The sequence below is a fragment of the Phenylobacterium sp. genome (assembly GCF_036502675.1).
GTDB lineage: Bacteria > Pseudomonadota > Alphaproteobacteria > Caulobacterales > Caulobacteraceae > Phenylobacterium.
Map to the genome: position 1 here is coordinate 1 of NZ_DASXYF010000109.1, position 56343 is coordinate 56343.

General features: G+C 71.5%; 50 protein-coding genes (1 of these 50 only partly in view). 29 read left to right on the plus strand and 21 right to left on the minus strand.

Annotation, left to right across the window (positions count from 1 at the left end; all coding sequences use genetic code 11):
• From VGL30_RS14230 to VGL30_RS14240, 3 genes are all read left to right on the plus strand, one after another.
• Positions 1 to 678: SDR family NAD(P)-dependent oxidoreductase (locus VGL30_RS14230; protein WP_331540668.1), on the plus strand; the 678-nt coding region annotated here is incomplete at its 5' end.
• A gap of 4 nt (positions 679 to 682) precedes the next feature.
• Positions 683 to 1207, plus strand: coding sequence for a nuclear transport factor 2 family protein (locus VGL30_RS14235; protein WP_331540669.1), 525 nt, complete (start codon positions 683 to 685; stop codon positions 1205 to 1207).
• Positions 1197 to 1628 carry a hypothetical protein gene (locus VGL30_RS14240; RefSeq protein WP_331540670.1) on the plus strand — a complete coding sequence of 144 codons (432 nt, stop codon included), beginning with the start codon at positions 1197 to 1199 and terminating at the stop codon, positions 1626 to 1628. The genes VGL30_RS14235 and VGL30_RS14240 overlap by 11 nt, the downstream gene beginning before the upstream one ends.
• Before the next feature lie 15 nt (positions 1629 to 1643).
• On the opposite strand, the gene VGL30_RS14245 is transcribed toward VGL30_RS14240, so the two are convergent.
• The 5 genes from VGL30_RS14245 to VGL30_RS14265 all read right to left on the minus strand — a co-directional run bounded on the left by VGL30_RS14245 (position 1644) and on the right by VGL30_RS14265 (position 7062).
• Positions 1644 to 2510, minus strand: coding sequence for an isocitrate lyase/PEP mutase family protein (locus tag VGL30_RS14245; protein ID WP_331540671.1), 867 nt, complete (start codon positions 2508 to 2510; stop codon positions 1644 to 1646).
• A gap of 15 nt (positions 2511 to 2525) precedes the next feature.
• Positions 2526 to 3386, minus strand: coding sequence for a hypothetical protein (locus VGL30_RS14250; protein WP_331540672.1), 861 nt, complete (start codon positions 3384 to 3386; stop codon positions 2526 to 2528).
• Positions 3387 to 3406: 20 nt separating this feature from the next.
• Positions 3407 to 4189: a class II aldolase/adducin family protein gene (locus tag VGL30_RS14255; protein ID WP_331540673.1), complete on the minus strand. Its 783-nt coding sequence runs from the start codon at positions 4187 to 4189 to the stop codon at positions 3407 to 3409.
• A 137-nt stretch (positions 4190 to 4326) separates the two neighbouring features.
• Positions 4327 to 6174, minus strand: a complete 1848-nt coding sequence (locus tag VGL30_RS14260) for an acyclic terpene utilization AtuA family protein (protein WP_331540674.1) — start codon at positions 6172 to 6174, stop codon at positions 4327 to 4329.
• Positions 6175 to 6219: 45 nt separating this feature from the next.
• On the minus strand, positions 6220 to 7062 hold the full coding sequence (locus tag VGL30_RS14265; protein WP_331540675.1) for a Coq4 family protein: 843 nt from the start codon (positions 7060 to 7062) through the stop codon (positions 6220 to 6222).
• Positions 7063 to 7302: 240 nt separating this feature from the next.
• Between VGL30_RS14265 and VGL30_RS14270 the strand changes: the two genes are divergently transcribed.
• Genes VGL30_RS14270 through VGL30_RS14285 form a run of 4 tightly spaced genes read left to right on the plus strand, consistent with a single transcriptional unit; the run spans position 7303 to position 11754 of the window.
• Positions 7303 to 8256 (plus strand): LysR family transcriptional regulator, encoded by a 954-nt coding sequence (locus VGL30_RS14270; RefSeq protein WP_331540676.1) that lies wholly within the window; start codon positions 7303 to 7305, stop codon positions 8254 to 8256.
• Positions 8253 to 9368, plus strand: a complete 1116-nt coding sequence (locus tag VGL30_RS14275; RefSeq protein ID WP_331540677.1) for an acyl-CoA dehydrogenase family protein — start codon at positions 8253 to 8255, stop codon at positions 9366 to 9368. Before VGL30_RS14270 ends, VGL30_RS14275 begins: the two co-directional genes overlap by 4 nt.
• A 14-nt stretch (positions 9369 to 9382) precedes the next feature.
• Positions 9383 to 10609 carry an acyl-CoA dehydrogenase family protein gene (locus tag VGL30_RS14280; RefSeq protein ID WP_331540678.1) on the plus strand — a complete coding sequence of 409 codons (1227 nt, stop codon included), beginning with the start codon at positions 9383 to 9385 and terminating at the stop codon, positions 10607 to 10609.
• Positions 10610 to 10635: 26 nt separating this feature from the next.
• The gene (locus VGL30_RS14285) at positions 10636 to 11754 is read left to right on the plus strand and encodes a CaiB/BaiF CoA-transferase family protein (protein ID WP_331540679.1); all 1119 of its coding nucleotides are present in this window, start codon (positions 10636 to 10638) and stop codon (positions 11752 to 11754) included.
• Between the two features lie 181 nt (positions 11755 to 11935).
• Here VGL30_RS14285 and VGL30_RS14290 read toward each other — a convergent pair whose 3' ends face one another.
• The 6 genes from VGL30_RS14290 to VGL30_RS14315 all read right to left on the minus strand — a co-directional run bounded on the left by VGL30_RS14290 (position 11936) and on the right by VGL30_RS14315 (position 18716).
• Positions 11936 to 12805 carry a CoA ester lyase gene (locus VGL30_RS14290; RefSeq protein WP_331540680.1) on the minus strand — a complete coding sequence of 290 codons (870 nt, stop codon included), beginning with the start codon at positions 12803 to 12805 and terminating at the stop codon, positions 11936 to 11938.
• A 94-nt stretch (positions 12806 to 12899) separates the two neighbouring features.
• Positions 12900 to 14099, minus strand: coding sequence for a cytochrome P450 (locus VGL30_RS14295; RefSeq protein ID WP_331540681.1), 1200 nt, complete (start codon positions 14097 to 14099; stop codon positions 12900 to 12902).
• A gap of 84 nt (positions 14100 to 14183) precedes the next feature.
• Positions 14184 to 15791, minus strand: a complete 1608-nt coding sequence (locus VGL30_RS14300) for a GMC family oxidoreductase (RefSeq protein WP_331540682.1) — start codon at positions 15789 to 15791, stop codon at positions 14184 to 14186.
• 8 nt (positions 15792 to 15799) lie between these two features.
• Positions 15800 to 16336, minus strand: coding sequence for a VOC family protein (locus tag VGL30_RS14305; RefSeq protein ID WP_331540683.1), 537 nt, complete (start codon positions 16334 to 16336; stop codon positions 15800 to 15802).
• The gene (locus tag VGL30_RS14310; protein ID WP_331540684.1) at positions 16330 to 17493 is read right to left on the minus strand and encodes an acyl-CoA dehydrogenase; all 1164 of its coding nucleotides are present in this window, start codon (positions 17491 to 17493) and stop codon (positions 16330 to 16332) included. The genes VGL30_RS14305 and VGL30_RS14310 overlap by 7 nt, the downstream gene beginning before the upstream one ends.
• 11 nt (positions 17494 to 17504) lie before the next feature.
• Positions 17505 to 18716, minus strand: coding sequence for an acyl-CoA dehydrogenase family protein (locus VGL30_RS14315; protein ID WP_331540685.1), 1212 nt, complete (start codon positions 18714 to 18716; stop codon positions 17505 to 17507).
• Between the two features lie 266 nt (positions 18717 to 18982).
• Between VGL30_RS14315 and VGL30_RS14320 the strand changes: the two genes are divergently transcribed.
• The 10 genes from VGL30_RS14320 (at position 18983) to VGL30_RS14365 (ending at position 29997) form a co-directional block, all read left to right on the plus strand.
• On the plus strand, positions 18983 to 19864 hold the full coding sequence (locus VGL30_RS14320; RefSeq protein WP_331540686.1) for a FadR/GntR family transcriptional regulator: 882 nt from the start codon (positions 18983 to 18985) through the stop codon (positions 19862 to 19864).
• Positions 19865 to 19872: 8 nt separating this feature from the next.
• A complete protein-coding gene (locus tag VGL30_RS14325; protein WP_331540687.1) occupies positions 19873 to 20730 on the plus strand; it encodes a phosphatidylglycerol lysyltransferase domain-containing protein in 858 nt (285 codons plus the stop codon).
• Positions 20731 to 20798: 68 nt separating this feature from the next.
• Entirely contained in the window at positions 20799 to 21278 is a 480-nt protein-coding gene (locus tag VGL30_RS14330; RefSeq protein WP_331540688.1) for a nuclear transport factor 2 family protein, read from the plus strand.
• A gap of 190 nt (positions 21279 to 21468) precedes the next feature.
• On the plus strand, positions 21469 to 22248 hold the full coding sequence (locus VGL30_RS14335) for a TIGR03084 family metal-binding protein (RefSeq protein WP_331540689.1): 780 nt from the start codon (positions 21469 to 21471) through the stop codon (positions 22246 to 22248).
• A 4-nt stretch (positions 22249 to 22252) separates the two neighbouring features.
• Entirely contained in the window at positions 22253 to 23281 is a 1029-nt protein-coding gene (locus VGL30_RS14340; RefSeq protein ID WP_331540690.1) for an aldo/keto reductase, read from the plus strand.
• Positions 23282 to 23285: 4 nt separating this feature from the next.
• Positions 23286 to 24893, plus strand: coding sequence for an AMP-binding protein (locus VGL30_RS14345; protein WP_331540691.1), 1608 nt, complete (start codon positions 23286 to 23288; stop codon positions 24891 to 24893).
• Positions 24890 to 25702, plus strand: coding sequence for an enoyl-CoA hydratase-related protein (locus VGL30_RS14350; protein ID WP_331540692.1), 813 nt, complete (start codon positions 24890 to 24892; stop codon positions 25700 to 25702). The genes VGL30_RS14345 and VGL30_RS14350 overlap by 4 nt, the downstream gene beginning before the upstream one ends.
• Positions 25703 to 25767: 65 nt before the next feature.
• Positions 25768 to 27000 carry an FAS1-like dehydratase domain-containing protein gene (locus tag VGL30_RS14355; protein WP_331540693.1) on the plus strand — a complete coding sequence of 411 codons (1233 nt, stop codon included), beginning with the start codon at positions 25768 to 25770 and terminating at the stop codon, positions 26998 to 27000.
• Between the two features lie 40 nt (positions 27001 to 27040).
• Positions 27041 to 28609, plus strand: coding sequence for an acetolactate synthase large subunit (locus tag VGL30_RS14360; RefSeq protein ID WP_331540694.1), 1569 nt, complete (start codon positions 27041 to 27043; stop codon positions 28607 to 28609).
• Positions 28606 to 29997 (plus strand): FAD-binding oxidoreductase, encoded by a 1392-nt coding sequence (locus VGL30_RS14365; protein ID WP_331540695.1) that lies wholly within the window; start codon positions 28606 to 28608, stop codon positions 29995 to 29997. Before VGL30_RS14360 ends, VGL30_RS14365 begins: the two co-directional genes overlap by 4 nt.
• 1 nt (position 29998) lies before the next feature.
• On the opposite strand, the gene VGL30_RS14370 is transcribed toward VGL30_RS14365, so the two are convergent.
• The gene (locus VGL30_RS14370) at positions 29999 to 31111 is read right to left on the minus strand and encodes an NAD(P)/FAD-dependent oxidoreductase (protein WP_331540696.1); all 1113 of its coding nucleotides are present in this window, start codon (positions 31109 to 31111) and stop codon (positions 29999 to 30001) included.
• Positions 31112 to 31276: 165 nt separating this feature from the next.
• Between VGL30_RS14370 and VGL30_RS14375 the strand changes: the two genes are divergently transcribed.
• Positions 31277 to 31933 carry a hypothetical protein gene (locus VGL30_RS14375; protein WP_331540697.1) on the plus strand — a complete coding sequence of 219 codons (657 nt, stop codon included), beginning with the start codon at positions 31277 to 31279 and terminating at the stop codon, positions 31931 to 31933.
• A 187-nt stretch (positions 31934 to 32120) separates the two neighbouring features.
• Complete coding sequence (locus VGL30_RS14380; protein WP_331540698.1) at positions 32121 to 32867, plus strand: YwqG family protein; 747 nt, start codon at positions 32121 to 32123, stop codon at positions 32865 to 32867.
• 10 nt (positions 32868 to 32877) lie between these two features.
• Here VGL30_RS14380 and VGL30_RS14385 read toward each other — a convergent pair whose 3' ends face one another.
• Positions 32878 to 36318 carry an indolepyruvate ferredoxin oxidoreductase family protein gene (locus VGL30_RS14385; protein ID WP_331540699.1) on the minus strand — a complete coding sequence of 1147 codons (3441 nt, stop codon included), beginning with the start codon at positions 36316 to 36318 and terminating at the stop codon, positions 32878 to 32880.
• A 141-nt stretch (positions 36319 to 36459) separates the two neighbouring features.
• On the opposite strand from VGL30_RS14385, the gene VGL30_RS14390 reads away from it, so the two are divergent.
• The 4 genes from VGL30_RS14390 to VGL30_RS14405 all read left to right on the plus strand — a co-directional run bounded on the left by VGL30_RS14390 (position 36460) and on the right by VGL30_RS14405 (position 39568).
• The gene (locus tag VGL30_RS14390) at positions 36460 to 36957 is read left to right on the plus strand and encodes an Lrp/AsnC family transcriptional regulator (RefSeq protein WP_331540700.1); all 498 of its coding nucleotides are present in this window, start codon (positions 36460 to 36462) and stop codon (positions 36955 to 36957) included.
• A 27-nt stretch (positions 36958 to 36984) separates the two neighbouring features.
• Complete coding sequence (locus VGL30_RS14395; protein ID WP_331540701.1) at positions 36985 to 37875, plus strand: pirin family protein; 891 nt, start codon at positions 36985 to 36987, stop codon at positions 37873 to 37875.
• 194 nt (positions 37876 to 38069) lie between these two features.
• On the plus strand, positions 38070 to 38237 hold the full coding sequence (locus tag VGL30_RS14400; RefSeq protein ID WP_331540702.1) for a hypothetical protein: 168 nt from the start codon (positions 38070 to 38072) through the stop codon (positions 38235 to 38237).
• 59 nt (positions 38238 to 38296) lie between these two features.
• Positions 38297 to 39568 (plus strand): serine hydrolase domain-containing protein, encoded by a 1272-nt coding sequence (locus VGL30_RS14405; protein WP_331540703.1) that lies wholly within the window; start codon positions 38297 to 38299, stop codon positions 39566 to 39568.
• 50 nt (positions 39569 to 39618) lie between these two features.
• On the opposite strand, the gene pgsA is transcribed toward VGL30_RS14405, so the two are convergent.
• Together pgsA and uvrC are read right to left on the minus strand one after the other, a co-directional pair.
• Positions 39619 to 40236 (minus strand): CDP-diacylglycerol--glycerol-3-phosphate 3-phosphatidyltransferase, encoded by a 618-nt coding sequence (gene pgsA, locus VGL30_RS14410; protein ID WP_331540704.1) that lies wholly within the window; start codon positions 40234 to 40236, stop codon positions 39619 to 39621.
• Positions 40237 to 40341: 105 nt separating this feature from the next.
• Positions 40342 to 42204, minus strand: a complete 1863-nt coding sequence (uvrC, locus tag VGL30_RS14415; RefSeq protein WP_331540705.1) for an excinuclease ABC subunit UvrC — start codon at positions 42202 to 42204, stop codon at positions 40342 to 40344.
• Positions 42205 to 42338: 134 nt separating this feature from the next.
• Here uvrC and VGL30_RS14420 point away from each other — a divergent pair, with 134 nt between their 5' ends.
• Entirely contained in the window at positions 42339 to 44561 is a 2223-nt protein-coding gene (locus VGL30_RS14420) for a hybrid sensor histidine kinase/response regulator (RefSeq protein WP_331540706.1), read from the plus strand.
• Between the two features lie 73 nt (positions 44562 to 44634).
• A complete protein-coding gene (locus VGL30_RS14425; RefSeq protein ID WP_331540707.1) occupies positions 44635 to 45426 on the plus strand; it encodes a hypothetical protein in 792 nt (263 codons plus the stop codon).
• A gap of 21 nt (positions 45427 to 45447) precedes the next feature.
• Here the strand turns inward: VGL30_RS14425 and VGL30_RS14430 are convergent, their stop codons facing one another.
• The 6 genes from VGL30_RS14430 to VGL30_RS14455 form a co-directional block, all read right to left on the minus strand.
• Positions 45448 to 46308, minus strand: coding sequence for an RDD family protein (locus tag VGL30_RS14430; protein ID WP_331540708.1), 861 nt, complete (start codon positions 46306 to 46308; stop codon positions 45448 to 45450).
• Positions 46305 to 47306: a stage II sporulation protein M gene (locus VGL30_RS14435; RefSeq protein WP_331540709.1), complete on the minus strand. Its 1002-nt coding sequence runs from the start codon at positions 47304 to 47306 to the stop codon at positions 46305 to 46307. The genes VGL30_RS14430 and VGL30_RS14435 overlap by 4 nt, the downstream gene beginning before the upstream one ends.
• A gap of 12 nt (positions 47307 to 47318) precedes the next feature.
• Positions 47319 to 48632: a DUF58 domain-containing protein gene (locus VGL30_RS14440; RefSeq protein ID WP_331540710.1), complete on the minus strand. Its 1314-nt coding sequence runs from the start codon at positions 48630 to 48632 to the stop codon at positions 47319 to 47321.
• 181 nt (positions 48633 to 48813) lie between these two features.
• The gene (locus VGL30_RS14445; protein WP_331540711.1) at positions 48814 to 49770 is read right to left on the minus strand and encodes a MoxR family ATPase; all 957 of its coding nucleotides are present in this window, start codon (positions 49768 to 49770) and stop codon (positions 48814 to 48816) included.
• Complete coding sequence (locus VGL30_RS14450; protein WP_331540712.1) at positions 49757 to 51028, minus strand: DUF4350 domain-containing protein; 1272 nt, start codon at positions 51026 to 51028, stop codon at positions 49757 to 49759. Before VGL30_RS14450 ends, VGL30_RS14445 begins: the two co-directional genes overlap by 14 nt.
• A complete protein-coding gene (locus VGL30_RS14455) occupies positions 51025 to 51663 on the minus strand; it encodes a hypothetical protein (protein WP_331540713.1) in 639 nt (212 codons plus the stop codon). Before VGL30_RS14455 ends, VGL30_RS14450 begins: the two co-directional genes overlap by 4 nt.
• A gap of 226 nt (positions 51664 to 51889) precedes the next feature.
• On the opposite strand from VGL30_RS14455, the gene cpaB reads away from it, so the two are divergent.
• The 4 genes in view from cpaB to VGL30_RS14475 are tightly spaced (at most 12 nt apart) and all read left to right on the plus strand, a layout consistent with a single transcriptional unit that may run on beyond the window.
• The gene (gene cpaB, locus VGL30_RS14460) at positions 51890 to 52741 is read left to right on the plus strand and encodes a Flp pilus assembly protein CpaB (protein ID WP_331540714.1); all 852 of its coding nucleotides are present in this window, start codon (positions 51890 to 51892) and stop codon (positions 52739 to 52741) included.
• A 12-nt stretch (positions 52742 to 52753) separates the two neighbouring features.
• On the plus strand, positions 52754 to 54097 hold the full coding sequence (locus VGL30_RS14465; RefSeq protein ID WP_331540715.1) for a type II and III secretion system protein family protein: 1344 nt from the start codon (positions 52754 to 52756) through the stop codon (positions 54095 to 54097).
• The gene (locus tag VGL30_RS14470; RefSeq protein WP_331540716.1) at positions 54094 to 55284 is read left to right on the plus strand and encodes a hypothetical protein; all 1191 of its coding nucleotides are present in this window, start codon (positions 54094 to 54096) and stop codon (positions 55282 to 55284) included. Before VGL30_RS14465 ends, VGL30_RS14470 begins: the two co-directional genes overlap by 4 nt.
• Positions 55284 to 56343, plus strand: partial view of a CpaF family protein gene (locus tag VGL30_RS14475; protein ID WP_331540717.1) — the 5' portion only. The gene runs 356 nt beyond the window's last position; 1060 of the gene's 1416 nt are visible here — the first part of the coding sequence; the start codon lies at positions 55284 to 55286; its stop codon lies off the right edge, out of view. Before VGL30_RS14470 ends, VGL30_RS14475 begins: the two co-directional genes overlap by 1 nt.

Genomic DNA, 56343 nt, shown 5'->3' on the forward strand with positions numbered 1-56343 from the left:
GCCACCGCCAAGGCCGTGCGCGACGCCGGCGGCAAGGCGATCGGGATCGGGGCCGACATCGCCTCCGAGGCCGGGGTGAAGGCGATGATCGCCACCACCGTCGAGGCGTTCGGCGGCCTGGATGTGCTGGTCAACAACGCCAACGCCACCGACCCCAAGGTGGGCCGCGGCGACTCCATCGGCCTCGTCAACCTCACCGCCGAGGTGTGGGACGCCTACATGGCGGTTAACGCCCGGGGCGCGATGTTCTGCTGCAAGCACGCCATCCCGGAACTGCTCAAGCGCGGCGGCGGCTCGATCGTCAACATCGTCTCGGTGGCGGGCATGAAGGGCGGCTTCGCGCTGGCGGCCTACGGCGCCTCGAAGGCGGCGCTGGCCTCGCTGACCCGCCACATCGCCGTCGCCTACGGCAAGCAGAACATCCGCTGCAACGCCATCGCGCCCGGCACCACCGTGCACGAGCGCCTGAGGGCCAAGTCGGCCGCCTCGGTGTTCGACACCTCGACCGTGCTGATCAACCGGATGGGCGAGCCCGACGACATCGCCTACGCCGTGGCCTACCTGGCCTCGGACGAGGCCGGCAACATCACCGGCCAGGTGCTGGCGGTGGACGGCGGCGGCACCGTCGGCAAGATCACCGCCCCGCTGCTGCAGGTCGATCAGCAGGCGGCGGAGTAGGATGATGGCCGCCTCGCCCGATCCCGCCGCCCCGGCGGCCGCGCAGAAGCCCTCCCGCATCGACCTGGTGAACGCCTGGTTCAAGGCCCACCTCGATTCCGAGGCGGGCGTGGCCTGCGTCACCGAGGACATGGTCTTCAACATGCCGCCGTCCTGCGGGCGCGCCCTGACCATGGGCCTGCCCTGGGCGGGCCGCGACAGCCTTCGGCGCCTGGGGATCCTGGACCGGGCGCTCTATGAGACCTACGGCCAGGCCAGCACCATGAACCTGCACTTCACCATCGAAGAGGGCGACTATGTGATGATGCAGTTCGACTCCAGGTTCGGCGCCTGGAACGGCCGCCAGTACCACAACTACTACGTCATGACGATCCGCTTCGAGGGCGACGAGATCGCCGAGGTCTGGGACGTGACCGACACCGCCTACCTCGAGGAGACCATCCTCGACACCCCCGAGTCGCGCGCCGGCTACGACGAACGCGTCGCCCGCATGCGCGCCGAGATGAAGGCGCCGTCCGATGTCTGGTGACGCGACGCCCTCCACCCGCGACCTCGCCCGCCGCTGGCTCGCCGCCGTGCGCCGCGGCGGCTGCGCGGGCGCCGAGGCCCTGGCCCTGACGGGACCGGACTTCCGCCTGCACCTGCCCCGCGCCCTGTCGCCGGTGGTGGCCGGCGCCGGCCTCGACATCCCCCGCGAGCGCCTCGCCGGGATCGACACCGCCGTCCGCGGCGTCTTCGACGTCGACCGCTGCCAGGTGGCGCGCAAGAGCTACGACATCTTCCAGGGCGACAAGGGCGGGATGCAGGCCGAGCTCGCCCTGCGCACCCCGGGCGGCAAGGCCTTCGAGATCGTCCTCGCCATCACCTTCGCCCGGGCCGGCGACACGCTCTCCGCCGTCTGGGTGCACGCCGACACCGCCGAGGTCATGCACCGGCTGGCGGCGGCCTGAAGCTCCTTCCAGACCCTACCCCTTGCGCGCCTCGGCCCACATTTCGGCGATCCGCAGGTAGTCGGCGTCGCGGATCAGTTCGTCCATCAGCCCCTGGCCGCCCCGGCGCGGCATGCCGAGGAACTCGCCGCCCGTCCAGTCGACCTTGCCGGTCTCCTTCAGCTCCTGCAGCATCTCCCAGGTCTTCATCAGCACCCCGCGCAGCACCATGCCGGCGCTGACGTTGATCTTCAGCCTGGTGGTCTCATAGACCGCCCGCGGATGGTTCATGTCCATCACCGGGACGGGGATCTCCCCGCAGATGCGCGCCAGGTCCTCGCGCGGCATGCGGCAGACGAACACGGCGTCGGCGCCGGCCTCGGCATAGGCGATCCCGCGCGCGATGGTTTCCTCCACCGGGCCCTTGTTGAAGGCGTTGTCGGTGCGGGCGATGATCACGAAATCCGCGTCCCGCCGCGCGTCCGCCGCCGCCTTCAGCCGGCCCTGCATCTCCTTCACCGGAACCAGCCGGTCGTCCTGGTAGAGGTGCTTGGGGTTGCGGGTGTCCTCGATGTGGATCGCCGCGGCGCCGGCGCGCTCGAAGTCGCGCACCGTGCGGTAGGTGTTGAGCGCCGTCTCGCCGCCCTGGTCGGCGTCGCAGATCAGCGGGATCTCCACCACGTCGCAGATCCGCCGGGCGTGCTCGGCCATCTCCGTCGGATAGATCAGCCCATGGTCCGGTATGGCGCTGTGCATGACGCCCATGGCGTGGCCGCCGATATAGACCGCCTCGAAGCCGGCCACCTCGGCCATGCGCGCCAGGCCGGCGCTGAGCGCCTCGGGCGCGAGGATCTGCTCCGGTCCGGCGAGAAGCTCGCGGAACCGGCGGCGGGCTGCGGACACGGGCGTCTCCTCGGGTCAGGCGTTGATCGCGGCGCGCGGCGGCGCCTCGTCCAGCGCCTCCGCCCAGAAGGCCGAGGCCGCGCCGGTGTCGATGTCCTCGGCCGCCGCCAGGCCCAGCCGCGTGCGCGCCATCTCCGGCGAGAGCTTCAGCACGTCCTCGTACTTCAGCGAGAAGATCGGCCCCGAGGCGATCCCGAACCTGCGCGCCCGGGTGAGGCTCTGCAGCAGGGTCATGGTCACCTGCGGATAGTGCAGGACGGTGCGCGGCATGTAGCGCAGGGCCGCCAGCATGTGGAACACCGCCAGTTCCCCGGCCAGGTCCGCCCCCAGGTGCTCGAACAGGTTGGCCAGGCGGACGAAGTGGGTGGTCGACTCGCCGAAGTGGTCGAAGCTCGCCCCGGCGACGATGTGCTCCAGCCAGCGGGTCTGGGCGCGGCGCAGCAGCACGTAGTCGTAAGGGCCCTTCGCCTCCCGCGCCGGGACCAGCTTCGCGCCATGGGCGCCGGCGGCGATCCGGCTCCCCAGGACCCTGCCCACCGAGCCCGCGGGGCAGGCCGCCAGGTCGTCCAGGGTGAAGGTCGAGACGAAGCCTTCGGACATCCAGGCGTCGAAGGCCGCATTGGTCCTGCGCTCCTCGGCGATCAGCCCCTCGATCCTCCCGCGGCTCTGCACCCGGCCCAGGATCCGCGCCAGGTCGACCGTCTCGGTCTCGGGCGGGTCGTCGGCGCCGTTGCGGCGCAGCATGATGTAGGCCGTCCAGTCGCGCAGCTCGGCGTCGTTCAGGTATTCCGACGAGCTGATCAGCACGCTGGAGTCGGTGACCATCCGGGTGACGCCCCGCATCAGGTAGGGGACGTCGTCTTCCGCTTCATCCATGGCCGGTCCTGGCGCATTCGTCAGACGTCATAGCCGGGCAGGGTCCGGTTCAGCCGGCGCAGGTAGGCCGGCCAGGCCAGTTCCGTGCCTTCCCGGCCCATCTTCCCGCCCTTGAACTGCTCGCGCCTCATGTCGATGGCGGCCTGGGGCACGTTGCGCACCCCGCCGCGGCCGACGCTCAGCGCCATGATCTGCTGGCGGCAGGCCGTCTCCAGGATCACCATCCGCGACCAGGCCTCGGCCGGCGTCGGGCCCACGGCCAGGGCGCCGTGGTGGCGCAGCAGCATCACCGTCTTGTCGCCCAGGTCGGCCACCAGCCGCTCCCGCTCGCCCAGGTTCAGGGCCACGCCCTCGAAGTCGTGGTAGGCCAGCCGCTCAAGGCTGATCGCCCCGAACTGGGTGATCGGCAGCAGCCCCTCGGTCTGCGAGGCGACCGCGACGCCTGCGTCCGTGTGCAGATGGATGACGCAGGCGGCGTCCGGCCGCGACATGTGGATCGCCGAGTGGATCACGAAGCGGGCGGGGTTCACCTTGTATGGCGTCTCGCGCACGATGTCGCCGTCGAGGTCGATCTTCACCAGCGACGAGGCGGTGATCTCCTCGAAGAACCAGCCGAAGGGGTTGATCAGGAAGTGGTGCTCCGGCCCGGGCGCGCGCACCGAGATGTGGGTGGCCACGCCGGAATCCCACCCGTTCAGGGCCGTCAGCCGGTAGAGCGCCGCCAGGTCGACCCGCAGGCGCCACTCCTCGTCGCTCACCAGCCCCTTCAGGGAAGCGGCCGCCAACTGCCCGCCGTCCGCCATGAACATCCTCCGGGGCGATGCTTCCGGCATGGTCGCGCCGGCGGACGAGGGCGTCAATCTCGCAGGGAACCGGCCAGCTTTGCTGTTCCGCAGCTCCCACACCCCTCGACGTCCTGGCCGGGCCTGTCCCGGCCACCTCAGGCCACCCCTTCGTAGGCCCGGGCCGCCTCGATCTCGCGGACGCGCGCCTCCACCTCGCGGGCGATGGCGGGCGAGACGGGGATCATCCGGCTGAGCAGCTGCTGGCCCAGGCCCTTGCCGGGGGAGTCGAAGCGCAGGTTGGAGGCCAAGCCGCCGCCCATGGCCTCGCGCACGACGAAGTTCAGCGCGTTGATCCCCGGGGCGTACTGCCGCTCCACCTGCCGCCCGGCGCCCTCGTTGAAGACGTGGCCGTACTGCTCGGCCACCGCCTCCGGCGTCAGCGCCGCGGCGATATAGGGCAGGTACTCCGGCTTGCGGGCGATCACCGCCACGTTGAACAGGTCGCCCTTGTCGCCGCTGCGCGCCCAGGCCAGGCCGATCAGCGGCACCGGCGTCCGGGCGTCGGCGGGCGCCGGCGGCACGGGCGGGTCGGGGACCAGCTCAGGGCGGAAGCCGCCGTCGGTGGGCGCCGTCGCGGGCTTGCGGCCCTCGGGCGTCACCACCTCCAGCGGCGCCTTGGACTTCTCCAGCAGGAAGCAGGCCAGGCGCTGCATCGGCACGGCCGCCTGCTGCATGGGCATGGTGGCGCCCACCAGCGTGGTGATCAGGGTCGCGCACTCCTCGGCGAAGATGTCCACCGCCGCCTTCTCGCGATGTTCGCCGGCCACGCGGCAGACCACCTCGCGCGCCTGGCGCGAGGCCGCGGCGGCCTTGTCGCCATAGGCCGCCTCCGAGCCCACGATCTCGATCCGGGTGCGCGTCCAGTCGCCCAGGTTGCGCTGGCGGAACAGCTCCCGGGTGCGGTTGACCAGGGCGGCGGCCAGCCGCTCGGCCTTGGCCGCCGCCTCCAGCCCCACCACCGGATAGGCGGTCACCGCCTTCCAGCCCAGGTCGTAGGTCATGCAGACCTTGTAGGTGGAGGTCCTGGGCAGGCCGCGCGCGCCCGACAGCGACACCCGGTCGGGCCCGACCTGGGCGATCTTCACCTGCGAGAAGTCGCAGACCACGTCGGGCACGAAATAGGCGCCAGGGTTCGACACCTCGTAGAGCAGTTGCTCGGAGACGGTGCCCACCGACACCAGCCCGCCGCTGTTCTCCGGCTTGCCGAACACCATGGAGCCGTCGGCCTTGCAGGCCCCGATCGGGAAGCCGAGGTTCGCCCAGTCCGACACGTCGCGCCAGTCGGTGAAGGCGCCGCCCGAGACCTGGGTCGAGCACTCCAGCAGGTGGCCGGCCAGCGTGCCCGCGGCCAGCAGGTCGTAGTCGTCGGGGCCCCAGCCGAACTCGTGGATCAGGGCCCCCAGGGTCGGGGCGCTGTCCACCGCCCGGCCGCAGACCACGATGTCGGCGCCGTCGTCCAGCGCCTGGGCGATGGGGAAGCCGCCGGTGTAGGCGGTGATGCTCAGCACCGTGTCGGCCTCGGCCATCAGGTCGGCGATCGGCTTTGCGGAGTACATCTCCTTCAGGCCCAGGCCCTTCAGCTCCTCGGCCCGCGCCGTCAGGTTGTCGCCCTCGACGGCGGCCACCTTCAGCGACAGCCCCAGTTGCTTCACCTTGGCCCGCAGCGCCTCGGCGCATGTCCCGGGCGCCAGGCCGCCGGCGTTGGTGACGATCCTGATTCCCCGCTCGGCGATCTCCTTCAGGTAGGGCCCCACCTGCAGGTCCACGAAGCGCCTGGCCCAGCCGGCCTGCGGATCGGCGCGCATTTGACGCGAAAGGCCGCCCATCACCGATTCCGAAAGGCTGTCGAACACCAGGTAGTCGAGCCCGTCCCTCGCGCCCAGCAGCTGCGGCACGCTGTGCGCGCTGTCGCCGAAGAAGGCCGCCGCGCCGCCGATCCGCACCGTCCGATCCGTGATGCCGGCCTCCCTTGTCCCGCCCCCGGCGCGTCAGCCCGGCGCGATCCCGTCGAAGATCCGCGAGGTCGCGGCCGTGTCCACGTCCTCCGCGCCGACGACGCCCAGCGCCTTGCGCGCCTCGTCCAGCGGCAGGTGGAAGGCGCTTTCGAAGTCGGCCATCAGCAGGCACCCGGAGTTCAGCCCGATGCTGAACCCGCGCTGCATCAGGTCCAGCACCGTCAGCCAGGTGGCCGGATAGTGCAGCGCCGAACGGAACGCCATGCGCAGGCCGCCGAACACGTGGACGGGGAACAGCTCCGAGGCCAGCTCCTGCGACATGTGCGCGTGCAGGTTGCTCATCCGCAGGAAGAACGGCAGCAGCTCGCCCAGGGTGTCGAAGCCGCCGCCGGTGAGGATGTGGTCGAAGTCGTGGATCTGGCCCGACCGGAACAGCATATATTCCCGGTCGTCGCCCATGTCCGGGAACGTCCAGCCGAGGTTCAGCTGGAAGCCGTTGTCCACGACATGGCGGTGATAGACGCCACCGAGGGTCCCGGGCGCGTACCGGGCGAAATCCTCCAAGGTGTGGCGGCAGATCGGCTTGCGCTCCAGCCAGGCGCGGAACTTGTCGTTCGTCGCCTTCTCCGCGGCGATCAGCCGGTCGAGCCTGTCGTCGTCGCGGATCTTCGCCAACGCCGGGATCAGTCCGTTGGACGTGTCGCTGGCGCTGGGCAGGTCGGGCCCGTTCCTGCGCAGGAACTGGGTGGCGATCCACTCGCGGATCGCCGGCTCGTTCAGGTACTTCGACGAGGAGACCAGCACGCTGGAGTCGGTCTGCACCGGGCGGACGCCACCCAGGAAGTACGAGAAGTCCTGCAGGGTCGCGTCGCTCATGCCGTCCTCCACCCCACGGCGCCACGCTTCTGCGGGTCGCGGCCGAAAGCTACCGCGCAATGGCGCAGGGCGCCAACGCCTGCCGGCCCACGGCGGCGTTTACCCGCGCCGGGCTTGCGCCTAGGCTTGCAGCCCACAGCGCACGGAACGTGCAGCGGGGAGGAGGCCGCCATGGCCGATATCGTCGACGCCGCCGGCCGCCGGCCCGGCCTCAGCGCCGTGCACACGGCCGGCGCGTAGATGGACGACGCGGGCCGCCCGGCCGACGAGGGGCGCACCGGCGGCGGGACGCCGGGGCTGCACCGGCGCAACGCCATCATCCGCCACCTGCCCTACTTCTTGGCGGTCGCCGAGCAGGAGCACTTCCAGCGCGCCGCCGAGCGCCTCAACATGACCCAGCCGGCGCTGTCCCGGCGGATCCAGGATATGGAGGCCGAGCTGGGGGTGGCGCTGTTCGAGCGCCAGCGCCGCGGGGTGCGCCTGACCACCGCCGGCCGCATGCTGCGCGAGGACGCCGCCCGGATCATGAACGCCATGGACGGAGCCATCCACCGGCTGCACGCGCTCAGCCGCACGGGGCGGCTGCACCTGCGCCTGGCGTTCAACGACTCCGCCCTGCGCAACGCCGTCATCACCGAGGCCGTGGAGCACCTCCGCCAGGACTATCCGCAGATCGAGCTCGAGTTGATGCCGATGCTCACCGAGGCCCAGCTCGCCGCCCTGCAGCGGCGCGAGCTCGACGCCTGCTTCCTCTACGACTTCGGCTTCCCCCACCTCGGCCTCAACGTGCTGCGCATCGCCGCCGAGACCCTGGTGCTGGCCGTGGCCGAGAACCACCGCCTCGCGCGCCTGCCGGAGGTGCGCCTGCGCGACCTGGCCGACGAGCCGATGAGCTGGCCGTCGCGCACCGCCGGCGCGCGCCTGCACGAGCGGATGGCCGCCGCCTGGGCTGCGGCCGGCGTCACCCCGCACATCATGATGGAGGTGCTGACCGCGGAGACCACGCTCAACCTCGCCGCCAACAACATGGCGGTGGGCTTCACCTCCAGCGCCGTGCAGCCGCCCCCCGGCGTCGTGCTGCTGCCGGTCGCGGACTTCAACGTCGAGCTGGACCTCAGCCTCGTCTGGCACCCCGACAACGACCAGCCCGCCTTCCGCCGGCTGGTCGAGCTGATCCGCCGCAGCGCGCCATGAACTTCGACTATTCCGACGACCAGAAGGCGCTGAAGGACGAGGCGCGCCGCTTCCTGGCCGCCCGCTCGCCGGTCTCCGTGGTGCGCGGCGTGCTCGACGATCCCGCCAGGTCCTGCGACGAGGCCCTCTGGAAGGCGGTGGCCGGCCAGGGCTGGTGCGGCGCGGCGATCCCGGAGCGATACGGCGGCCTGGGGATCGGCCACATCGAGCTCTGCGCCCTGGCCGAGGAGCTCGGCCGGGCGCTGGCCCCGATCCCCTTCGCCTCCACCGTCTATGTCCTGGCCGAAGCCCTGATGCTGGCGGGCTCGGAGGCGCAGAAGGCCGAGCGCCTGCCGGCCGTCGCCGCGGGCGGGCTGATCGGCGCCCTGGCGGTCTCCGAGGGCCCCGGCCGCCTGGAGCCGGGCGGCGTCAAGGCGACCGTCGCGGCCGGCCGGCTGACGGGCGAGAAGCTGCCGGTCACCGACGGCGACGTGGCCGACCTCGCCGTCGTGCTGGCGGAGGAGGACGGCGAACCCGGCCTGTTCCTGGTGGACCTGAGAACCCCGGAGGTGGTCCGCGAGACCGTCTCCACCCTCGACCCGACCCGCAGCGCCGCCCGGGTGATCTTCACCGGCGCACGGTGCGAGCGCCTGGGCGAGCCCGGCCGGGGCTTCGCGCTGCTGGAGCGGATACTCGACCGCGCCGCCGTCCTGCTGGCCTTCGAGCAGCTGGGCGGCGCCGACCGCTGCCTGGAGATGGCCCGCGACTACGCCCTGCAGCGCTACGCCTTCGGCCGCCCGATCGGCTCCTACCAGGCGATCAAGCACAAGCTGGCCGACGTCTATGTGAAGAACGAGGCCGCCCGCGCCAACGCCTACTACGGCGCCTGGGCGCTGCAGGCCGATGCGCCAGAACTGCCGGTGGCCGCCGCCGCCGCCCGCATCGCCGCGTCGGACGCCTACTGGCTCGCCTCGAAGGAGAACATCCAGACCCACGGCGGCGTCGGCTTCACCTGGGCGGCCGACTGCCACCTGTTCTACCGCCGCTCGCGCCAGCTTTCGCTGGTGGCCGGCGCCCCCCGCATCTGGAAGGCGCGCCTCGCCGAGCGCCTCGAGCGCCGCAGCGCCGCCTGAAGACGGAGCGCACGATGGACTTCGAAGACACGCCCGAAGAGGGCAAGTACCGCGCCCAGGTCCGCGCCTGGATCGCCGCCAACGCGCCGGACGTCGACGCCATCCCCCCGGGCGAGCGCCGCTACGGCGAGCCGCGGCACAAGGCCACGGCCCGCGCGTGGCAGGCCGCCAAGGCCGCCGCCGGCTACGCCTGCATTGACTGGCCCGAGGCCTGGGGCGGCCTGGGCGGCACGCCGATCCAGCAGGCGATCTTCAACCAGGAGGAGGTCCGCGCCGGCGCCTCGTTCTCCTACTTCATGACCGGCCTCAACATGCTGCTGCCGGCGCTGCTGCAGTTCGCCGACAAGCAGACCACCGACCGCCTGGTCCCCCCCGCCATGCGAGGCGAGGAGATCTGGTGCCAGTTGTTCTCCGAGCCCTCCAACGGCTCCGACGCCGCCGCCGCCCGCTGCCGCGCGGTGAGGGACGGCGGCGACTGGGTAATCGACGGCCAGAAGGTGTGGAACAGCGCCGCCCACTACGCCGACTACGGCCTCTTGCTCGCCCGCACCGACCCGGACGCGCCCAAGCACAAGGGGCTGACCATGTTCTGGCTGCGCATGGATACGCCCGGCGTCGAGGTGCGTCCGATCCACCAGATGTCCGGCGGCGCGGACTTCAACGAGGTGTTCCTCACCGACGTGCGCATCCCCGACAGCCAGCGCGTCGGTGACGTGGGCCAGGGCTGGAAGGTCACCGTCAACACCCTGATGAACGAGCGCGCGGCGCTGGGCGGCGGCTCCGGCCTGTCCTGGCGCGACATCGAGAGGGTGGCCCGCGCCACCCCCGGCGTCGACCGGGCGGTCCTGCGGGACCCGGCCTTCCGCGAGCGCCTGGCCGACTGGTACGTCACCGCTGAGGCCATCCGCCTGCTCTCCCTGCGCACCCTGACCACCCTCTCCAAGGGCGGCGTGCCGGGCCCGGAAAGCTCCGCCGGCAAGCTCCTGTGGTCCAGCCAGACCCAGGACCTCTCCAACCAGGCGGTGGAGATCCAGGACGAGTTCGGCGTCGTCGACGACCCGGCCTACGCCCTGGACGGCGCGGCCTTCCAGCACCGGCTGCTGTTCTCGCCGGGCCTGCGCCTGGGCGGCGGGACCGACGAGATCCTGCGCAACATCATCGCCGAGCGCGTCCTGGGCCTGCCCGGCGACGTGCGCCTCGACAAGGACGTCCCCTTCCGCGACGTGCCCACGGGACGGTGAACACCGCGGTGCAAAGGAACAGCGATATGACCCTCAAGCCGCTGTCGGGCGTCCGGGTTCTGGACTTCACCGCCTTTCCGCCCGGCGGGTACTGCACGATCATGTTGGCGGACCTGGGCGCGGAGATCATCCGGGTGGAGCCTCCGGCCCGGCGCGGGACCCCCAGCCTGGTGGTCGGGCAGGTGGCGCTGAGCCGGGGCAAGCGGTCCATGACGCTCGACATGCGCCACCCGGCCGCCGCCGGGATCCTGAAGCGGCTCGCGCCCGCGATCGACGTGGTGGTGGAGAACGCCAAGCCGGGCGCCATGGAGGCGCGGGGCTTCGGCTACAGCCAGGCGCGAGCCGAAAACCCCAGGATCATCTGGTGCGCCATCACCGGATTCGGCCAGTCGGGGCCCTATGCCGACCAGCCGGGCCACGATCTCTCCTACATGGCGCACTCCGGGCTGCTCGCGGCGCTCGCGCCTGACCTGCCCTGGCACCCCGGCGTCCAGATCGCCGTGCCGAACGGCGCGGTCATGGCGGTGGTGGGCGTCCAGGCGGCGCTCCTGCAGCGGGCCCGCTCCGGCGAAGGCTGCCTGGTCGACATCAGCCTTTCGGAATGCGCGACCTGGACGCTGTCGGGCGGGATCAATCCGCTGTCGGAAAAGCCGATGGTCATCGCCGCCTCGCCGGACCGCAGGCTCTACGCCTGCTCGGACGGACGCCATGTCGCCGTCGCCTCGGCGGAGCCGCGCACCTGGGCGGCGCTGTGCGAGGCCCTGGAGACGCCGCAGATCGCGGCGAAGCTGCATGACCGGGCCGAAGCCGCGTCCACCACCGAGACGTTGGCGAAGATATTCCTGACGCGCCCTGCCGCAGAGTGGGTCGAACGCCTCGGGCCGAGCGGCGCGGCGGTCACGCTGGTGAACCATGCGAAGTGGTTGCTCGACGACCCCCACATCCAGGCCCGCGGCTCGATCGTCGAATCCGCGGGCGTTCCTGTGCCGGCCAACCCGATCCGGCTCGCCACCCCTGACGGAAGCCGGACCGCCACCGCCGCCGCCGCGCCCCACCTCGTGGGCGAGGACACCGAAGACGTGCTGGCCTCCGCGGGCTTTTCCCAGGCGGAGATCGAGGACCTACGGGGCGCCGGCGTCGTTTGAACCAGCCGGGCGACCCATGAACACCAGATGGCGCAGGAAGGTCCGCGGAGGGGGCCCGGACAAACCCGGCCGTGACGTCGTCTGTTGAATCAATAGGTTGATCGAGCGCCGACTCTACCGTTCCGGGAAAACCGGCGGCATGCCTCGGCGGGCACGCGCGGGTTGAGGACCGCTCGGCGGACTACTGGCCCTCGGCCTGGGCGAGGAGCCGGCGGGCCAGCTTCAGGTGGGGAGCGTCGAGCATCTTGCCGTCGAGGGCCAGCGTGCCGGCCCCGGGATTGGCCGCGAACAGGTCGACCACCGCCTGCGCGTGGGCCAGCTCGGCGCCGGACGGGGTGAACACCTCGTTGATCACCGCCACCTGGGCCGGATGGATGGCCATCATGCCGGTGAAGCCTTCCTGCCGCCCACGAACGGCGTAGGCGCGCAGGCCCTCGAGGTCGCGGAAGGCCGGATAGACCGTCTCGATCGGCGCCACCTCGGCCGCCGCCGCGCCCGCCAGGCAGACGGTGCGGGCGAAGCGGCAGAGGTCGGTGTAGCCGCCGTCCGCCCAGCGGCTGGTCGCGGCGCCCACCGCGGCCGGCAGATCCTCCGCCCCCCAGGTCAGGCCGGCGAGGCGGGAGCTGGAGCCCGCGTAGGAGCCCAGCGCGAACACCGACTTCGGCGTCTCGGTGGCGATGGGCAGGATGGCGATGGGCCGGCCCGACAGTCCGGCCGCCGCCTCCAGGGCGCCGAGGTAGTGGTCGAGCCGGGCGACGTCGGCGGCGGAGTCCGGCTTGGGCAGCAGGACCCCGTCGGGCGCGGCCGCCACCACCGCGACCAGGTCGTCGAGCGCGGCGGGGGTGTTCAGCGGGTTGATCCGCACCCACAGGGCCGGGCTGCGCGGGCGCGGGCGCCGCTGCAGGAAGGCGGCGGTGAGCCGGCGGGCCTCGGGCCTGTTGGTCTCGGCGACGGAGTCCTCCAGGTCGAGGATCACCGCGTCGGCGCCGGACCCCGCGGCCTTCTCCATCTTGGACGGCGAGTCGCCCGGGGCGAACAGCAGGCTGCGCATGATCAGAGGGCCTCGTGAAGCAAAGTGGTGCGGTGCAGGCGGTGGACGACGGCCTCGCCTGCCGCGAACCGGTCGCAGGCGCGTCCCGCCACGCTCAACCCCGCCTGCGGAAGGTGAGCGGCAGGGTCTCGACGCCGGCGATGACGCCGGTGGGCTTCATCTCGATGGGGCCGTCGACGGCCACGTCGGCGAGCCGGTCGGTCAGCAGCTTCAGCGCCACCTCCATCTCGGTGCGCGCCAGCATGTGGCCCAGGCAATGGTGGTTGCCGAAGCCGAAGAACACGGTCTGCTGCGGGTCGCGGCCGATGATGAACCGGTCGGGATCCTGGAACTTCCTCGGGTCGCGGCCGGCGGCGCTCATGTTGGGCACGATCACGTCGTCGGACTGGAACCGGTGGCCGCCCATCTCGAAGGGCTCCAGCGCCACCTTCACCTGGCGCGGGGTGGCCGGATAGAGCCGCATGGCCTCGTTGACCGCCGGTGCGATCAGCGCGTTGTCCTGATGCACCCGCTCCCAGTCGCCGGCCTCGATCACCGCGCGGACCAGGCCGGTGGTCTGGTAGCGGGTGGTGTCGTGGCCGGCCAGCAGCACATTGGCCACCGACCAGGTAAGCTCCAGCGGCGTCAGCGCGCCGTCCTCGTCGCTGGCCCGGATCAGGTCGGAGATGTAGTCCTCGCCGGGGCGGGCGCGCTTCTCGGCGATCAGCTTCTCGCCGTAGGCCTTCAGGGTGGCGAGCGCCGCGTCGAGCCGGGGCAGCCAGGGGGTGAGCGGCGCCTGGCCCAACAGCCTCAGCTCCACCGTCGCCTGGTCGAAGGTCAGCACGTCTTCCGGCGCGATGCCCACGAAGCAGGAGACCGCGCGAATGGTGAACTGGTGCGAGAAGTCGGCCACCAGGTTGCAGCGTCCGCGGTCGATGAACCGGGCGATCAGCGCCTCGCCGATGGCGCGGACCGGTTCGCGGATGTGGTCGAAGCCCCGGCCCATGAAGGCGCGCACCGAGACCTTGCGCACCCGGTCGTGCTGCTCGGGGTCGAACATGTTGAAGTTGCCCTGGGTGATGAACTCCTTGACCAGCGGCGAGGCGCCCATCTTCTCGAAGTAGCGGCCATTGCGGTTGCCGAGCCGCCGGTCGCGGAAGCAGGCCTGCACCAGCTCGTAGTCCAGCACCTCGACGCCGAAGTCGCCTTGCGCCAGCAGGGGCCGGTCGTCTCCGCGGCCGACCACCGAATTGGGGTCGCTGATGAACTCGGCGGTCTGGGTGTGCACCACCGGCAAGGTCGAACCACCGTCCACGTCGCTTCCTCCGTCCGGCGCGGCGCGCCCGCGCCAAGCCGCGCCTTTCGCTTGCCCAAGCCTATATCGGCGTGCGGCCGGACGCTACGCGCCGCCGATCATCGCGGCGGCCTTCTCGGCGATCATCATCACCGGGGCGCCGAGGTTGCCGTTGACCAGCTCGGGCATGATCGAGGCGTCGGCGACCCGCAGGCCCGGGAGGCCGTGGACGCGCAGCTGCGGGTCCACCACCGAGCTCGCGCCGTCGGGGCCCATCCGGCAGGTGCCCGCCACGTGGAAGTGGTTGCTGGCCAGGCGGCGGATGCTGGCGGCGATCTCGGCGCGGGTGCGCGCCTCGGGCCCCGGGCGGATCTCGCGGCTGATCACCTCGGCCAGCGCCGGCCGGGCGGCGATGTCGCGCAGTCGCTCGGTCCCCGAGACCAGCGCCTCCAGGTCGGAAGGCTCGCTGAGGTAGCGCGGCTCGATCACCGGCGCCTCGCGCGGGTCGGCGGAGCGCAGCGTCACGAACCCGCGGCTCGCCGGCCGGCCCTGGTTCACGAAGAAGGAGAAGCCGTGCTGGCTAGGCAGCAGCGCCCTCAGGCCCCGGCCCAGCAGACCCACCATCACCGGCGGCGAGAACAGCTGCAGGTCCGGGTGGGCCAGGGCCTGGTCGCTGCGGAAGAAGCCGCCGACGGGCGACGAGCCCTCCGAAAGGAAACCCGTATGGTCCGCCAGGTAGCGCATCGCCTCCAGCCCGCCGGTGAAGGGGTTGAGGTAGCGGTAGCCGGTGATCGGCGCGCAGGTGGCCCAGGCCAGCTTGTAAGCTAGGTGGTTCTGGTAGTTGCGGCCCACCTGCGGCTGGTCGAGGACCACCGGCACGCCCAGCGCCCGCAGGTGGTCGCCCGGACCGATCCCGGACAGCATCAGCAGCTTGGCCGAGTTGATCGCGCCCGCGCACAGGATCACCTCGCCCGTGGCGTGGGCGGTCTGCATCACCCCGTCGAGGGCAAAGGCCACGCCGCTCGCCCGGCCGTTTTCGGTCAGCACCCGGGCGGCCTGCGCGCCGGCGATGACCGTCGGGCCAGCAACGCCGTCGCTGCGGCGCAGGAAGGCCGCGGCGGAACTGACCCGCCGGCCGTTGGAGATGGTGAAGTCGTACCAGCCGAAGCCGCCGTCGCCGGGCCGGGCGAAATCCTCCACCCGCGGGTAGCCGGCCTGGTCCGCCGCCTGAAGGATACGTTCGCAGATCCCCAGGCTGGAGCGGCCCTTGGTGACCGCCAGCGGGCCGGATCCGCCGTGCCAGGCGTCCTCACCCCGCTCGTTGGCCTCGGAGCAGCGGAAGTAGGGCAGCAGGTCCGCAAAGCCCCAGCCCGCGCAGCCGGCGTCGCGCCAGGCGTCGTAGTCGTGCGGGAAGCCACGGGTGTAGACCATGCCGTTGATCGAGCTGCCGCCCCCCAGCACGCGCCCCTGCGAGAGGTAGAGGCGCCGGCCGCCAAGTTCCGGCTGCGGCTCGCTCTCATAGCTCCAGTTGAACCGCCTGGCCGCCGCGCCGAAGGCGCTGGCGCCGGGGATGGACAGCAGCGGCGAGCGGTCCCGCGGCCCCGCCTCCAGCAGCAGCACCTTGCGGCCCTGCTCGGCCAGCCGCGCCGCCAGCACGCAGCCCGCGGCCCCGGCGCCGACGACGATGTGGTCGAACTCCAGCGCCCCCGCCATGCCCGCGCTCAGGCGAGCGCCGCGGCGAACGGGCGGACCGGGTCGCAGCCGTCCCAGTCACGGGCGGCCCGGGCGATGCCGGCGTAGAAAGCGTCGCGCTCAGGCGTCAGCTCGCTCATCTCCAGGGCGAGGTCGGGCTGCTCGGGGTGCAGCAGGTAGACGAACCGGCCCCAGGGCGTGGTTCCCCCCTGCTCCGGCGCATAGCCGTCGGCCAGGGCGGCGGCCAGCAGGCCATCGTAGTCCGTAGGCCAGACGGCCACATGCTGCTGCAATTCGTGGGCGAAGGGCCGGGCCATCCAGTCCCGGTACATCGACGGCGTGTCGCAGAACGGCTGCACCAGCTCGAATTGTATGTCGCCGGAGACGGCCAGCGCTGCGCCCAGCCGCAGCGGGCAAGGGCCGCCCCGGTAGTAGCTCCCCTCGATGGGCGAGCCGTCCGCAAAGAACCAGGGGCCGACGCCCAGGCGCTCGACCCAGTTGGCCATGGAGGCGTGGATGTCGCGCGTCACATAGGCGACCTGGCGGATCTTCCCGGGCTTCAGCATGGGCGAGCTCCTTCCAACTCTTTTCCTCCCACGTCCCGCGTTTGAGACAGCTCTTCCGCCGCCCGGCCCAGCCGCACGAAGCGCTCCAGGTGGGCGGCGTCGGCGCCGTTCAGCAGGGTGAACATGGTCAATCGCTTGAAGTGCTGGCCCACCGGGTACTCCTCGGTGAGGCCGATGCCGCCGTGCAGCTGGATCGACTGGGCGGTGACGTAGCGGCCGGCCTGGGCCACGCGGACCTTGGCGGCGGAGGCCAAGCGCCCGCGCTCCGGCCCGTCGCCGTCGAGGGCGGCCAGCGCCCGCAGGACGATCGAGCGGGCCTGCTCGGTCTCGATGAACATGTCGGCCAGCCGGTGGCGCAGCGCCTGGAAGTCGCCGATCAGGGTCCCGAACTGCCGGCGGGTGTTGAGGTAGCTGCGGGTCATGTCGAACGCCACGTCCATCGCCCCCTCCGCCTCGGCGCAGGCGGCGACCAGCCCGTGGTCGATGGCCCGCTCGACGGCGGCGGCGGCCCCGCCCACCGGGCCCAGCACCGCGTCGGGGGCCAGCTTCACCTCGTCCAGGCGCAGGTTCGAGGCCCCGCGGTTGTCCACCGTCCGGTAGTCCCGGCGGCGCAGACCGGCGGCGTCCGGCGGCACGGCGAAGACGGTCAGTTCGTCGCTGTCGCCGGTGCGGGCGGTGACCAGGAAGACGTCCGCCGCCGGCCCGCCCAGTACGGCGGCCTTGACCCCGGAGAGGCTGTAGCCATCGACGTCCTTCACCGCCCGGGCCTCGACCCAGCGCACGTCGCCGCGGCCCTCGGGCTCGAAGTGCGCCAGCACCGGCCGCGACTGGCCCCACATCAGCGCCTGCAGCCGTTCGTCCTCGGGCGCGAGCGCATGGAACAGTTGCCCGGCCACGGCGGCCACCGGCACGAAGGCTTCCGGCACCAGGCCGCGGCCCAGTTCCTCGGCGATCAGGGCGGTGGAATAGGCGCCGCCGCCCAGGCCGCCGACCGCCTCCGGCAGGCCGGCCGCCAGCCACCCCTGCTCGCCGAACACCGCCCAGATGGCGTCGTCATGGCCCAGGCGCGACGGCACGCGGGCGGCGTGCTCGCGCTCCACGAAGCGACGGACGCTGTCGCGCAGCAGCACCTGCTCGTCGGTCGGGATGAACTGCATCGATTGCATCCTCAGGCCCGCAGCAGCATGTCGGCGATGATGTTGCGCTGGATCTCGTTGGAGCCGCCGTAGATGGTGATCGCCCGGCGGTACATGAATTCCGAGACGACGCCCGGCGCGAAGTCCGGGCCCGGCGCGTCGTTGGGCATCTCGCCCATGTAGTCCGCCTCGGGATAGACCGGCACGGCGTCGTCGCCCAGCGCCTCGACCATCAGCTGCTCCACCTGCTGCAGCAGCTCGCCGCCCCTGACCTTCAGGATCGACGAGGTCGGCACGGCGGAGGTCATGCCGCTCTCCTCCTCCACCAGCACCCGCCAGACCGTGGTCTCGTGCGCCAGGAACTCGATCTCCAGCTGGGCCACGCGGGCCGCGAAGCCCGGGTCCTCGATCAGCGGCCTGCCGCGCAGCCGCGCGGCGCCGGCGATCGCCCGCAGCCGCTCCAGCCCCACCTTGCAGCGCGGTACGTTCGCGGAGAACGAGCGCTCGGCGCCCAGCAGGTGCTTGGCGTAGGTCCAGCCGGCGTTCTCCTCGCCCACCAGGTTCTCGGCCGGGACGCGGACGTCCTCCAGGAACACCTCGTTCAGCGTGTGCGCCTCGTCGATGGTGAGGATCGGCCGGACCGTGATTCCGGGGGTCTTGAGGTCGACCAGCAGGAAGGAGATGCCGGCCTGCGGCTTCACCTCGGTGTTGGTCCGCACCAGCAGGAACAACCAGTCGGCGCTGTGGGCCTCCGAGGTCCAGATCTTCTGGCCGTTGACGACGTAGTGGTCGCCGTCGCGCACCGCCCGGGTGCGCAGGGACGCCAGGTCGGAGCCGGCGTTGGGCTCGGAGAAGCCCTGGGCCCACAGGTGCTCGCCGCTGCGGATCTTCGGGAGGAAGCGGTCCTTCATGGCCTGGGAGGCGAATGCGTAGATCACCGGCCCCACCAGGGTATGGCCCTGGGGCGAGATCTCCGGCGCGCCCATCCGGAAGCTCTCCTCCTCGAAAATGTGCCGTTGGCGGATGCTCCAGCCGGGGCCGCCGTACTCCACCGGCCAATTGGGCGCCGACCAGCCCCTGGCGTGCAGCGCCCTGGTCCACAGCACCACGTCGTCGCGGGTCGGGTGGTAGCCCCGCTGGTTCCGCCGGGCCACGTCCTGCGGGATGTTGGCGGCGATGAAGGCGCGGACCTCCTTGCGAAAGGCCTCGTCCTCGGGGGTATAGAGGCTGACTTCACCTGCCATGCGCGCGCCCCCGCCTGCGGGGTCCTTCAAGCGACGCCTTTGGGGCGCCGGTTTCTTATTCGAGCGTAAAAAGGCGAAGCGGGCCGCCGGGTCAAGGAGCCGCAATCGCCACGGGGCCCCGGAGGCCGCCGCCGCCGGCCGCCTTCCCGCCCGGCGCGCGGCGGGCCATTGAGATGCAGCAATCGCCGCAGCGGGCGCCGGCGAGGCATCGACACGGTCCGGTCGCCGCCTATACTCCCCAAGGAGTGGCTCATCGAGAATCCCGCATGAAGGCGAAGACATCGGGCGGTCGGACCGCCGGGCCGGCGCGCACGGCGAAGGCGGAGACCGCGCCGCGCCGGCTTTCGGCGGTATATGGGGCGGCCGACGCCCTGCGCCGCGACGCCATCGACCGGGAGGACGGCGATCTGCTCGGGGCGGAGGAGGACCTGATCCGCCGCTATCGCGTCAGCCGGCCCACCCTGCGCCAGGCCGCCGCCCTGGTGTGCCAGGAGAACCTGCTGCGGGTGAAGCGCGGCGTCGGCGGCGGCTATTTCGCCAGCCGGCCCGACAGCCGCGCCGTGGCGCACATGGCCGCGGTCTACCTGCGCACCCGCCAGACCCGGGTGAGCGAGGTGATCCGCGCCGTCGAGCCGATCCGCATCGAACTGGCCAAGCTGGCCGCCGCCGGCGACAACGAGGCGGCGCGCGACGAGATGCGCCAGTTCCTCGCCGGCGAGCGCGCCACGCCGGACGCGCAGATGCGCTACCGGGACTTCCTGCGCAGCGAGCGGGAGTTCGGCCGCATCCTGGGCGACATGAGCGGCAACAAGGTGATCTCGCTGTTCCTGCTCATCCTCTACGACTTCTCCGGCATGCTGGGCCGCAACGAGGACCTCTACATCAACCGGCCGCACCGGGTGAGCGAGTACCGCGAGAAGCGCAACCGCCTGGCCGAGGCGCTGATCGAGGGTGATGCGGAGCTGGCGGTGGTGGCCGCCAAGCGCTGCGCCATGAACGCTTCGGAGTGGCTCCTGGAGGACCTGGGCGCCCAGTCCGGCGGCTCCGCCTTCTTGCATCTGGCCGGCGCGCCGCCCGAGGGCGACGGGACCACGGCGCGGCGTCCGGCGAAAGAGCGCAAGGCCGCGGCGAGCCGCGCAGGCGCCTGAGCCCGGCCATGACCTCACGCGCCGGCCGGGCGCTGACGCTCGACGACCGCGGGCGGGTGAACGCGGCGATGCGCGCCTGGGCCACGCCGCTTTCCGAGAGCACCTTCCCCAACCTCTACCTGTTCCGCGAGGTGCACGCCTACCGCCTGGTGGAAACGCCCGGCCTGCCGCATGTCACGGGCGCCGCCTACGACGGCGAGGCGATCGTGATCCCGCTGTTCGACCTCGCCGCCGCCGACGCGGGCGAGGTGCGCGCGCTCCTGGGGGACGGCCGACGGCTCTATCCGGTCCCGGAACACCGCGCCGCGGCGCTGGCCGACCGCTACGCCGCCAGCTGGAACGAGGCGGACTCCGACTATGTCTACGACGCGGCGCGGATGGGCGCCCTGGACGGCCTGAAGTCGCGGCGCCGGCAGGCCGACCGCTTCGAGGCCGCGGCCGCGCCGGCCGTCATCCCGATCGCATCGGCTGCGGAGACGGCGATGGCCGCCGGCGTGCTGGACCGGTGGCTGGCCGACGTGGCCAAGCCCTGGGCCGCCACCGACTACGCCGCCTGCCGCGAGGCGCTGGAGCTACGCGAGGCCCTGGGCCTGTTCGGCCTGCTGGTGCTGGCCCAGGGCGCGCCGGGCGGCTTCGTGCTGGCCAGCGAGGTGGCGCCCGACATGGCGGCCATCCACTTCGCCAAGGGGCTGCGCAGCCTGGACGGGGTGTTCCCCTTCCTGTTCCGGCAGTTCGCCCGCCGCTATCCGCAGTACGCCCTGATCAACTTCGAGCAGGACCTGGGCCACGCGGGCTTCCGCCAGGCCAAGCGCTCCTACGCGCCGGTGCGCCTGCAGCGGAAGTTCAGGCTGCGCCCGCTCGGCTGAGGGCCGCTTCCGGCTGGCCGGAGGGCGCGAAAGACGTATACCAAATCACAAAACAAGGGAGGCTCGCGATGGCGATCGAAGACCGGCTCGATGCGTTGGAAGCGCGGCTGCAGGCGGCGGAGGACCAGCTGGCGATCATCCGCCTGCTGTCCACCTACGGGCCGGCGGTGGACTCCGGCTCCAGCCGCGAGGGCGCGGCGCTCTGGACCGAGGACGGCGTCTACGACGTGGGCGGCATGCGCCGGGCCGAGGGCCATGACGCCATCGCCGCCCTCTACGACTCGCAGGGCCACAGGGAGCTGATCTTCAGGGGTTCGGCGCACCTGACGGCGACGCCGCGGATCACCGTCACCGGCGATACGGCCGAGGCCGTCGGCTATTCCTTCGTCATGCTGCGCAGCCACAAGGGCTGGTACGTCTGGCGGGCCTCGGCCAACCGCTGGACCCTGACGCGCACGCCCGACGGCTGGCGGATCGTCGAGCGCTACAACCGCCCGGTCGACGGTTCCGAGGACTCCCACGCCACCCTGCGGCATGGGGCGAAGTGACCGCCCTCCCCCCTCCTCGCCGGAATCGGCGGGAGAGGGGACCAGCCCCGGGATTGACACCGGCGCCATCCGGAACGATCTGTTCCGGCAACTCAATCAAGACTGCTGAATGACCCCGTCCGCCGAGATGATCCGCGCCCCTGCGCGCCTGCCGCCCGCGCCCCATCCGGGCGCCTAGACCATGCTGGGCGTGGATTTCCTGGCAGAGTGCGAAGCGCTGGACGCCTTCGTGTCCCGGTACGGCGAGGCCGACTTCGCCCGGCGCACTGATTTCTACGGCTGGACCGTGCGCGACGAGGTGATGCACCTTTACTTCCTCGACCTGACGACGCTGAAGGCCATCGAGCAGGAGGCCGATTTCCTCGCCGAGGTGGCCGACATCCGCCGCTGCCAGGCCGCCGGCGGTGAGCTCAGCGACTACATGCGCGAGCGCTACCGGGCGCTGACCCGCGACACGCTGCTGGAAGCCTGGCGCGAGACCTACCGTCGCCTGGCCCAGGTGTTCGCCGCCGCCGACCCCAAGGGCCGCATGAAGTGGTTCGGGCCGGACATGAGCCTGCGTTCCGCCGCCTCCGCGCGGCAGATGGAGGTCTGGGCCCACGGCCAGGACATCTACGACCTGTTCGGAGTCGAGCGGGTCCCGTCCGACCGGGTCCGCAACATCTGCGAGATCGGGGTGCGCACCCAGGGCTGGACGTTCCACAACCGCAAGCTCGACACGCCGGAGGCGCCGACGGTGACCCTGACCGCGCCCTCGGGCGGCCTGTGGCGCTGGAACGAGGGCGGGGCCGAGGCCGTCGAGGGCCCCGCGGCGGATTTCGCCCTGGTGGTGACCCAGCGCCGGCACGTGGACGACACCGCGCTGCGGGTCACCGGCCCGGGCGCCCGCCGCTGGATGGAACTGGCGCAGTGCTTCGCGGGGGCGCCGTCCGACGGTCCCCCCCCCAAACGCGCGCGAACGGAGGCTTGAGACCATGCGCTACAGACGAGTGGGCCGCACCGGCATGCTGGTGTCGGAGCTGTGCCTCGGCACCAACACCTTCGGCGGCGATGGCCCGGTATGGAAGAGCCTGGGCGCCCTGGAGCAGCCGGCGGTGGACGCCGTCGTGGCCAAGGCCGTCGAGGGCGGCATCAACTTCATCGACACCGCGGACATGTACGCCGCCGGCCAGTCGGAGGAGTGCGTCGGCCGCGCGATCCGCAACGTGGGCGTCGACCGCGCGGACGTGGTGATCGCCACCAAGGTCGGCGGCCGGATGGCGCCGGGCGTGAACGGCACGGGCGCATCGCGGGGGCATATGATCCGCGCCCTGGACGCCAGCCTGAAGCGGCTCGCCACCGATTACGTCGACCTCTACATGGTCCACTATTTCGATCCGGCGACGCCGCTCGAGGAGACGCTCAGGACGCTGGACGGCCTGGTGCGGGCGGGGAAGGTCCGCCACATCGGCTGCTCCAACTTCGCCGCCTGGCAGGTGATGAAGGGTTTGCAGGTCTCCGCGCGCGAAGGCCTGGAGCGGTTCGAGGTGATCGAGGCCAATTGGTCGGCGGCCACCCGCGGCCTGGAGCGCGAGGTCGTGCCCATGGCGCTCGACCAGGGGGTCGGCGTCCTGGTCTGGGGCGGCCTGGTGGGCGGCCTGCTCAGCGGCAAGTTCAATCGCGAAGGCGGCGACGCCGGCGTCAGCCGCACGGGCGGAAACACGCCGCCGGTGCTGAACCGGGACCAGGTGTTCGACGTGGTCGACGCCCTGCGCACCGTGGCCGCGCGCCGCGAGGCCAGCGTGGCGCAGACGGCGCTGGCCTGGCTGCTCAGCCACAAGGCGGTGACCAGCGTGCTGTTCGGCGCGCGCAACGCCGAACAGGTCGCCGACAACGTCAAGGCCACCGACGTGGTCCTGCAGGACGACGACATGGCCTTGATCGGCGCCGCCGCCGAGCCGGTGATGGACTACGGCCTCTGGTCGGTGCGCGGCTCGGCCACCGCGCGACTGCAATATGTCTGAGACCATGAACCACCTGCCGCCCGCCTGGCTGCCCGAGACCGTGGGCGCCCGGACGATTCCGCAGGCGGTGGACCGCGCCGCCGCCTGGCGCGGCGACCACCTCGCGGTGGTCGACGAGGACAGGCAGGTCAGCTACCGGGAACTGGCCGCCGAGATGCGCCGCGCCGCCGCCGCCCTGGTGCGGGCGGGGCTCAAGCCCGGCGACCGGGCGGCGGTCTGGGCGCACAACAGCCTGGACTGGGTGCTGGCCTGCCTGGGCGTCCAGGCGGCGGGCGGCGTCACCGTGCCGCTCAACACCCGCTTCAAGGGCGGCGAGGCGCAGTACGCCGTCAACAAGAGCGGCGCGAAGTTCCTGATCCACGCCAGCCGCTTCCTGGGCGTCGAGTACGGCGCGATGCTGGACAGCCTGGATACGCCCACCCTCGAACGGAAGATCTCCGTTCCCACCGCCGAGGCGCCCGACGCCGAATGGGAGTCGTTCCTGGCCTGGGGCGCCGCCGACCCGGCCAGCGTCGCCGAGGTCGAGCGTCGGCTGGCGGCCCTCGGTCCCGACGACATCGCCGACATCATGTTCACCTCGGGCACCACCGGCGCGCCCAAGGGCGTGGTGGCCAACCACGGCCAGAACGTGAAGGTCGGCCTGGCCTGGATCGGCGCCACGACGCTCTGCGACGAGGACCGCTTCCTGCTGATCTGGCCGTTCTTCCACTGCGCCGGCTACAAGGCCGGCTGGCTCGCCAGCATCCTGGCCGGCTCGACGCTCTATCCGGAGCCGACGCTGGAGGTCGACCGGCTGATCGCCCGCGTGGTCCGCGAGAAGATCACCGTCCTGCCGGGCCCGCCAACCCTCTTCCAGGCCCTGCTCGCCTCGCCGGAGGGCCGCAGCGGCGTCTTCCGCGACCTGCTGCGCCTGACGGTGACGGGGGCCACCATGGTGGCGCCGGCGCTGATCGAAGCCATGCGCGACGACCTCGGCCTGCAGAAGGTGTTCACCGGCTACGGCCTGACGGAGTCCTGCGGCACGGTGACCATGACCGCCGCCGACGACCCGCCGGAGATCGTCGTCAGCTCGCCCGGCAAGGCGGTGCCCGACGTCGAGATGCGCTGCATGGACGAAGCGGGCCGGCTGCTGCCGATCGGCGAGGAGGGCGAGATCGTCGTCCGCGGCTACAACGTCATGCAGGGCTACTACCAGGACCCCGCCGCCACCGCCGAGGTGATCGACGCCGACGGCTGGCTGCACACCGGCGACCTGGGAACCGTCGACGCCAAAGGCTACCTGCGGATCACCGGGCGTAAGAAGGACATCTTCATCATCGGCGGCTTCAACTGCTATCCCGCCGAGATCGAGCAGATCGTCCAGGGTCACCCCTCGGTAGCCGAGGTCGCCGTAGTGGGCATGCCCGACGAGCGGATGGGCGAGGTGGGCAAGGCCTTCGTGGTGCGCGATCCCGCCGGCCCGCCGATCGACCACGCGGGGCTGATCGCCTGGTGCCGCGAGAACATGGCCAACTACAAGGTCCCGCGGGAGGTGGTGTTCGTCGACGCGCTGCCGCGCACGGCCACCGGCAAGCTGCAGAAATTCCGGCTGACGGACGGGGAGTTCGGATGACCGACAGCGCCGACAGCACGGAGCTCCTCGAGAGCCTCGAGGACGGGGTCCTGACGCTCACCCTCAATCGTCCCCACGACCTCAATGCGCTGAACACCGCCCTGATGCGCCGGCTGAACGAGGCCGTGCAGCGCGCCGCCCACAACGGCGAGGTGGGCTGCGTGGTGCTGACCGGCGCCGGCCGCGCCTTCTGCGCCGGCGGCGACATGAAGGCCGCCTCCAAGGCCCGCGCCGACGCCGTGGCCGCCAAGGCCGAAACGCCGAAGCCCGAAACCCCCAGACGGCCGCCGCAGACGCTGGAGGCCCGGATCGCCTGGTTGCGCCGGTCGATGGAGGCCGCGCGCCTGCTGCACGAGATGCCCAAGCCCACCATCGCCATGGTCAACGGCCCGTGCGCCGGGGCGGGGATGAGCCTGGCCGGCGCCTGCGACCTGCGCTTCGCGGGCCAGTCCGCCCGCTTCACCACCGCCTTCGCCAAGGCCGGCATCTCCGGCGACTACGGCGGCAGCTGGTTCTGGACCCGCATCCTGGGGACCGCCAGGGCCCGCGAGCTCTACTTCCTCAACGAGAAGATCGAGGCGGCCGACGCGCTGGCGGCCGGCATCGTCTCAGCCGTCCACCCGGACGGTCAGCTGGCGGAGAAGACCATGGAGGTCGCCCGGCGCCTCGCCGCCGGCTCGGCCGCCACCTACGGCTACATGAAGCGCAGCCTGAACGCCGCCGAGAGCGGGCGCCTGGAGGAGGTGTTCGACATGGAGGCGGTCAACACCGTGCTCTCCCGCCAGGCCTGGGTCGCCGCGCGTTCCTAGACGCCGGCCCCGGCGTCGCCTAAAGAGCTTACTGTTTCGATTTCTTCCGAGAGGGCGAAGGTCCCATGTCCACCGAAGGCCTGATCCGCGGCCAGATCACCGACGAGTCGCTGGACCTGATGCGCCGTCGGATCGGCTATCCGAACCCGACCCTGCGCGCCGGCATCCACGGCGGCGCCTGGAACGAGATCGCCACCGCCGACGCCATCCGCCGCTGGTCGCTGTGCATGGGCGACGACAACCCCTTCTTCATCGACTGCGACTACGCGGCCAGGACCCGCTGGGGCCAGACCATCGCGCCCACCGGCTTCGAGAAGTCCATGGGCATCCCGCGCGCCAAGGAGGCGCCGGCGGAGCTGAAGGACACCAACAAGGCGCTGCGCGGGGTGCAGCTGTTCTACTCGGGCGGCGAGAACTTCTACTACAAGCCGATCACCGAGGGCGTGAAGCTCTACCGGACCAAGTGGGTCGACAAGGTGGAGGCCAAGGAGTCCGAGTTCGCGGGCCGCTCCGCCATCGTCACCAACGGCCTGGCCCTGTGGGACGACGACGACGCGGTCTACTCCGATGGGGTCGAGTGGTTCGTGCACGCCGAGCGCCGCAAGCGGCAGGAAGGCGAGCCGGCGAAGCAGAAGGAGCCGCACGAGCCGGCCTTCTACACCGACGAGCAGATGGCGGAGATCGAGGCGGCATACGACGCCGAATTCGTCCGCGGCGCCGACACCCTCTACATCGAGGACGTCAAGGTCGGCCAGCCGATGCCGAAGATGGTCAAGGGCCCGCTGACGATCACCGACCTGATCAACTTCCACATGGGCGCGGGCTGGCTGATCTACGGCCTCTGGCCCTATCGGCTGTCCTATGAGAACCGCAAGAACCTGCGCGGCTTCTACACCAAGGACAAGCACAACGCCTGGGACGCGGTGCAGCGGGTCCACTGGGACGCCGACCTCGCCCGCGAGGTGGGCCTGCCCGACATCTACGACATCGGCGCGCTGCGCCAGACCATGGTCAGCCACTACCTGCACAACTTCGCCGGCGACGACGCCTGGATCTACCGGATCCGCTACGAGTTCCGGAACTTCAACTACATGGGCGACGTCACCTGGCTCACCGCCAACGTCACCGACGCCCGCGTCGACCCGGTGCTGGGCCCGCTGATCGAACTGGACGTCACGGGCACGAACCAGCGCGGCAAGCCGAACATCAACGCCAGCGCCACCATCCTGGTCGCCTCGCGCAAGGACGGCCTCTGCAAGCTGCCCGAGCCGCCGCAGCCGCCGCCGCACCGGAGCTAGGAGTTCCGCGGCGGGCGGATATAGAGGCATATCAATTGAGTTGAACGAGAGGATGGGCGGCATGAACGGCGCGGAGAGCCTGGTCCGGACGCTGGTCGCCTCGGGGATCGACACCTGCTTCGCCAACCCCGGCACCTCGGAAATGCACTTCGTGGGGGCCCTGGACAAGGTCGAGGGTATCCGCGCGGTGCTGGGCCTGTTCGAGGGCGTGGTGACCGGGGCCGCCGACGGCTACGCACGGATGACCGGCCGTCCCGCGGCGACGCTGCTGCACCTGGGCCCCGGCCTGGCCAACGGCCTGGCCAACCTGCACAACGCCCGCCGGGCCGCCTCGCCCATCGTCAACGTGGTGGGCGACCACGCCACCTACCACGCCCAGTACGACCCGCCGCTGGCCTCCGACGTGGCGGGGTTCGCCCGACCCGTCTCGGCCTGGGTGCACGCCAGCCTGAGCCCCCGCACCGTCGCCGCCGACGCGGCCCGCGCGGTGCAGGCGGCCCGCGCCGCGCCGGGCCAGATCGCCACGCTGATCCTTCCCGCCGACACCGCCTGGCTGGACGCCGAGGGGCCGGCCGCGCCGCTGCCGGTCGCGCCGCCGCCGCCGCCGCCCGCCGCGGCGGTCGACCGCGCCGCCCAGGCGCTGAAGGCCGGCGCCCGGGCGGGAATCCTGATGCGCGGCGCAGCCCTGACCCGCGAGGCGCTGGAGGATGCCGGCCGCATCGCCGCGGCCAGCGGCTGCCGCCTGTTCTGCGACACCTTCGCCCCCCGGCTCGAGCGGGGCGCGGGCGTGGTCGAGGTCGAGCGCATCCCCTATTTCGCCGAAGCGATCGTCGAGTTCCTCAAAGACCTCGACACCCTGGTGCTGGTGGGCGCCAAGCCCCCCACCGCCTTCTTCGCCTATCCCGGCAAGCCCAGCTGGTGCCTGCCGGAGAGCTGCAGCCTCTGCTACCTCGCCCACGACCACGAGGACGGCCCCGCGGCGCTGGCGGCGCTGGCCGAGGCGGTGAAGGCGCCGCAGCACCCCGTGCGCCGCGCGAGCCTGGAGCTGCCGGGCGCGCCCTCGGGCAAGTTCAACGCCCACACCATCGGCCTGTCCATCGCCCGGCATCTGCCGGAAGGCGCGGTGCTCTCCGACGACGCCGCCACCTCCTCCGCCCCCACCCTGATCGCCGCGGCGAGCGGCCGGCCGCATGTGCACCTGGCGCTGACCGGCGGCTCCATCGGCCAGGGCCTGCCGGTGGCGGCCGGGGCTGCCACAGCCTGCCCGGACCGCAAGGTGGTCTGCATCACCGGCGACGGCAGCGGCCTCTATACGCCCCAGGCGCTGTGGACCATGGGCCGCGAGCGGCTCGACGTGACCACCGTCGTCTTCGCCAACCGCTCCTACAAGATCCTCAATGTCGAGCTGGGCCGCGTCGGCGTGAACACCCCCGGCCCCAAGGCCAGGGCCATGCTGGAGCTGCGCGATCCCGACCTCGATTGGGTCAGCCTCGCCCAGGGGTTTGGTATCGAGGCCAGCCGCGCCGACACCATCGAGGCCTTCGACGCCCAGTTCGCCGACGCTATGGAGGGCCGCGGCCCTCGGCTGATCGAGGCGGTGATCGGATGAGCCAGGTCCCGATCGACGCCTTGATCCAGGCGCTCGCCGCCGCCCTGCCCGAAGGCGGCGTGCTGACCGGCGAGGCGGCCCAGGAGCGCGCGGTCTCCAGCTGGAGCCGCATGGGAACCCCCATCGCCCTGATCCGACCGTCCACCACCGCCCAGGTCTCCGCCGCGCTGAAGCTGTGCAACGCGGCCGGCGTCCCGGTCACCGCCTGGGGCGGCAAGACCGGCCTGGTGCACGGCGGTTTCGCGGATGGCGCCATCGCGCTCTCCCTGGAGCGCATGGCGGCCATCGAGGCGGTCGACCCGGCCGGCTGCACCCTGACCGCCGAAGCCGGCTGCATCCTGCAGACCGCGGCGGAGGCGGCGGAGGCGCAGGCCCTGCTGCTGCCGCTAGACCTGGGCGCCCGCGGCTCGGCCACCCTGGGCGGCGTGATCTCCACCAACGCCGGCGGCAACCGGGTGATCCGCTACGGCATGACCCGTGACCTGGTGCTGGGGCTGGAGGCGGTGCTGGCGGACGGGACGGTGATCTCGTCGATGAACCACCTGATCAAGAACAACGCCGGCTACGACCTCAAGCAGCTGTTCATCGGCTCGGAGGGCACCCTGGGCGTCGTCACGCGCGCGGTCCTGCGCCTGAAGCCCCTGCCTACCAGCCAGGACACGGCCTTCCTGGGCGTCGAGTCCTTCGACAAACTGCCCCGGCTGCTGCGCCACATGGAGCGCGGCCTGGCCGGCGGCCTCTCCGCCTTCGAGGTGATGTGGAAGGAGTTCCACGACCTCGTCACCGCCGCGCCGGCGCTCGGCCGCCCGCCGCTGGCCGGGCGCCACCCCTACTACGTGCTGGTCGAGGCCCAGGGCGCCGACCAGCGGGCCGACAGCGCCCGCTTCGAGGCGGTGCTGATGCAGGCGCTGGAGGCGGGCCTGATCTCCGACGCCGCCATCGCCAAGTCGCAGGCCGAGCGCAACGCCATGTGGGAGCTGCGCGACGACATCGGCCAGACCGCCCGCAACTGGCCGATCTTCACCTTCGACGTCAGCCTGGGCGTCGCCGACATGGAGGCCTATGTGGCCGAGGTGCGCGCCGCCCTGCTTGCGAAGTGGCCGCAAACGGCGACGCTCACCGTGTTCGGCCACCTGGGCGACGGCAACCTGCACCTGGTGGCCGGCGTCGGGGCCCGCGACAAGCCGACCAAGCGGGCGGTGGAGCAGATCGTCTACGGGGCCCTGCGCAGCCGCGGCGGCTCGGTTTCCGCCGAGCACGGCATCGGCCTGGAGAAGCGCGACTACCTCGGCTGGTCCCGCGGGCCGGAGGAGGTGGCCCTGATGCGCACCCTGAAGGCGGCGCTCGACCCGAACAACATCCTCAACCCCGGCAAGGTGCTGGCCTGAATTACAGGCCCAGCAGCCCCGCGACCTCATCGCCGATCGCCAGGGACGAGGTGAGCCCCGGGCTTTCGATGCCGAACAGGGTCACGAGGCCGGCGATCCCGTGCGTCCGGGGACCGTCGATGCGGAAGTCCGGTTGCGGCTCGTCGGGGCCGTGCAGCTTCGGCCGCACGCCGGCGTAGTCGGGGGCCAGGGCGCCGTCCGGCAAGCCCGGCCAGAACTTGCGGATGTAACGGTAGAAGCCGTCCGCCGCGCTGGCGTCGACGCTGTAGTCGGGGGCGTCGACATAGGTCAGGTCGGGCCCGAACACCGCTTGCCCGCCCAGGTCGCGCCGGTAGTGGGTGCCCAGCGCCCCATGGATCGGCGGCGGATAGATCAGCCGCCGGAACGGCGCTTTTCCCTGCAGGCGGAAATAGACCCCCTTGCCGAAGTGGGCCGGCGGGATGGCGGCATTGGGGAAGCCGGCGATCTGCGCCGCCACGCCCTGGGCCTGCAGGCCAGGCGCGGTGACCAGCAGCCGGCAGGTCAGCGACGTGGGCTCCCCCCCGCCGGCCCGCACCTCGAACCCCTCGCCGGCCCGCGGCTCGGCGCCCTCGAAGGGCGTGGAGACCACCACGGCGCCGCCCGCCGCCTCGATCTCGCCCTGCAGGGCCAGCATGTAGCCGTGGCTGTCCAGCACCCCGCTCTGCGGCGACCACAGCGCCATCTCCACCTGCAGCTCCGGCTCCATGGCCAGGGCCTCGGCCCTGGAGAGCCGCGCCATGCCCTCGACGCCGTTGGCCTGCGCCTGGGCGAAGATCGCCTCCACATGCTCGACCTCATCGGGGTTGGTGGCCACCACCAGCTTGCCGCAGCGGTCGTAGGCCACGTGGTGGGCGTCGAGGAACGGATAGAGCGCCCGGCGCCCCGCCACGCACAGCCGCGCCCTCAGCGAGCCGGTCGGATAGTAGAGGCCGCCGTGGATCACCTCGGAATTGCGCGAGGAGACCTCCTGGCCGATGGCGGCGTCGCGCTCCAGGATGGCGGCGGTCAGGCCGCGCCGGGCCAGGGCGTAGCCGCAGGCGAGGCCGACGGCGCCGGCCCCCACCACGACGGCGTCGAAATCGAAATCGGGCATAGGGGTGGGTTAGCGTAGGCGGCGGACATTGGAAACCGCGGTTCATGGAAGCTCGCGCCGCCGGCCATATGTTCATGTTATGTTCTTGACGACGAAGCTTTGCTGTGGTTCTATGTGAGGGCGTCCAACGGGCGCTGCAGCCTAGCCTGATTGTGGAGAATCAATTTGAGCGGCTCTTATGCGCGCGGGGGCCAACCGCGCTCCGTTCCTGATCCGGATGCTGCCGCCTACGAGGCGATGGTTCGAAAACAACGCGCGTTGAATTCGAAACATGACGCCCACGAAGCACTACCGAAGCCAGATTACTGGAGCACCCACCCTGGCCTTGGAGAATCGCTCATTCCTGTCTGGGGATCGGCGCGCGAAGCGATTGCGGACGCCAAGGAAGGCGATATCGCGGGAGCGGCTATAAACGGACTTCTCGCAGCTTCTGATCTGGCGCCCGGGGCCGCGCTAGTCAAAACCGCGGGCAAGGGGATCATCAAAGGCGGAATGAAGCTGAGCGGATCCAACACTTGGCGTGCAACCCGCCGGTGGATGGCGAACCGTGGGATGATCGAGAAGGGCGTGCACGGTCACCATGCCATCATACCGAGAGGGGGCATCGGAAAGGCCGTCCCTGATAAAATCAAGAACCAACCCTGGAACATCACCGGCCTCGATGCAGAAACCCATGGCCGCATACACGGCTCATACAACGGATCTCCCCAGTTCTCCCCCTGGGACCGCTATTGGACAGGGACTCCGCCCTGGGCGAAATCCGCGCAGAAACTCGCACTTAACCGCAGCATAACCGTCACCGATTCTCAGACCGAGAAGTGATCCACTTACATTAATTCCCCAAGCAAGAATCTGAGGTTCTCGGTTGAGCGGTCCCGGACTGATACTGACAGCATTATTTGCTGTTTTTACCATCGCTCTAATTCATGCTCTTCTGGCAAGAGCAAGAGATAGACAGGGTCCTCAGCCGAATGAACCCAGCCTGCTGGCTGGTCAGATCAGAGGGCGTATGAAGCGCCTGGCGCGACCGACGCTTCTACTTACTCCGACGAAAGACCCTGGCTTTTGCAAACTGGGTGGCGATCCCGAGCTTCCGCATCACATGGCGTGGCCAACAGGTGAAAGGGCGCCTCGCGCCTTTTTGGCCCAGATCGACCTTGCGGAAGCAGCAGCCAGCCGCGGCCTCGATTGGCTACCGGAAGCGGGGCGGCTCTATGCCTTCTACGACGATCAACGTTTGGGCTTTGGGGACACGGTGCAGATCCTCCACAGCCCCGACCCGCCGGGACCACCGCGAGCGCCGCCGGCCGGCCTGGCGGCGAAGATGCGGTTTCCGGACCGCCGGGTCGGCTTCCTGCCGCTCTCCTCCATGCCCAGCCTGGACTGGCTGGGCATGGACGTCGTTGAACTCGATATCGGCGACCAGGCGCTCGACGCTCTCGCCGACCTGTCGAACGAACCGTTCGGCGACGAGCTTCAGCACCGGATCGGCGGCTATCCCGGCGAGATCCAGGGCACAAACATGCGCCTGGCATGCGAGCACCTAGCGCGCGGATTGAAATACGACCCGCAGGCGGAGGTTCCGCCCGCGATCGAGCGTGCGTCGAAGTCCTGGCGTCTGCTGCTGCAGATCGACTCCGACCCCGCGCTGAGGATGAACTGGGGCGACGGCGGCCGGCTCTACATCTTCGTTCGCGCTCAGCACGCCCGCGCCGGCGACTTTTCGAAAACCGTGACGCTCACCGAAACCTATTGAGACGCGCCGCTTACGCGATCTCCGGCTCTCGCGCCTCCACCGTCGTCGTCTCCCACTGCGCCCACAGCTTCGCCGCCTCCGCCTTGGCCGGCGCCCGCGACGCCGCCTTCACGTGGCCGAAGCCGCGGATCTGGTCGGGGATGGATGCGATCTTCACCGCCAGGGGCAGGCGCTCGGGCGTCAGGCCGGCCAGCAGCTTCGCCAGTCCCGCCTCGTACTCAGCGATCAGCAAGCGTTCGGTGCGGCGTTCTTCGCTGCGGCCGAAGGGGTCGAGGGGCGTGCCGCGCAGGCGCTTCAGCCTGGCGAGGACCGGGAAGGCCAGGTTCAGCATCCAGCCGCCGAAGGCCAGCTTGCGCGGGCGGCCCTGCGCGTCCTTGGGGGCCAGGATCGGCGGGGCCAGCCAGACCTTGGCCTTGCCGCCCTTGAAGGTTTCGCCGCGGTAGGACGCGAAGCGGCCGTCCGTATACAGACGGGCCACCTCGTACTCGTCCTTGTAGGCCATCAGCTTGTAGAGGTTGACCGCCACGGCGCGGGTGACCGCGTCGGAGCCCAGCGGCGCCTTGGCGACCGCCTCCACCTGTTTGCGGTAGCGGGCGGCGTAGGCCTCGTCCTGGTAAGCGGCGAGTTCCCGTGCGCGGTGGGCGATCAGCTCGTCCAGCGGCAGGGTCTCCGGGGTCGGGCCGGCGTTTTCCAGGGGGCCGCGCTCGTCCGGGGCGAAGGCGACGCGGCGGCCGAGCTCGAAGGCCTGCAGGTTGGGCTCGGCGTCCACACCGTTCAGGCGGATGGCCCGGTAGAGCGCCCGGCTGGAGACCGGGGCCAGGCCCTGCTGCCAGGCGAAGCCCAGCATCACCATGTTGGCGTAGATGGCGTCACCCAGCCGGGTCTCCGCCAGGTGGTGCGCCGGGCATTCGTCGTAGGACCTGGTCGCCGCCTTGATCCGGCGCGCCATCTCCGTCCCGTCGAAGCGCACGTCGCGGTCGGTGACGAAATCGGCGGTGGGCGCGAAGTCGGCGTTGCCGCAGGCGACCGTGCGGTCCCTGGCGTAGAGCGCCAGGGCGTCGGCGCCGGCCGCCGAGAGCAGGTCGCAGGCGATCAGCACGTCGGCGCTGGCCGCCGGCACGCGCCCGCCCACCACCGACTCCTCGGTCGCCCCGATGCGCACGTGGCTGAACACCGCCCCGCCCTTCTGGGCCAGGCCGGTCATGTCCACCACCGAGGCGGCGCGGCCGTCGATGTGCGCCGCCATCGCCAGGATCGAGGCCACGGTGGTCACCCCCGTGCCGCCGATGCCGGTGAAGACGATGTTGCGCACGCCTTCGATGGGCTGAAACTCCGGCAGGGGCGTCGAGTCCGCGGTCAGCGCCGGCATGGCCGCCCGGTGGGCGTTCTGCGCGCCTTCCAGGGTGATGAACGACGGGCAGAAGCCATCGACGCAGGAATAGTCCTGGTTGCAGGTGGACTGGTTGATCTTGCGCTTGCGTCCGAACTCGGTGTTCAGCGGCTCCACCGACACGCAGTTCGACGCCCTGGAGCAGTCGCCGCAGCCCTCGCAGACCAGCGGGTTGATCATCACCCGGCGCGGCGCGGCGTCCATCTTGCCGCGCTTGCGGCGGCGGCGCTTCTCGTTGGCGCAGACCTGATCGTAGAGCAGCACGGTGACGCCCGGGGTGTCCCGCAGGCTGCGCTGCACCGCCAGCAGCTCGCTGCGCGGCTTCACCTCGACGCCCGGCGCCAGGTCGGCCACGCCCTCGTAGCGCTCCGGCTGCTCGGCGACGATCACCGTCCGGGCCACGCCTTCGGCGGCGAGCTGGCGGGTGATCTGGGCCGGCGTGAAGCCGCTCTCCGGCGCCTGGCCGCCGGTCATGGCCACCGCGTCGTTGAACAGCAGCTTATAGGTGACGTGGCTGCCGGCCGCCGCCGAGGCGCGGATCGCCAGCGAGCCGGAGTGGTTGTAGGTGCCGTCGCCCAGGTTGACGAAGACGTGCTTGTCCTCGGTGAAGGGGGCGGCGCCCACCCAGCTCAGGCCCTCGCCGCCCATCTGGCTGGTCAGGTCGGTGTTGGGGTCGGAGAAGCTGGCCATGTAGTGGCAGCCGATGCCGGCCAGGGCGCGCGAGCCCTCCGGCAGCCGGGTCGAGGTGTTGTGCGGGCAGCCGGAGCAGAAGAACGGCTTGCGCTGCTGGTCGGCGGCGAGGGTCACCGCCGCCATGCTGGCCGCCGAGACGCGGGAGAGGTAGTCATGCACGCGCTCCATATGCGGCCCCGGCAGCAGGCGGTCGGAGATGGCCAGGGCCACCTCGGCCACCGACAACGCGCCCAGTTGGGACAGCAGCGGATGGCCGGCCTCGTCGGTCTTGCCGATGATCTTCGGCCGGGCGTGGGCCGGCAGGTCGTAGAGGGCGGCGCGGGCCTGGGCCTCGATCAGCGGCCGCTTGTGCTCCACCACCATCAGGGTCTCGAGCCCGGCGGCGAAGGCGCGCAGGCCCGTGGGCTCCAGCGGCCAGGGCATGCCCACCTTGTAGATCGCCACGCCCAGGGACGCGGCCTCCTCCAGCGAGACGCCCATGGCGGCGAAGGCCTCGATCACGTCCTTGTAGGCCTGGCCCTGGCAGACGACGCCCAGCCGGGGTCGCGACGGCGCCAGCACCACCCGATCAATGCGGTTGGCCCGCGCGAAGGCCAGGGCGGCGGGCAGCTTCAGGGTGCGCAGCCTGCGCTCCTTGTCCAGCGGCTGGTCCTTCAACCGGATGCCGACGCCGCCGGGCGGAAAGGCGAAGTTGGCAGGCGTCACGAACTGCCGCCGCGACAACCCCACGTCGATGGTCGCGCCGGAATCCATGGTGTCGGCCAGCGCGATCAGCCCCACCCACAGGCCGGAGAACCGCGACAGCGCATAGCCCAGCAGGCCGTAGTCCAGCACCTCCTGCACGTCGGCCGGCGACAGCACCGGCATCTCGAAGTCCTGGAAGGCGAACTCCGACTGCGAGGGCAGGGTGGAGGACTTGCAGGTGTGGTCGTCGCCGGCCACCGCCAGCACCCCGCCCCTGGGCCAGACGCCGGCGAAGTTGGCGTGCTTGAAGACGTCGCCGGTGCGGTCGACGCCGGGCGCCTTGCCGTACCACATGCCGAACACGCCGTCGTACCGGGCGTGCGGGAAGAGGTTGGCCTGCTGGCTGCCCCAGACCGCAGTCGCGCCCAGGTCCTCGTTCAGGCCTTCCTTGAAGACCACATTGGCCGTGTCGAGGAATTTCTGCGCCCGATGCGCCTGCTGGTCGAGCCCGCCCAGGGGCGAGCCGCGGTAGCCCGAGACGAAGCCGGCGGTCTTCAGTCCGGCCGCCGCGTCAAGCCGGTGCTGATCCAGCAGGATGCGGATCAGCGCCTGGACGCCGGTGATGAAAACCCGACCTTCGGTGAGCAAGAATTTGTCGTCCAGCGTCACATCGGCGTGCCGCATCGCAATTTGCTTCCTTTTCCGTCTCCCCCGGTCCTCGCAAGATCATATAAGTACGCTGCAATTGCTTGCCAAAGGCGTGCCCTCACCATGCCGTTATGAGGCAAGAAAGAGGCCGCAAACGGCCGAATGCAGGAGGAAATCTTGTCCGAGGTTCTCGACGCGATCGACGCCAGGATCCTCGACATCATCCAGCATGACGCGGGCCTGTCCGTCGCCGAGATCGCCGACCGGGTCGGCCTGTCTTCCAGCCCCTGCTGGCGGCGCATCAAGCGGCTGGAGGAGTCCGGCGTGATCCTGCGCCGGGTCACCATCCTCGATCGCGAGCGCCTGGGCCTGGGCTTCGAGGTCTATTGCACGGTCAAGCTCTCGCTGCCCACCAGGGACAACCTCGACGCCTTCGAAAGCGCCATCGGCAAGCTGGCGGAGGTGGTGCAATGCGCCACCGTCACCGGCGCGGCGGACTACGAACTGCGCATCGTCACCCGCGACATGCACGCCTTCGACGACTTCCTGCGGGAGAAGATCCTGTCGCTGGGCCTGGTCTCCAACATCGAGAGCCGCATCGTCATCCGCTCGGTGAAAAACACCACGGCGGCGCCGCTGGCGCTGATCAGCCCCTATGTGACGTCGCAGGGCTGACGCCCGCCGAGCCATGAGGAGTCCGCGATGATCGACCTCGTCATCGAGCAGCGCCGCCGGGACCTGGGCGGCTTCGAGGTGGGCCGCGTGCTGCCCTACAAAGGCGGGCGGATGGTCGGGCCGTTCATCTTCTTCGACCACATGGGCCCGGCCGAGTTCACCGCCGGCTTCCCGAGGAGCGTCGACGTCCGGCCGCACCCGCACATCGGGCTTTCGACGCTGAGCTATCTGTTCGACGGCGAGATCACCCACCGGGACTCCACCGGCGTCACCCAGCCGATCCGGCCGGGCGAGGTGAACTGGATGACCGCCGGGCGCGGGATCACCCATTCCGAGCGGTTCGAAGCCCTGCGGGCCCACGGCGGCCGGATGAACGGCATCCAGGCCTGGGTCGCCCTGCCCGTCGAGGCCGAGGAGACCGATCCCGCCTTCTTCCACCACGCCGCGGAGAGCCTGCCGACCTATGAGGCGGACGGGCTGAGGGCCCGTCTGATCGCCGGCGAGGGCTTCGGCGCCAGGTCGCCGGTGAAGACCTACTCGCCCCTGGTCTACGCCCACTGGTCGCTGGCGGCGGGCGCAAGGGCCCAGATCCCGGCGGAATATTCCCAGCGCGCGGCCTATGTGGCGCAAGGGTCCGTGGAGGTGGACGGCCGCGCCTTCGGCTACGGCCAGATGCTGATCCTCACCGCCGGCCAGCCGGTGGTGGTGACCGCGACCGAGCCCGCCATCGTCATGGTGCTGGGCGGCGAGCCGGTGGGCGAGCGGTTCATCGAGTGGAACTTCGTGGCCTCCACGAAAGCGCGGATCGAGCAGGCCAAGGCCGACTGGCGCGCCGGGCGCATGAAGCTGCCCGACGCCGACGACCAGGAATTCATCCCCCTCCCCGAACCGCCGCCCCCCGCGCCGCCGATGTCGTGACATGACCTAGTGCTCCCCCGCTGGGGGAGCTGTCGCCGAAGGCGACTGAGGGGCGAGTCTTCGAGTCCGCGGCGGCGGCGGCCCCCTCCGCCGCTTCCCGGTCCTCCTCCCCCAGGGGGGAGGACCATAGCCCATTGCCAACCCCATAATTGCGAGTCATTCTCAATATCATTCCTGACGCGGGAGCCGCGGCGATGATGTTGCAGACAGTGGGCGGATCGAGGCTCGTGGAGTTGATGCGGCTGGATCAGCCGCGGGAGCGCGACACCGAGTGGCTGCTGTTCGGCCCGACGGACCCGACAGTGGTCGAGGCGCCCGAGCCGCCGCCGCAACGCGGAAGCCCGCCGGTTTCGATTTCCTGACGGCCGATGTCGGGACATGGTCGGTTCGTTCGTCCTAGGACGGCGACACGGAGCCGATGATGATCGAACGGACAGTGCTGAACCGCCGCACCTTGCTGGCCGCCGCGGCCCTGGGCGGACTGGGTTGCGGCCCGGCCACGGGAGGAACGATGAAGGGATTTACCGACCAGGGCCTCGCGAGGCTGGAAACCACATTGAAGGACCATGTGGCCCGCGGCTCCGCCCCCGGACTGGTCGCGCTAGTGAGCCGGGGCGGCGAGACCCACGCCTTTGCGCTGGGCGCCAAGGCGCTGGACGGCAAGGATCCCGTGCGGCGCGACACGATGTTCCGCCTGGCCTCGATGACCAAGCCGATCACGGCCACGGCGGTGATGATGCTGGTCGAGGAGGGCAAGCTGCGGCTGGACGAGCCGGTGGACCGGCTGTTGCCGGAGCTGGCGAGCCGCCGGGTGCTGAAGCGGATCGACGGGCCGCTGGACGAGACCGTCCCGGCCGTCCGGCCGATCACCGTCGAGGACCTGCTGACCTTCAGGCTGGGATGGGGGATCGTGTTCAGCGACCAGCCCTTCCCGATCCTCAAAGCGGTGGAGGACCTGCCCGGGTTCGGCATGCCCAATCCGGACTCGCCGCTCACCTTCGACGCCTGGATGGCGCGCTTGAGCGCCCTGCCGCTGATGGCCCAGCCCGGCGAGCGGTGGCTCTACACCGTCGGGTCGAACGTCCAGGGCGTGCTGGTCGCCCGGGCGTCCGGCCAGGCCCTGCCCGCCTTCTTCCAGGACCGGATCCTGGGCCCGCTGGGCATGACGGACAGCGGCTTCTTCGCGCCACCCGGGAAGGTGAGCCGCCTGGCCACCGGCTACATGCCCCAGGACGGCAAGCTGACGCTGTTCGATCCGCCCGCCGGCATGTACAGTCGCCCGCCCGCCTTTCCCGCCGGGGACAGCGGACTGGTCTCCACGGCCGACGATTACGCGGCGTTCGCCCGGTTCCTGACCAGCGGGCGGACGGCGGGCGGGAAGCGTTTGCTCTCCGAGGCGTCCCTGAAGGCCATGCGAACCGACCACCTGACGCCGGCCCAGCGGGCGGGGGGCGAGGACATCCTCGGCCCCGCCCGCGGCTGGGGCTACGGCATGGGAGTGACGGTGGAGCCCAAGCCGGGCTGGGCGGCGCCGGGCGCCTACGGCTGGGACGGCGGGTTCGGCACGTCGTTCTTCAACGACCCGGCTCAGGGCCTCACGGCCATCCTGCTGACCCAGCGGGTGTTCGACGGGCCCGATCCGCCGATGCTGCACAAGGACTTCTGGAAGGGGGCGTATGTAGCGTTGGCGTAGGACCGTTTTCCGCCCCCGCCCTCATCGGGGCAGGAGAGGAAAAAACGCCTCTACGCCCCCCGCAGCGCCTTGCGGGTCTGCTCCCAGTACTGGGCGCCCGTCACCAGGGTGATCGCGGCGGCGAACCAGAAGATGGCGTGCGCCCCTGCGGCGAAGTCGGGCAGGGCCTGGTAGTCCAGGCCGAACGCGCCCCAGGTCGCCACGATCAGCTCCAGCGTCAGCGCGACCATCTGCAGGGTGGTCTTCCACTTGGCGAGCCGGGTGACCGGCAAGGTCACGCCCTTGGTCGCCCCGACCTCTCTGAGCGCGCTGACCGTGAACTCGCGGAACAGCATCAGGCCGGCGGGCAGCAGCACCATCGGCTGCGGCCCCAGCGCCATCAGCCCGAGGATCGCCCCACAGACCAGAACCTTGTCGCCGATCGGGTCGAGGATCGCCCCCCAGACGCTGGTGGCGTTCAGCTTGCGCGCCAGCCAGCCGTCGAAGAAGTCGGTCACCGACGCCGCCACGAACGCATAGACCGCCCAGCGCAGCAGGCCGAACTGCGCCTCGGCCGTCAGCTCGCCCGCCATCAGCGGCACCCCCCCGGAAGCCAGCGCCAGCGCCACGAACATGAACAGCGCCAGGACCAGGCGCATGGACGTCAGGAGGTTCGGGATCGCTTGCATGGATGCTTTCATAGGGCGCTTCGCGGGACGCGCGAAGGCCGCCTGGCGAAGGTGAGGCCCCTGACGGGCAAAGCGCAAGGCCCACCGGCCGTTCCCGTGCGCGCCTCAGGTCTTGCGGAAGAAATCGTAGATCCGCTGCGCCAGGGGCGCGCTGACGCCCTCCACCTTGGCGAGGTCGTCCACCGAGGCGCGGCTGACCCCGCGGGCCGAGCCGAAGGCGTGCAGCAGGGCCCGCTTGCGCCCCGGCCCCACCCCCTCGATCTCGTCGAGCGGATTGCGCTTCAGGTCCATGGCGCGGCGGGTGCGGTGGGCGCCGATGGCGAAGCGGTGCGCCTCGTCGCGCAGCCGCTGCAGGTAGTAGAGCACCGGCGACTTGGGCTCGAGCATGAACGGCGGCCGGTCGCCCATGAAGAACCGCTCGAGGCCCGCGTCCCGGTCCGGTCCCTTGGCGACGCCGACCACCGCGATATCGTCGACGCCCAGGTCGGCCATCACCTCCTGGGCGGCGGCGAGTTGGCCCGCCCCGCCGTCGATCAGCACCAGGTCGGGCCGCGGGGTCGGCTCGCCGGCCGCCTCCTCCTTCACCAGGCGCGAGAAGCGCCGCCGCAGCACCTCGCGCATCATGCCGTAGTCGTCGCCGGGGGTGAGCTCGCTGCTCCTGATGTTGAACTTGCGGTACTGGCTTTTCTGGAAACCCTCCGGCCCGGCCACGATCATGCCGCCGATCGCGTTGGTCCCGCTGATGTGGGAGTTGTCGTACACCTCGATCCGCTCCGGCTGGCCCTCCAGCCCGAACGCCTCGCAGACGCCGGCCAGCAGCTTGGCCTGCCCCGAGCTCTCGGCCATCTTCCGCCCCAGGGCCTCGCGGGCGTTGATCAGCGCCTGCTCCACCAGCTGCCGCTTCTCGCCGCGCTGCGGCCGGCAGATCTCCACCTTGCGGCCGCCCTTCAGCGCGAAGGCGTCGGCCAACAGGTCGCAGTCCGCGGGCTCGACGTTGGCGAGGATCAGACGCGGGATCGGCTTGTCGTCGTAGAACTGGCCGAGGAAGGCGGCCATGATTTCGGCCTCCTCGTCCTGGCGGTCGACGCGGGGGAAGTAGGCGCGGTTGCCCCAGTTCTGGCCCGCGCGGAAGAAGAAAACCTGCACGCAGGCCTGGCCGCCCTCGGCGTGCAGGGCGAAGACGTCGGCCTCGTCCACCGTTTCGGGATTGACCTGCTGCTCCTGGGCCACGGAGGACAGCGCCCGGATGCGGTCGCGCAGCCGCGCAGCCCGCTCGAACTCCAGGTCGTCGGAGGCCGCCTGCATCTCCATGGCCATCCGGCCGATCACCGCCCGGCTCTTGCCACGCAGGAAGGCCTCGGCCTCCTCCACCAGCGCGCCGTAGTCCTCCAGCGACACCAGCCCCGTGCAGGGCGCCGAGCAGCGGCGGATCTGGTGCAGCATGCAGGGCCGGGTGCGGCTCTCGTAGACGTTGTCCGAGCACGACCGCAGCAGGAAGGCCTTCTGCAGGGTGTTCAGCGTCCGGTTCACCGCCCAGGCGCTGGCGAAGGGCCCGAAGTAGTCGCCCTTGATCGAATGCGCGCCGCGGTGCTTGCGCAGCTGCGGCGCCGGGTGCTCGCGCCGGATGACGATCTCCGGGAAGCTCTTGTCGTCGCGCAGCAGCACGTTGAACCGCGGCTTGAGCTGCTTGATCAGGTTGATCTCCAGCAGCAGCGCGTCGGTCTCGGTGCGGGTGGTGATGAACTCCATCGACCGCGTCAGGTCGACCATCAGGGCGATGCGCTGGGTGTGGAAGCGCCCCTGGGCGTACTGCAGCACCCGCTTCTTCAGCGAGCGCGCCTTGCCGACGTACAGCACCTCCCCGTCCTCGCCCGCCATCCGGTAGACGCCGGGCTTGTCGGGCAGGCGGCGGACCTCGTCCTTGATCAGGGCCGCGCCGGTTAGGGGCGCATCGGTGAGGGTCGGCATGGACGCAGATATAGTCCGCTTCGCCCCGGCGCACAGCCGCCGCGGCGCCCGCGCCACAGCGCCGCAAGCCCTCGGGCGCGAAGACTCCCTTAAGGCCTCCGCCCCTAGTCTCGGGACGGTTGAGGGGACCGTGAATGCGCAACGGCGCGCCATTTCACCTGGACGACCTGCCGATCGCCATGGCGGCGCTCGACGACGACCTGTGCGTCCTGGCGGCCAATCCCTGCTTCGGCGACATGGCCGGCGGCGGCGACCTTACCGGGCGTGACGTCATCGAGCTGATGACCAGCATCTGCATCAGCGCCGAGCGCCAGGCCGGCGCCCAGGTGTTCCACCTGCGCATGGGGCTGGAGGACCGCTGGCTGCGCCTCGACTTCCATCGCCGCCCCAGCGGGGTGCTGGCGATCCTGGTCGACGTCACCGCGGAGCGTGAAGCCCTGGAGGAGCTGCGCTTCGCCTACGCAACCCGCGACCGGCTGATGGACCAGGCGGAGGTGGGTTACGGGCGTTTCGACCCCGACCTCGAGGTCTACATTTACCGCGACGCCGACGGCGGCATGGATACGGCCGCCAGAATCGACCTGGCCTCGGTCATGGCAAGGCTGCATCCCGACGACGCCGTCACGGAGACGGCCGTCCGCGAACTGCTCGTCGCCGAAGGCGGCTCCGCCGAGAACGAGGTGCGCTTCAGGCAGCCCGGAGGCTGGGCGCACCGGCGCACCCATCACCTGTCCGGCCGGCGCATGCCCTCGGGCCGCTACGAGGTCTATAGCCTGACCCAGGACATCACCGCGCTGGCCCTCGCCCGCGACGAGGCCAAGGCGGCCGCCCAGCAGTTGAAGCTCGCCCTCACCTCGGCCCGGGCGGGCGTGTTCGCAGTCGACTTCCCGAGCAACAGCTTCGCGCCCTCGGCGGAGTTCATGGCCATGGTGGCGCCGGAGGCCCGGGCCGCGGGCCCGCAAAATCCCCTGCCGTTCTTCCACGAGGACGACCGGGCGAGGCTGATCGCGCTCTATCAAACCGCCCGCCACAGGCATTCCGCAGGCTCGGCGGACGTACGTCTCAGCGCGCCCGACGGCGTGCGCTGGGTCCGGCTCTACCTGGAGGTCCAGAACGAGAACGGCCGCAGCGACCGCGGCGTCGGCCTGATGCTCGACATCGACGACCAGAAGCGCCAGGAGCTGGCGCTGACCGAGGCGCGGCGGGTGGCCGAAGCCGCGACCGACGCCAAATCGACCTTCCTCGCCTCCATGAGCCACGAGATCCGCACGCCGATGAACGGCATCGTGGGCGTGCTCAACCTCCTGCGCCGCGAGAAGCTCAGCGCCGACGGCCAGCACCTGCTGGACGAGGCCCTCGGCTGCAGCGAGATGCTGGCCCAGCTGATCAACGACGTGCTCGACTTCTCCAAGATCGAGGCCGGCAAGCTCGACCTGTCGCCCACCGCCGCCGACCCGGCCGCCATCGTCCGCAGCGTGGTCAACCTCATCGCGCCCCAGGCGGAAGCCAAGGGCGTCGACCTCGGCATCCAGGTCCAGGACGCCCTCGGCGGCGCCGCCCTCGATCCGGTGCGTCTGCGCCAATGCCTGTTCAACGTGGTCGGCAACGCCGTGAAATTCACCGACCACGGCAAGGTGGAGGTGCGGCTGGCCTACCTGGACGAGGGCGCAGGACGGCGCCTGCGCTGCGAGGTGCAGGACACCGGCGTCGGCGTGCCCTTCGACGCGCGCGCCCGCCTGTTCGACCGGTTCCAGCAGGCCGACGACGGCGCCACCCGGCGCTTCGGCGGCACTGGCCTCGGCCTGGCCATCTCGCGCAGCCTGGCGCGGATGATGGGGGGCGACATGGACTTCGAGAGCGAAGTGGGCGTCGGCTCGACCTTCTGGTTCGAGGTGACCGCCCCGCCGGCCGCGGCGCCGCAGGTGGTGGCCGAAAACGCCTTCGCCGGCGCGCCGCTGGAGGGGCTGCGCATCCTGGTGGTGGACGACAACGCCACCAACCGGCTGGTGGCGGTCAAGTCCCTCGAGGCCCTGGGCGCCGTCGCCGAGGCGGTGGACTCCGGCGCCGGGGCCATCGCGGCCGCGCCGCACGGCGGCTTCGACGTGATCCTGATGGACGTCAACATGCCCCAGATGGACGGGCTGGAGGCCACCCGCCGCATCCGGGCGATGGACTCGCCTGCAGCCCAGGTCCCGATCATCGCCCATACCGCCGACGTGATGAACCACCAGCAGGCGGGCTACCGAGCCGCCGGCATGAACGGCGTGGTCTCCAAGCCCTTCTCGCCCCCCCAGCTCCTGGCCGAGATCGCCCGCCTGGCGGGGGCCGACCTCGGCGACCAGGCGCTCAGCGCCTGACGGCCCTGCGTGGACAATGTCCGGCTGCGGTGCTTAGATTTTCCCATCTAAGATTGCAGGGCGGGGGCTCCAGATGACCGCAATCACCATGCCGTCGCCGACGGCCAAGCTGAGCTTCGGCCGGGTGATCCAGGGAACCTTCGGCGTCGCCTGGCGCAACCTTCCAGCCTTCCTGATCCTGATCGTTGGCTGCCTCGCCCTTCCGGGGATCATGGTCGGGCTGGGCCTGATGCAGTTGCGGTCGGGCGTCTCCGAGGCCGGCGTTGCGCTGGTCGGCCTGGGTTACCTGGCGATGATGGTGGGGGCGGCCGTTCTGCAGCCGGCCATGGTCCACGGCGCCATCGCGGATCTCAACGGTCGCCGCGCAACGGCGGGCGAGTGCGTCCGCACCGGCCTGCGCCACGCCCTGCCGGTGTTCGTCATCCTGCTGCTCAGCGTCATCGCCTTCGGCTTCGGCTTCGTGCTGCTGGTGGCGCCCGGCGTCATGTTGTTGACGGCCTGGCTGGTGGCGGGGCCGAGCCAGGTGGTGGAGCGGACCGGCGTCTTCGCCGCCTTTTCCCGCAGCGGAGCGCTGACCAAGGGCAACCGCTGGCGGGTCTTCGGCCTGCTCGTCCTCTATGTGATTGTCTACGGCGTCGTGCAGCAGGTGCTGCTCAACGTCGCGGGCGTCGGCTTCGCAGCCCAGGCGACGGCGCAGGCGGGCAATCCCTTCGCCGCCTTGTCGCCCGCCTACTGGGCGGTCATGCTGCTGCTGACCGTTGTCAACACCCTGGTCAGCTACACGGGGCTGGCGGTGATCTATTACGAGCTGCGCCGGGTGAAGGAGGGCGTCGGCCCCGAGGCGCTGGCGGCGGTGTTCGACTGAGGGGCGACCACCCCCGCGCCCTCACGCCTTGTCGAACTTGTCCTTGCGCCGGTGGCCGAACAGCAGCCGGCTCTCCAGCCGTCCCCGCAGGCCGGCGTAGTAGGCCGCCAGGAACGCCTGGTCGGCGCCCTCCAGCGGCGCGGTCCAGCCGATCTTGTTGCGGATCCTCTGGCTGACCGCCGCCATGGTCCGCCGATCGCCCAGCCGCAGCACATCCTCCAGCACATGCAGCTCCTTCACCCCATAGGCGTCGAGCTGGGCCCGCGTGAACACCAGATCCCCGGCCGGCGACGCCGACAGGTCGGGCGGCAGCTTCTTCTTCGGCGCCTGGATCACCAGGGTGCCCGCCGCCAGGTCGCCCAGCCGCAACCGGTCGCGGTTGAACAGCGGGAAAAGCAGGAAGACGCTGCTCCAGGTCGCCCCCAGCAGCACCAGCCAGCCGTCCACGCCCGACCCCCGGGCGAACAGGAAGGTGGCCGGCAGGAACACCTCCAGCTCGCGCATGGCGTTGCGGGCGAACACCGCGTCCGCGGTCAGCCGGCCCCCGTCGCGGGCGATGACGCGCAAGCCCATGGCCCGTTTGCCCGGCGTCGCCGCCCCCGGCCTGAGCTCGAAGCCGATGAAATAGAAGTTCCGCAGGAGGAAGGCGCCCAGGATCCATACCACCCCCACCATCTCCAGGCCGCGCAGCCGCGAGGCCCAGGCCGCTCCCAGCGCCAGCAGCGAAAGCGCGATCAGCAGCCCGCCCAGGATCGCGATGTCGATCAGGAAGGCCGAGGCCCGCGCGCCGGCCTCTCCCACCCGCAGGCGCAGGTCCACCCCTTCCGGCGTGACGAACGCGCGCGCCGCGTCGGGCGGCGATTGACGCTGGCCCCGGCTCACGGCGCCGGCCCGCGGCGGGGCAGGTAGAAGTAGCAGCCCCAGACCACGGCGCTGGTCAGGGCGACGGCGTAGCGTGCGGCGTCGGCCCTGATCAGTTGCCGGCCGAAGCCTTCCAACAGGCCCGCCACGAACAGCATGACCACCACGCCCATCATCACCGTCGCCGCCCGCCGCCCGGCCGCGGCCGCCGCGTCCACCCGCGAGCGCCGGCCGGGAAAGGCCACGCTCCAGCCGATGGCGAAGCCCGCCGCCCCGGCCAGCGCCACGGCGAACAGCTCCGTCACCCCGTGGATCATCAGCCAGCCGGTCGCCTCCACCCCCAGGCCGTGCGAGAAGAACAGCCAGAGGAAGGCCCCCAGCATCAGGCCGTTGGCGGCCATCAGCCCCGCCGTCGGCAGGCAGAGCGCGAAGCCCAGGGCGAAGGCGAAGATGGCGATCTGGGCGTTGTGGGTGAACAGGAAGCTCGCCAGCAGCGACAGGCCGCTCTGCCCGTCCTTGGGCGCGTCGTAGAGCGTCGCGCGCAGGAAGGCCGCCGTGGCGGTGGGGTCGCGCCCGCCGGCCAGGTCGCGGGGAACGAAGGCGTAGAACCAGTCGGCGTCGCTGGCCGAGAGCGCGTAGGCCGCGACGGCGGCGAGCGCCGTGATCGCCACCGAGGCCGCCGTCTCCCGCCACAGGCTCCGCACCGCCCCGGGCCAGTCGGCCGCGAAGAACCGGCGGATTCGCTGCCAGAGCCCGGTCCGCGTCCCGTAGACGAAGAAATAGGCCCGGGTGCAGAGCCCCTCCAGGTAGTCGGTCAGCCCCTGGTCCAGCGAGATCGAGCGGGCCACCGACAGCGACGACAGCGCCTGGCGGTAGAGCACAGGGATCTCCAGGAGCTCCGCCGTGGTCAGCCGCCTGGCCGAGCCGCGCTCGATACGGTCGAGCAGGGTCTCCAGCCGCCGCCAGTCGGCCTCCCGCTCGGTGCGGAACCGGTGGCTCTTCAGCGCGAGTTCGGCCACGGCGTCAGGTCCTCACAACAGGTCGCGGCGCTTGGCGGCCAGGTAGCTGTTGACCAGCTCCACCCCCAGCCGCCCGGCCGGCGCCTCGACGATCCAGGCCCCCAGCCGCTGCAGCCGGCTGACCACCAGCTCGCGCTGCTTCAGGAGGCTGGCGGCGATCACCGCCCGCGACACGTCCTCAGGCGTCTCCGGCGCCGCGTCGACGATCCGCTCCAGCTCCTCGTCGCGGAAGGCCACGAACATGACCAGGTGGGTGCGCAGCAGCCGCGCCACGTTCTCGATCATCAGCTCGGCGCTGGTCGGATCGGCGAAGTCGGTGAACACCACCACCAGCGCCCGCCGGTCGAGCTGGCCCGACAGGGTGTTGAGCCCGAGGGTGAAATTGGTCTCCTCGGCGGTGTAGTCGATGGAGGCGGCCAGCCGCTGCAGCAGCGGAAAGGCCTGGGCGCCGGCGGCGGCGCCGCTGGAGATCCGCGGCTTGGCGTCGAAGGCGAAGAGCCTGACCCGGTCGCCCAGCTTCAGCGAGACGAAGGCCAGCAGCAGCGCCGCGTTGATCGCCCGGTCCACCCGCGGCGCGCCGCCCAGCGGACTGCACATCAGCCGTCCGGAATCGATCGCCAGAACCACGTGGTGGTTGCGCTCCGTGCGGTATTCGCGGCCGATCAGCTTGGCGTGCCGAGCGCTCTGCTTCCAGTCGATGGACCGCAGGTCCATGCCGGTCTGGAATTCCTTCAGCGCATTGAAGTCCGAGCCCTCGCCAGTGTCGATCTGCGCCTTCATGCCGAAGGGGGCGTCGCGGGTGAACATCCGCAGCGCCTCGTCCTTCACTCCCTGCACGTCGGGGGTGATCGCCGTGCGCTGGTCCAGCGTGTCCGTCCGCTGCACCCAGGCCAGGCCGAGCGGCCCGCGCCAGCGCGCCCAAAGCCGCTCGAACACCGCCTGGCCGCGCCTTCGCGGGATCAGCCTCATCCGCGCCCGGCCGTCGCCCTCGGCGCCCAGCCGGAGCGTCTGGCGGGCCGGCTCGACGCCCAGCCGCGCGTCGGCGCCCAGCGCCACCTGCAGCTTGGGCGACCGCGGCCCGCGGAACGCCGCCTCCACCACCGCCTCGCCGGGCGCGCCCATCCCCAGCGCCCCGGGCGCGGTCAGGCTGAGGCGCAGCCCCCGGGGCGAGGGCGCCAGCCACACGTCCGCCAGCACGAGGCCGGCCGTGGCCAGCACCCACGCCGCCCCGATCACCCAAAGGTGCGGCGCCGCCAGCGCGGCGACCAGCGCCACCGGCGCGCCGGCCGCCATCACCGCCACGGCTCTGCGGGTGGGGTAGATCATTGGCCCTTCCGCCCCTGTCCCGCAGAGGACGGGGGAGGTGGCGCGCCCCGCAGAGGGCGTGACGGAGGGGGCGAGCCAACACACTGCAGGACCCGCGCCCCCTCCACCATCCGCTCTCCGGCGGATGGTCCCCCTCCCCCGTCCTCTGCGGGACAGGGGCGGAAAGGAGCGCCCGCCCTCCTCACCGCGGCGCCTCGGTCTGGTCGATCAGGCCCTGGATCACCTCGTCGGCCCGCCGCCCCTCGATCTCGGCGGCCGGCGACAGGATCACCCGGTGGCGCAGCGCCGGCAGGGCCAGCGCCTTCACGTCGTCGGGCAGCACGTAATCGCGCCCGTCCAGCGCCGCGCGGGCCCGGGCGGCCAGGGCCAGCATGGCGGCGCTGCGGGGGCTGGCCCCGCTCTGCAGGTCGGCGGTCTCGCGGGTGGCGCGCACCAGGTTCAGCACATAGTCCACCAGGGCGTCGTTCAGCCGGATGCCGGCGATCGCCGCCTCCGCCGCCCCGATCGCCGCGGCGTCGGCCACCACCTCGACGCCCAGCGCCGCCGGGTCCGGCTGGCCGCTCAGGACGCCATAGGCCGCCACGATACGCCGTTCCTCCTCCCGGGTCGGATAGGCCAGCGTCTGCTTGAACAGGAACCGGTCGAGCTGGGCCTCCGGCAGCGGATAGGTGCCCTGCTGCTCCAGCGGGTTCTGGGTCGCCACCACCATGAACCGCGCGCTCAAGGGGTGCGACTTGCCGTCGATGGTCACCCGCCGCTCCTGCATGGCCTCCAGCAGCGCGGCCTGGGTCTTGGGCGGCGTGCGGTTGATCTCGTCGGCCAGCAGCAGCTCGCAGAACAGCGGCCCCGGATTGAGCGTGAAGGTCGAGGTCTGGAAGTTGAACATGTTGGCGCCGATGATGTCCGCCGGCATCAGGTCGGGCGTGAACTGCACCCGCCCGAAGCCCAGCCCCAGGGTCCGGGCGAAGCACTGGGCGAGGAAGGTCTTGGCCGTCCCCGGCGGGCCCTCCAGCAGCACGTGGCCCTTGGCGAACAGCGCCGTCAGCAACAGGTCCACCGTCTCGCCCTGGCCTATGATGGCCTTGCCCACCTCGCGGCGGATGCGGTCGGCCAGGGTCTTCACCTCATCGACGGTCACGCGTCATCTCCAGTTTCCAGTCGCGCCAGCGGCGCGCCGCCGCCAGCAGGTCGGCGGGGGTCTTCACCGCCCGGGTCAGCTCCGCCAGGGTCCGGCGGTTGGACGTGATGCGCCGCTGGCGCTCCAGCCGGTCGAGGCGTTCCGCCGGGTCGCGCCCGCCGCCCGCCCGGCCGCCGGTCGCCCGCGCCACCAGCGCCTCGGTCAGGGCCGCATAGGGCTGGGCGAGCTCGGCCTCGCGGTCGGCCATCCGCACCAGGCCCGCGGAATTGTCCACCAGCGCCCGGGCGCCCAGGGCGAAGGCCCGCTCCGAGGGCGGCGTCGGCCCGAACCGGACCAGCGCATGCGCCCCCATCAGCAGCGCCGCGGCGACGGCGCACAGCGTCGCCCCCAGCATCGGCGGGTCCAGCAGCAGCCGGCCCAGGTTCCGCGACCGGCCGAAGCCGTGCAGCGTCACGTCGAACAGCACCCCGCGGCGGTCCGCGCGCAGCACCTCCACCAGCGCGGTGGCCGCGCGGGCGGTGTCGAGGTTCGCCAAGCCTTGGGTGTTCAGGAGATCCGGGTCGGCCAGCACATAGATGTTCTTGTGGGTGCGCGAGGCCGCCAGCACGGCATGGCCCACCTCGTCGACGACCAACGGCTCCCAGTCGCGCCCATCGAGGGTCTGCAGCCGGTCGATCGGCCCGGTCCTCTGCACGCCGAAATCGAACGGCTGGCCTTCCGGCGTCGTCGCCCGGATCCCGGGTGCCAGGCGCAGGGCTGCAGGCCGCACGTCTTCGCGGTTGGCGATGGCTGTGGCCTTGGCCAGCTTCGCCAGCATCCGCGTCGCGGCGTCGCCGCCGAAGCCCAGGCCCAGCTTGCGCACCCAGCCCGGCTGCAGGGGATCAGGCGCCGCCTGCCATTTCGGCAGCACGACCAGGGTGGGGTTGTCCGAGGCCAGCCGCTGCAGGTCCGCCGCATCCGCGCCCGGCGGCGGGGTGAGGATCACCAGGGCCGCCTCGGTGCGTTTCAGGTCGGGCGCCCGGCTCACCACCACCGGCGTTCCCTCCGCCCTCAGGAGCGCCGCCGCGCCGGCGAATCCAACCGCCGATTTCGACAGCGCGTGCGCCCCGCCGTCCTCGCCCCCGCGCAGCTCCGGCGCATAGGTCGCCAGCACCGCGAAGGCGGAGAAGGCGAACAGCGCGACCAGCACCAGGGTCAGCACCGTCTTCGGCGAAAACACCGCCGTCTTCGCCGGGCCCGCGTCGGCCGCCAGGGTCATGCCCAGACCTCCGGGAAGGCGAACCGCTCATAGGCCTGGCGGCACCGGACGAAACCCGCGGCGTCCAGCGGCCGGGCGGCGAAGAAGCTGGCCTCCACCGCCTGGGCGATCCGCCCGAACGCCGCGCGCGCCCCGGCCGGCATGGCGGCGAGCCCGCCGATGTCACGACTGGTCAGCGCCGGGCGCACCTGGCCGGGCCGACGGCCGGAGAAATCGTCGATGCTGCGGTGGAGGATGAGGTGGGCGGCCTCGTCGTAGCGACCCTCGGCCGCCAGCCGGTCGGCGTCCTCCAGCAGGGCGCGGGCCCGGGCGGGTTCCGGACGCCAGGATTCGGCCGCCGCGGCCTTAGGCTTCCTCGGCCGGCGCCGCAGCCGCGCGCCGACCAGCTCGCGGGCGATCAGATAGAGGATCAGGACAGCCGCCGCCGCCAGCCCGGCCCAGAACAGCACCTTCAGCACCGGCGCCATGGCCGCCAGCGCCTTGGCCAGTCCCTCCAGCCAGCCCGGCGGCTCCGGCGGCCTGTAGCTGGTGAAGTCGAACTGCAGCCCCTTGGCCTGCAGCATGGCGCGATGCGCGGCGGCGAGCTGCGGTTCCCCCACCGCCGCCGACGACGCCCCCTGCCCCATACCCGCCAACCGCCCCTCCTGGACCCCGATCCCCCCGCGACCCTAGCGGCGGGCTGCGCGCGACGGAACACGGATTCACCCATGCCGTGCAAATCCGGGCGGCGCGACCGGGAGGCCGGCCCGAGTCTTAACGCGGCGTTAAGCTTGCTTGCGAATTCACTAATTTTGTTGGCGATATCGAAATTCCCCACCCCCACCCTGACACCTCAGGGGCAAGTCGTTCAGGAGGGGGTGTTTGCGTATCGTCACCATGGCCAGTCTTGGGGCGTCCGCCGTTTTGGGCGTCGCCGCGCTGGTCGTCGCCAAGACCAGCCTGCCGTCGATGGCCGCGACGCCGGTGGCCGCCATGCTGCCCGCCGCTCCGCCGCCGGGCTCGCGGCCGGTGGTCGTGGCCGCCCGGGACATCAAGTTCGGCGACCGGCTGGACGCCGCCCACCTGACCGTCGCCCAGTTGCCGCCGGGCGCCGTGCCCGTGGGCGCCTTCACCTCCATCGACGCGGCCCTGGCGCAGGACGCCGGCGGCGCGCCCGTGGCGCTCGCCCCCATCGCGGCGCGGGAAGCCGTGCTGCCGACCAAGGTCAGCGGCCCGGGCGCCCGCGCCTCGGTGGCCGCCGAGATCGCCGAGGGCATGCGCGGCTACACCATCAAGGTCACCGACGTCTCCGGCGTCGGCGGCCACGCCCTGCCGGGCGACCGGGTGGACGTGGTGCTGATGCGCAACCTGGCCGTCGACGCGCCGGGCGGCGGCAAGGCCCTGGTCTCCCAGGTGGTGCTGCAGAACGTCCGCGTGCTGGGCGTCGACCTGAACGCCGACCCCACCTCCAACAAGCCCGCCACCCCCAACACCGCCACCCTCGAGGTCTCGGTGCAGGACGCGCAGAAGCTGGCGGTGGCCGCCAACCTGGGCGAGCTGTCCCTGGCGCTGCGGCGCACAGGCGCCGTCGAGATCACGCCGGCGGCCACGGTCAGGACCGAGGACTTCATCGGCGGGGTCCGCGCGCCGGCGTCCGGCGGCGTCCGCCCACCCACCCGCCGTCCCGCCGGCCCCCCCGCCCCCCGCCTGATCCAGGTGGTCGAGGGCGTCTAGGAGAGCTTGACGATGCTGAACCCCCTTGTTGGCGTCCTCGCCGGCGCCCTGGGCGCGGCGGCGGTCCTCGCCCCGGCCCTCCCTGCGGCCGCCGACTCCTTCCCCAGCGAGGCGGCGGTCAGCCGGGTGATCAATGTGCCCAAGAACAAGTCGCTGTCGTTCCAGCTCGACGCCCCGGCCAGCCGGATCGTCGTGGCCCAGCCCGAGACCGCCCAGATCGTCGCCACCACCGACCACAGCTTCTACGTCCGCGGCAAGGCGCTGGGGGCCACCAACCTGCTGGTCTACGGCGCCGGCGGCCGGCTGACGGAAGTGATCGACGTCCGCGTCGGCTACGACGCCGGGGCCCTGCAGAGCGACCTGGCCGCGGCCCTGCCCGGCGAGCGCATCGGCGTCCATAACCTGGGCGAGGGCCTGTTGCTCACCGGCGACGTCTCCACCACGGGCGTCGCCACCCGCGCCAAGGCCTTCGCCGACAAGTTCGCCCCCGACGCCGTCACCTCGGCGCTCACCGTGCGCGCCTCGCAGCAGGTAATCCTGGAGGTGCGGATCATCGAGGCCGGCCGCTCGGCCCTGCAGGACATCGGCTTCAGCATCGCCGCCAGCGGTCCGCGCTTCGACCTGGCGGCCGGCGCCGGCCTGATCGGCGCCGCCCCGCCGCAGGGCCTGCTGCACCTCCGCGGGACCGCGGGCTCGGCCAATATCGACGTGACCCTGCAGGCGCTGGAGGAGAAGGGCTCGATCCGCACCCTGGCGCGCCCCAACCTGACGGCGCTGTCCGGCGAGAAGTCCAGCTTCCTGGCCGGCGGCGAGTTCCCCTTCCCGATCCCTGCCGGCAAGGACATGGTGGCCATCGAGTTCCGCCCGTTCGGCGTCACCTTGAACTTCACGCCCACGGTGCAGGACAACGGCCTGATCCGCCTGGCCGTGGCGCCGGAAGTGAGCCAGCTCGACCCGCGCAACAGCTTGCACATCTCGGGCTTCGACGTACCCAGCCTCACCGTCCGGCGGGCGGCCACCACCGTCGAGCTGCGCGGCGGCGAGAGCTTCGCCATCGCCGGCCTCCTGCAGCAGGACTATCTCAACACCGTGCGCCAGATCCCCGGCGTCGGCGACCTGCCGGTCCTGGGCGCCCTCTTCCGCTCGTCCCGCTGGAACAAGCAGGAGACGGAACTGGTCATCATCGTCACCCCCAGGCTGGCCGCGGCGGCCGACTTCACCCCGCAGCCCGCCACCCCGCTCAGCGCCGGCCAGGAGCCTGGGGCCATCGAGCTCTTCCTTACCGGCAAGGCCCTGGACGTGCCCCTGCGCCGCCAGGTGACCGCCGGCTGGACCCCCGAGGGACCCCGCTCATGATCGCAGCCCCCATGCTTTCCGGCCGCGTGCTCGCCATCGGCCCGGCCCTCGCCCCCCTCGCCGCCGGACCGCTGTTCGGCGTGGTGCTGGAGCTCGCCGGGGTGGAGCGCCTGAGCGGCCTGGCGCCCGGGTCGGTCGACCTCGTTCTGATCGACGCCGACGGCGCGGACCCCGAGGGCCTCGCCGCCGGCATCGCCGCCCTGGCCGCCCAGCCCTCGCCGCCGCCCACCCTGATGGTGGGCGCGCACCTGCCCGCCGCCCTGGTGCGCGCCCTCATGCGCCTGCCGCGCGCCGACGTGCTGGAGGCGCCCTTCCAGCCGGATCAGCTCACCGTCGCCGCCCAGGCGCTGCTGACCGCGCCGGCGCCGGCGGCGCACCTGCCGCACGCCGCCCACCGCTCCCGCTGCTGGGCGGTGAGCGGGGCCGCCGGCGGCGTCGGCGCCACCACCCTGGCCGTCGAGCTGGCCAGCCTGCTCGCCGCCCGCAGCGTGCGCGAACGCAGCGTCTGCCTTGTGGACCTCAACCTCGCCGACGGCGCCGCCGCCGCCTACCTGGGCGCCAAGGCCGCCCTGCCGCTGGGCGAGATCGGCCCGGGCGCCGAGCGCATCGACGCCGGCCTGGTGGCCGCCTTCGCGTCGCCGGTCACCAAGCGGCTCGACCTGCTGGCCTGCCCGCGCGATCCGGTGGCCTTCGACCACGCCCCGCGCGAGGTGGTGCTGCGGTTGCTGGACCTGGCCTGCGAGGCCTATGACTTCGTCATCGTCGACGTCCCCCGCCACCGCCGCGCCTGGACCCTCGACGTGCTGGCCGGCGCCGACGAGGTGCTGGTGGTCTCCGAACTCACCGTCCCCGCCCTGCTGGCCGCGCGCGCGCTCTCCGACGAGATCGAGGCCGCCCTGCCCGCCGGGGCGAAGCCGCGCATCGTGCTGAACCGCCTGGCCAGCCGGATGTTCGGCCCCGCCCCCTCCATGGCCGAGGCCGAGCGGGCCCTGCAGCGCAAGGCCGACGCGGGCCTCTCCTCCGACTGGGAGGCCGCCGCCGCCTCGGTGAACCTGGGCGGTCCGATCAGCCAGCACCGGCCCAAGTCGAAGATCGTCCGCGACGTGACGGCGCTGGCCGACCGGCTTCTGGCCGAAGACGCCCAGCGCGCAGCCAAGGCCGCCGCCCACGCCGTCCGGGCCGCCTGATGAGCCGCTTCAACCTCTCGCGCCGTCCGCCACAGGCGGTGGAGCCCACGGCTCCGCCGCCCGCCGCCGCCCCGTCCGCCCCCGCGCCAACCCCCACGCCGCGCGGGCGGACGGAGGCGGCGGCCACAGCGCCCAGCGCCGAGCGGCAATTGCTGGAGGTGAAGCTCAAGCTGCACCGGCAGCTGATCGACGAACTCGACCTCTCGAAGCTGGACAAGCTGGGCGAGGGCGAGCTCCGCCGCCAAGTGCTTTCCCTGGTGGCCGACTTCGCCCGCGCCGAGCGGCTGGTCTACAACTCCGCCGAGCTCGAGGAGCTGGGCGCGTCGGTCTACGACGAGATGGTGGGGCTGGGGCCGATCGAGCCCCTGCTCAAGGACGACTCCATCGCCGACATCCTGATCAACGGGCCGTTCCAGGTCTATATCGAGCGGGGTGGCGAGCTGTCGGAGACCGGCGTCCGCTTCCGCGACAACGACCACCTGCTGCGGATCATCAACCGCATCGTCGCAGGCGTCGGGCGGCGGATCGACGAAAGCTCCCCCATGGTCGACGCCCGCCTGCCCGACGGCAGCCGGGTGAACGCCGCCATCGCGCCGATCACCGTCGACGGCGCCTGCGTCTCGATACGCAAGTTCTCCAAGAAACCCTACACCCTGGAGAAGCTGGTCGATGTGGGCGCCATGCCCGCCTGCGTCGCCGACTTCATGCATGGGGCCATCAAGTCCCGGGTCTCGACGGTGATCTCCGGCGGCACCGGCTCCGGCAAGACCACCATGCTGAACGCATTGTCCTCCGCCATCAGCCACGGGGAGCGGCTGATCACCATCGAGGACGCCTGCGAGCTGCAGCTGCAGCAGCCGCACGTGGTGCGCATGGAGACCCGGCCGCCCAACATCGAGGGCCGCGGCGAGATCCGCCAGCGGGAGCTGGTCAAGAACGCCCTGCGCATGCGCCCCGACCGGGTGATCCTGGGCGAGGTGCGCGGCGAGGAGGCCTTCGACATGCTGCAGGCCATGAACACCGGCCACGAAGGCTCGATGGCCACTATCCACGCCAACA

Excerpts from the sequence above, each read along its gene's own strand:
- VGL30_RS14235 (WP_331540669.1), top strand. The coding sequence starts at position 683 with ATGGCCGCCTCGCCCGATCCCGCCGCCCCGGCGGCCGCGCAGAAGCCC.
- VGL30_RS14270 (WP_331540676.1), top strand. The coding sequence starts at position 7,303 with ATGGACGACGCGGGCCGCCCGGCCGACGAGGGGCGCACCGGCGGCGGG.
- VGL30_RS14420 (WP_331540706.1), top strand. The coding sequence starts at position 42,339 with ATGCGCAACGGCGCGCCATTTCACCTGGACGACCTGCCGATCGCCATG.
- VGL30_RS14340 (WP_331540690.1), top strand. The coding sequence starts at position 22,253 with ATGCGCTACAGACGAGTGGGCCGCACCGGCATGCTGGTGTCGGAGCTG.
- VGL30_RS14380 (WP_331540698.1), top strand. The coding sequence starts at position 32,121 with ATGAAGCGCCTGGCGCGACCGACGCTTCTACTTACTCCGACGAAAGAC.
- VGL30_RS14285 (WP_331540679.1), top strand. The coding sequence starts at position 10,636 with ATGACCCTCAAGCCGCTGTCGGGCGTCCGGGTTCTGGACTTCACCGCC.
- VGL30_RS14355 (WP_331540693.1), top strand. The coding sequence starts at position 25,768 with ATGTCCACCGAAGGCCTGATCCGCGGCCAGATCACCGACGAGTCGCTG.
- VGL30_RS14470 (WP_331540716.1), top strand. The coding sequence starts at position 54,094 with ATGATCGCAGCCCCCATGCTTTCCGGCCGCGTGCTCGCCATCGGCCCG.
- VGL30_RS14275 (WP_331540677.1), top strand. The coding sequence starts at position 8,253 with ATGAACTTCGACTATTCCGACGACCAGAAGGCGCTGAAGGACGAGGCG.
- VGL30_RS14350 (WP_331540692.1), top strand. The coding sequence starts at position 24,890 with ATGACCGACAGCGCCGACAGCACGGAGCTCCTCGAGAGCCTCGAGGAC.
- VGL30_RS14305 (WP_331540683.1), bottom strand. The coding sequence starts at position 16,336 with ATGCTGAAGCCCGGGAAGATCCGCCAGGTCGCCTATGTGACGCGCGAC.
- VGL30_RS14365 (WP_331540695.1), top strand. The coding sequence starts at position 28,606 with ATGAGCCAGGTCCCGATCGACGCCTTGATCCAGGCGCTCGCCGCCGCC.
- VGL30_RS14310 (WP_331540684.1), bottom strand. The coding sequence starts at position 17,493 with ATGCAGTTCATCCCGACCGACGAGCAGGTGCTGCTGCGCGACAGCGTC.
- VGL30_RS14320 (WP_331540686.1), top strand. The coding sequence starts at position 18,983 with ATGAAGGCGAAGACATCGGGCGGTCGGACCGCCGGGCCGGCGCGCACG.
- VGL30_RS14290 (WP_331540680.1), bottom strand. The coding sequence starts at position 12,805 with ATGCGCAGCCTGCTGTTCGCCCCGGGCGACTCGCCGTCCAAGATGGAG.
- VGL30_RS14240 (WP_331540670.1), top strand. The coding sequence starts at position 1,197 with ATGTCTGGTGACGCGACGCCCTCCACCCGCGACCTCGCCCGCCGCTGG.
- VGL30_RS14400 (WP_331540702.1), top strand. The coding sequence starts at position 38,070 with ATGATGTTGCAGACAGTGGGCGGATCGAGGCTCGTGGAGTTGATGCGG.
- VGL30_RS14325 (WP_331540687.1), top strand. The coding sequence starts at position 19,873 with ATGACCTCACGCGCCGGCCGGGCGCTGACGCTCGACGACCGCGGGCGG.
- VGL30_RS14250 (WP_331540672.1), bottom strand. The coding sequence starts at position 3,386 with ATGGATGAAGCGGAAGACGACGTCCCCTACCTGATGCGGGGCGTCACC.
- uvrC (WP_331540705.1), bottom strand. The coding sequence starts at position 42,204 with ATGCCGACCCTCACCGATGCGCCCCTAACCGGCGCGGCCCTGATCAAG.
- VGL30_RS14440 (WP_331540710.1), bottom strand. The coding sequence starts at position 48,632 with ATGATCTACCCCACCCGCAGAGCCGTGGCGGTGATGGCGGCCGGCGCG.
- VGL30_RS14425 (WP_331540707.1), top strand. The coding sequence starts at position 44,635 with ATGACCGCAATCACCATGCCGTCGCCGACGGCCAAGCTGAGCTTCGGC.
- VGL30_RS14465 (WP_331540715.1), top strand. The coding sequence starts at position 52,754 with ATGCTGAACCCCCTTGTTGGCGTCCTCGCCGGCGCCCTGGGCGCGGCG.
- pgsA (WP_331540704.1), bottom strand. The coding sequence starts at position 40,236 with ATGCAAGCGATCCCGAACCTCCTGACGTCCATGCGCCTGGTCCTGGCG.
- VGL30_RS14370 (WP_331540696.1), bottom strand. The coding sequence starts at position 31,111 with ATGCCCGATTTCGATTTCGACGCCGTCGTGGTGGGGGCCGGCGCCGTC.
- VGL30_RS14280 (WP_331540678.1), top strand. The coding sequence starts at position 9,383 with ATGGACTTCGAAGACACGCCCGAAGAGGGCAAGTACCGCGCCCAGGTC.
- VGL30_RS14395 (WP_331540701.1), top strand. The coding sequence starts at position 36,985 with ATGATCGACCTCGTCATCGAGCAGCGCCGCCGGGACCTGGGCGGCTTC.
- VGL30_RS14330 (WP_331540688.1), top strand. The coding sequence starts at position 20,799 with ATGGCGATCGAAGACCGGCTCGATGCGTTGGAAGCGCGGCTGCAGGCG.
- VGL30_RS14315 (WP_331540685.1), bottom strand. The coding sequence starts at position 18,716 with ATGGCAGGTGAAGTCAGCCTCTATACCCCCGAGGACGAGGCCTTTCGC.
- VGL30_RS14405 (WP_331540703.1), top strand. The coding sequence starts at position 38,297 with ATGATCGAACGGACAGTGCTGAACCGCCGCACCTTGCTGGCCGCCGCG.
- VGL30_RS14265 (WP_331540675.1), bottom strand. The coding sequence starts at position 7,062 with ATGAGCGACGCGACCCTGCAGGACTTCTCGTACTTCCTGGGTGGCGTC.
- VGL30_RS14450 (WP_331540712.1), bottom strand. The coding sequence starts at position 51,028 with ATGACCCTGGCGGCCGACGCGGGCCCGGCGAAGACGGCGGTGTTTTCG.
- VGL30_RS14385 (WP_331540699.1), bottom strand. The coding sequence starts at position 36,318 with ATGCGGCACGCCGATGTGACGCTGGACGACAAATTCTTGCTCACCGAA.
- VGL30_RS14300 (WP_331540682.1), bottom strand. The coding sequence starts at position 15,791 with ATGGCGGGGGCGCTGGAGTTCGACCACATCGTCGTCGGCGCCGGGGCC.
- VGL30_RS14345 (WP_331540691.1), top strand. The coding sequence starts at position 23,286 with ATGAACCACCTGCCGCCCGCCTGGCTGCCCGAGACCGTGGGCGCCCGG.
- VGL30_RS14255 (WP_331540673.1), bottom strand. The coding sequence starts at position 4,189 with ATGGCGGACGGCGGGCAGTTGGCGGCCGCTTCCCTGAAGGGGCTGGTG.